Source organism: Paenibacillus sp. JNU01, assembly GCF_059130585.1.
Genome location: NZ_CP169723.1, coordinates 4,325,360 through 4,383,030 on the forward strand (window position 1 = coordinate 4,325,360; position 57,671 = coordinate 4,383,030).

Consider the following 57,671-nt stretch of genomic DNA (forward strand, 5'->3'; position numbering starts at 1 on the left):
CTGGGTACGTATTTGCGTTTCTCGACAGATGCTGCGAATGCCGGAGCCAGTCGAATCAGATGTTCCGCTTGCTCATCCCACTTCCATTCAATATGAAGCAGCGTGTGCATCTCGGCAAAGAAGGGAATGACTTCTTCTGCAGGCAGAACAACCAGCTCAATCTCTTCAATCTGCCGAACTTCCAATTCAGTACCGTAGAAGGAAGGCGCATGCCAAGCGAACAATCGCTGCTTAAGCGACTGTCCCGATACAAAGTGGTGTGTGTTGAGTGCTCCGTAAAACAAAGCATCGCCATATCCGGTTAAAGCGACGTGAACCTCAATCGTTTCAGTGTATGGATGAATTAAGCTCATGAGATCAGTTTACCTTTCCGAAGCTCTTCCTGCAGGGCACGCAGCCGACTGTTACGAACGGCGAGTGTGGTGATGAACTGCTCCCAGTGCGCTTCTTGCTTCAACTTTTTATAGATTTTGGACAGGCGTTTCAGCAGCTTCACCGCGGCCTTGTATCCGTCCCTGTTCTTATGTCCGATATAACGCTCCACCGCCTGATGATAGAAGGGCAGCAGCAGTTCAGGTGCATCTTTTTCAATCGGTTGCAGCACCGCTACGCGGAATTCGAGAGGCTCCGTCCCTGTACTTAGCTGAAAATCAATCCACCTGCGCCACTGACCACGAGAATGCATGGCATCCTCATAGGCTGGGCGAGAGTGGGGGAGCATGCTGACAAGTGTGTCCCACATGCGGTTCTCTGTATCCGGCAGATGTTGAATGGCCGTGTCCCACAGATGCATGTAATCATTCAAAGGTGTGTTACGCCGATTCGCCAGCAGGGGACCAAGTTGTACCAACCAATCTCCGAGCCGCTTCCATTCAGCTGCATCTGTGAGCACGTGGAGAAAATGCAACAGATGTTCTGGCGGGATACCATAGGCCGAGCTTCCATGGATGAGTCGCTGCCATGCCTGATCGTCTTGCCCTACATGGAAATACATCCAGCTCTGCGCGAGTACGAGTGGTAAAGGCAGGGATACGGCTTTGCTTGGTCTATCACTACTACTTCCATTACTCTGAGCGCTGCCCAAGACACTCCCACCTGACTGGGAAGGTGCTGAAGTCGCTGTTAGATTGCGTTCTATATCATTTAAGATGGTCTGTTCCGACACTAACATGTCCCGCGACCCTTGAAGCTCAGGTACGATCCAGTTCAACCACAGTTGTCGATAGATCGGAGTGAAGAACATCATGCTGGCTGTCTCAGGCATCATCTGTTTACGTAAATAAGCTGAGGTTTCAGACAATCTGTTCCAAAGTTGCTCAAGCTTGTTTCCCTTTAGACCGGACAAGTCTAGCGGATGGCTAAAGATCCGTTCAATGTCTTTCAAAAGTGCATCAACCGCGAGCTGGGCAGGGTAGCTCATGTACACGGGGGTATGCGTAATTGAGTTACGAGCCGGCGGTACGCAGAATCGTATGAGGTGCAGCTGCACATGTAGTTCAAAAAGTTGGTCCATCGCAGCGGTCAGCCTTGGCTTAATGGCATATAACTCGTCCGTTGCTTCCTGCACGTAGGATGTGCTTGCTGTGCCGGTACCCAGCCGTCTCAGACAGGAGTGGAATAGCTTATGCCATTCCGAGATTTCGAGATCGGCAAGCTCTGTTGCACGCTCCTTGATCTGACTGTATTGGTTGTCCTGAATGTCCATATCCTGTTGTTCATCAGCTTCGGCGTAGCTGGATCGTCCTGCGGACATGGCCCCGACGGGTTTAGTCGTTTGTTTGAGCGCAGTACTGGAGTGTGCATTCACAATCGCATGTACAGGTCGCTCCAGTTGCTCGGCATAACTCATCAAGACTGCCGTCATATGTTTGCATACGGAACTCACCGGGCAGGTACAATGACTTGTAGACAGGGATTGCATGCTCAGGGTGACCTCATATTCTTCCGATCCTTGTACAACGGCCGAAATCCCTTGTTGTTCTGAATAGGTTAATGGTCCGACACGTTTCTGTTTATAATATTGGAATCCGCGCATGATCGTCAGGTTATTAAAATGCTCTGCAACCTGCCTGATCAACTGTTGCCACTGCGCATCATCCATCCTCATGTTATTCGGTATGTTCATCATTCCATCTCCTGGGGTAAACATAGGTTCAGTAATCACCACGTCGATGACGTGATGTTGTCAATTTGTTGTATCCATCATATCAGTTATGAGCCGATCCGTGCATCGGTTATAAGAATATGAAGTTCTTTTTGGACAAACATGAATTTGAATGAATACGCAGGTGCCGTGAGCGAGTGGCATGCATGATTGCCTCATATTGTGTATGCTTATCGTATGTATTCCTTTCAGGAACGATGCAGGCCGGGGAAACGGTCCTATTACAAACAACAGGAGAGAGCATATGAAAATACTGACGTTAAACACACACGCTTGGGCGGAAGAGGATCAACTGAACAAGATCAGTCAGCTGGCTGATTTTATAAATACACATCAATTTGATGTAATCTCCATGCAGGAGGTTAACCAGTCCATGCAGGAAGCGGCGCTTTCTGAAGAAGAACTGAAGAGGTATTATGCGACTGAATCGGATGCTGTGATTAAAAAAGACAACTACGCCTACGTCCTGCTTCAGCAGCTGACAGAGCAATATTACTGGACGTGGATTCCCGCACATGTCGGGTTCCAAAAATACGATGAAGGACTGGCGATCCTTAGCCGGACGCCGATCACACAGGCTTTTGGAGAATACGTGTCCCACATGCGGGATTATAACAATTACCGGACCCGTAAGATTGTGGGAATCCAGACGGTCGTCCAAGGTGAAGCAACCTGGTTTGTGAACGGACACTATAACTGGTGGGATGATGCGCAGGAACCGTTCAAGGGACAGTGGGAGTTGACAGAGAGCAAGCTTGCCCCCTACATGGATCAGCCGTTATATATAATGGGTGATTTCAACAATGTCGCGGAAGTGCGTGGAGAAGGCTATGACTATATGGTGAGCAAAGGCTGGAACGACCTGTACACCACAGCATTGCAAAAGGATGAAGGAGCAACCGTGGTGAAGGCCATTGCCGGCTGGGCAGACAACAAACGCGATTTGCGAATCGACTATATCTTCTCCAATCGTCCCATTCAGGCCAAATCTTCAACTGTGGTTTTGAACGGTAAAAACGGGCCGGTCGTGTCCGACCATTTTGGTGTTGCTGTAGAGATCTAACAGCCATGTGGCTATAAATGGGATATCCTCTCAATTAAAGAAACAAAGCCTCCGCTGACTTCCTGTTAAGGGAAGTGTAGCCGGAGGCTTTGTTGCATTCAAACATCATTTCCTATGTACATGTAGTATGGTTGTTCTTCATTTTGTTGCGGAACTGGCCTACTATTCTAACGCCAGCATCTGATGTACGAACTTTTTCAGATTCTCGCTTGTCTCGCTAAGCTGTTCAATGCTTTCCATAAACTCGCTAACGAGCTTGGCTTGATCTACTGTTGCGGTTGTAATTTGACCGATCTCCTGCTCCATATGTTTCATGGAATCCTGTACACTACCGAGAGAGGTTTCGATATCAGCCGCTGCTTGTTTCGTATGATCGGACAGTTTGCGTACTTCACTGGCAACCACACCGAATCCGGCTCCCTGATCGCCCACACGAGCTGCCTCGATCATGGCGTTCAGTCCAAGCAGATTGGTTTGTTCCGATACTTCACGAATGACGTTTGTTACTTTAGACACACTAACCGAGTTCTCTGAAGCTTTTTTGGAGTTGCGCAGAATCTCTTCTGAGGTTGCAGAGAGTTCTTCCGAATGTGCCGCAATCTGCTGAATACCGCCGACGAGCGCATGAATGGTTGTTTCATTTTCACGGATCAGCGTCTCCAGTGTCATATGACTATCCAATGCGTAGTTCACACCCAATATGCCCACGACCTGATCGTTTTCCTTGATGGGAATAAGGATGGCATCGAAAGGTCTGCCTTGCAGATCACCAGGCATGCGTGCCACGGTACGCGTATCCTTGTTGGTGAGCATTTTGAAATCTTTGTAATCGTCATGCAGCTCATCTCCGACCTTCACGCCAATCTCCAGACTTTTTGCTTCGGAAAAATACAAAACTTTCTCATGATCATTAATGGATATGGATATGTCATCACGGAACATTTGGCTAACAAAAGGCATAGCATTTACCAGAGATTCAAGAGTATTCAATGTGCATCTTTCCTTCCCGATACAAAAAGTGGAATTTTTAGACCTACTATCTATATCGGTAACGGTTTCTGTTTTTTTAAACGAATGTTCAAATATAAGTTCAGCTGGCGAGACATAAAGTGGCGCTTCGAATTTATTTGTAAGCGTAAACAAAAATCTGTAGCCACCATAGAACATGTCAGTTATACTGGGATTATTAATTGGTTCCTGAGTAAAATAGAATATATTAACGTTCAGGGCAAGGGCGTTCCTTACGAAGGTTAAGCGCTATATCTCCAGATCCTGCCACAGCAGAATATGGGTCATAGCTGCCCGGTTGGACGTTTTATTTCGGATAAGATTTTATTTCAATGTGAGAGGGAAGTGTGCGATCAATGACGACCTATTTCAGTGAACCGCAGAGCATGTATTACCGATTTGGAGAAGATCAGGATCAGGTGCTGAAAGTGCTGGCCGAGAGGTATATTGGGGCCAATGCGCAGGCTGATTTTGTATATCGGGTATTCCAGAAGTCTGGTATTTTGCAAAATGAGAAAGGGCTTTATGATCTGAATTTAGGTAAACGCTTTCCTGACGCTCCCAAAGATCATATATCTTACGCAGCTGCGCTGGTCTGGGGGGATGAGGATCGGAATCTGGATGTGTTGGTTCGCTGTTATGGACCTGTTCGCTTTTATTTTAATGAGCAGTTGGTTTATCGCTCTACCGTAATGGATGAGATCAGTCCTGATGCAACGGTGAAGCTCAGCATCGATATCAAGCCCGGTTGGAACACCGTTTGGCTGGAAATGAAAAATACCCCTGCCGGCTTCGGTTGCCAGTTTGGCTCAGATGAAGGTAAAGTGCGTATTCTGAACGTATTTGCGCCGTTTCAGGAGAGACAGGGACAAGCGGGTTGGGTGTTCTCCCAACCAAACCTTGCTGCGAGTAAGCAACCAGACCTGCTTGGACAAGAAGCAGATTACAGTTTGAAGTGGCTGCCTGAGACAGGCTGGTCTGATGAAGAGATAACCAAGCCGGCTCTCGAACGAATATACGGGCATCTCCCTGGACGGCATGTGTATGCTTGGACGCATCTGAACAATACCGATTCAACCGGGAGTCAGGTACGATTGTCAGGTCAATCCTCCGGTTCTTTAAGCATATGGATTAGCGGCAAACCTGTGGCGCAAGTGAAGGAGGCAGGTCCGTTTGAGGTGGAGGTAGCAGCCTCTTTTGGGCGGAGTGACCTGCTTGTCCGAAGTGAATGCGATGATGCGGCAGGACCGTGGCATTTTAATTTGAATGCAACCGTTTCGGATAAGCCACTTTCATTGGAACTTCCTCAGCGTGTCCACGGTGCTTCCGGAGAGTCCTGGTTATATGTCGGTCCCTTTGAGTCGGAGATTGAACCGGATGTGCAGGATCTTACCCGAACAGACCGAGTGTACCAAACGGGGCAAGAACAAACATATTGGCGTTTGGATCGACCGGATGCCTGGATTAGACCTTATTATGAAAACGCCATGTTAAGCAACAAATGGACTGTGGGTAGTGTGACCAATTATGGTCGCTGGGATTATCCATTAGGTGTCACTGTCTATGGTCTATTACGGACTGGGCGTTATTTGCAGAGACCGGATATTACCCGTTATGCGGCGGAGCATGTGCAGGCATGTACCCAGATGTATGAGTACTCATTATGGGATCGGGAGCAGTATGGTTTCCCGGCAGTCAATCAACAATTGGTCATGCTGAAAATGCTGGATAACTGCGGTTCTTTTGGTTCGGCCATGCTGGAAGCGTATTCAGAGTGTCATGAACCAACGTTTCTTCCGATTGCTGAACGGATTGCAGATTTTATGCTCTCCCGCCTGGAACGGCAGGAGGATGGGGCATTTTATCGTACATGTGTAGGGGAGTATGCTGAGAATACCATGTGGGCAGATGATCTATATATGAGCACGCCGTTTCTCGTTCGTTATGCACGGGTGACAGGCAACTCCGCCGCATTGGATGAAGCCGCCAGACAATTTTCACTGTATCGGAAGTATCTGTTCATGCCTGAGTTCAAGATCATGTCCCATGTGTATGATTTCAAATACGGACAGGCCACGCAGATTCCATGGGGACGGGGAAATGGCTGGACACTGTTTTCCTTGACGGAAGTACTGGAGGCTTTGCCAACAGAGCATCCCGAACGCCCGGCTTTGATTAATTTTTTCAACGAGCTGTGTGAAGGGTATGCGGCACTTCAAGGGGAAAGTGGGTTGTGGCATCAGGTATTGAATGATCCGCAGACGTATGAAGAAGCCTCCTGTACGGCGATGTTTGCCTATGGTTTTGCGAGAGGTGTGCGCTTTGGCTGGTTCAAAGACCCTGAAGTTTACGTCACAGCCGCCGAGCGGGCTTGGAAGGGACTCATCTGTAAAGCGATTGATCGTCAAGGTAATGTCCATGGCGTGTGCAGTGGATCACGATATGCATTTACGGCAGAGTATTACGATCAGGACTTGCGTACCGTCACCAATGACAATCACGGAATAGGCATTATGATGCTGGCAGGAACCGAGGTGGCCAAAATGAAGAAACATCTGGCCGAACACATGGTGTCTTCACCTGCAGTCTCACATTCCTGACACACCATATCTGAGACGGGAACACGACCGCCGGGAATGTTATTCCCGGTGGTTTGTGATTCTTTCAACTCCTTACTTTTTTGACAGGAAAGCTTACTTTTGTTTATGTCATGTCCAGCAATGGACAGATACAATAGGCTTTGTAAGCGATTCCACAGAAGTGAAAAGGGGAGGAAATTCATTCATGATGATCACGAAAAAGTGGGTAACCCTGTTCTGCCTGTCCCTGTTATTGTTCGCTACAGCCTGTTCGGGAGGAGCCACGGATAAGCCAGCTTCTTCTGGCGAAGCAAGTGAAAGTGAAGGAGACTCTTCAGGCAAGATTGAACTGCGCATGACCTGGTGGGGATCACAGACCAGACATGATCTGACGACCAAAGTCATTCAACTATTTGAAGAGAAACATCCGGGAATCACTATTAAACCTGAATACTCCGGTTGGGATGGTTATTTTGACAAATTAACGACACAGGTAGCCGGTTCAAATGCACCGGATATCATCCAGATGGATTACGCATTTCTGACTGACTTTGCCCGGCGTGGTGCCTTGCTTGATCTGACCCCATTTGCAGAGAGCAAAGAGCTGCGAACAGAGGATCATGATCAGAGCATGATTACAGCCGGATCCATTGACGATAAATTATATGCAATTACCCTCGGAGTAAACGCACCAGGTGTCATCTATGACGCCACCGTATTTCAGGAATTAGGGATTGAAGAACCGCAAGAGAGCTGGACATGGAAGGATTTTGGGGATATTGCGACCAAGATTGCCGCAGCCAAAGGTGATGGGTTCTATGGATCTGCAGACATTTCCGGCACAACCAACATGTTTGAAGTATTTATCCGACAATCCGGAAAAGGTTTGTTCGACGGTGGCACAATGACCGCTACCAGCGAGGAGCTCCAGCAGTGGTTCGATATGTGGGGTGCACTGCGCGAGAATGGTGGAGTGACCACAGCGGAGATCACGGCATCCACAACCAATGCACTGGAGACCCGCCCGATCTCACTGGGTACAGCTGCCATGGATTTTGCATGGTCCAATCAATTGCTGACATTCCAGCAGGTGAACAAAAACCAGGATCATAAGCTTGGGATACAAGTACTCCCGCATGGTGTCAACGAGCAGCAAATTGGCGAATACCTGAAACCAGGCCAGTTCCTCTCTGGTTATGGCAAAACCAAACATCCGAAGGAAGTTGCCATGTTCATTGATTTCATGGTCAATGATCCAGAAGCAACCGCTATTCTTGGTTCTGAACGTGGTGTGCCGGTTAACTCAAGCATTCGTGAGCAGATGCAGCCAACGCTGCCGGAAGCGGAGCAAGTCATTTTCCAATTTATCGATACCGTATCGAAGCATTCCAGTGAGATCGATCCACCATACCCGCAAGGATTTGCTGAAGTGGACACAAGTTTCAAGAGCGCAAGCGAGCAGATTGCCTTCGGTCAAGGCGATACTCCAGATGTCATTGCCCAGTTTATTGAAGGAGCCAAGGCTACACTTGGATCAACTCAATAACGATTGGAACTGTCTCAGACTTCTAATACTGCGGGGAGGTTGCGAAGATGAACACATCACAGGTCAGTCAAGCCCGAATCGAGCGTGTAGCTGCCCGGCGGGTCAAACGGAGATATGCGCATAATGGAGCCGCGCTTCTGTTCCTCGCCCCATGGCTTGTGGGATTGTTATTTCTCACCTTGGGTCCAATGTTGGTATCGTTATACATCTCATTCACCGATTACAGTATCCTGGCCGCCCCTTCTTGGGTCGGTCTGGATAACTACACCACGATGTTTACATCGGATAAACTGTTTACCCAGTCGCTCAAAGTCACCTTCACGTATGTCGCTGTATCGGTACCGGTCAAGCTGATCTTTGCCCTGCTGGTAGCCATGCTGCTCAATAAAGGGATTCGAGGACTTGGTATTTACCGGACCGTGTATTACATTCCGACATTGCTTGGAGGCAGCGTTGCGATTGCAATGCTGTGGCGTAAAATGCTGGGCGGTGACGGGCTGCTCAATAGTGTGCTTGCCATGGTGGGCATTAAGGCGCCCGATTGGGTTGCTAATCCGAAGTATGCCCTGTACTCCATCGTGCTTTTATCGGTATGGCAGTTTGGATCATCCATGATTATTTTCCTGGCAGGCTTGAAGCAGATTCCACCTGAATATGATGAAGCCTCAGCGGTAGATGGGGCAGGTCCTCTGCGGAGATTCTTCTATATCACGTTGCCGATTCTGTCACCTGTCATATTTTTCAATCTCGTGATGCAGCTGATTACATCCTTTCAATCGTTCACACAGGCTTTTGTTATCAGTAATGGTAGCGGAGGACCAGTGAACTCAACCTTAATGTACTCTCTGTATCTGTACAAAAAAGGATTCTCTTTCTTTCAGATGGGCTATGCTTCCGCGATGGCTTGGGTGCTGGTCATCCTGATTGGCGTATTTACATTGCTCGTATTCCGCAGCAGCAAGCTGTGGGTGCACTATGAGGATGGTGGGAAATCATGATTGGACAACGTAACTCTAAAACATGGGTCGTCAGCAAACATGTGTTGATCTCAGGCATCGCCTTTGTCATGCTCTACCCGATCCTCTGGATGTTGGGCAGTTCATTCAAACCGGGACATATGATCTTTACAGAGACCTGGTTCTGGCCACAGGAATGGAATTGGCAAAATTACATGAATGGCTGGTCTGGAATTCAGGGCAACCCGTTCTCCCGGTTCCTGACCAACTCTGTCATCCTGTCGCTTGGTGCCGTGCTGGGCAATGTCATCTCCTGCTCTATGGCGGCATATGCCTTCGCCCGACTGAATTTTCGCTTCAAAGCCATCTGTTTCGGCCTGATGCTCATGACGATTATGCTGCCCCATCATGTAACGCTGATCCCGCAGTATATTCTCTTCAACCACCTGGAGTGGGTGAATACGTATCTGCCGCTTGTGGTGCCAAAATGGCTCGCGACCGACGCCTTTTTCATTTTTCTCATGGTACAGTTCTTCCGGGGATTGCCCAAAGAGTTGGATGAGGCGGCTACCATTGATGGTTGCGGTCCTGTGAAAATTTACACCAAAATCATCATTCCACTTGCGTTTCCAGCACTGGTTACCACGATGATCTTTACGTTCTTGTGGACATGGGACGACTTCTTCAGTCAGTTGATCTACTTGAGTGACGTTAGCAAATACACCGTGCCGCTAGGTCTGCGTCTGTTCCTTGATTCGAGTTCTCAATCCGATTGGGGTCCGATGTTTGCCATGTCGGTGTTGTCGTTGGTGCCATGTTTCATTGTATTTATCGTGTGTCAAAAGTACTTCGTGGAAGGAATCGCGACCTCTGGGCTCAAAGGGTAATTCCAAGACGAAACGAGTTGATTTTTCCATGGGGAAAGGCAGATGGTCTTCATTCATTAATCAAAAGCTGCAACAAAGCAAGCTCTCCACGTTGATGGTGACTTGCTTTATTGCGTTTAACCTGTTGCTCGTCTCGGTTGTCGTCTGGCTGGCATATCAGTCTTTCTCCGCGGTCACATTTGCCGAGATTAGCAAAGCACGTCTGGCTCTTCTGAACGAGAGCACACGTCGGGGATTTGATTTCATTACAGGGGTAACAGGAACCGCCTATGGTTTGGCAAGCAATCGGGAACTGTCCCATCTGCTTGAAACGGCCGATACGGGCAGGCTTGCACAGATTCACCAACGGAGAGAGGTCTCTCGAATCCTGGATCATACCATGGTCGTGAGTGACGGCATTACTTCCATTGAACTGTATACGGATGTCTTTAATGAAGTGACAGTGACGATGGCTGATCGCATATTTCCGGTGGACACCCTCGCACACGACTCTTGGTTTGCAACGCTGGAAAAGGCTGATGCGGCTTGGGTACCGCTGCGTGAGAACGAATCGGGCCAATCTCTGGTCGGATACGCCCAGCGGATTTTCGACAGTCATGGCGGAACGGTTGCCTATGTGCTCATTCGACTGAGTAGAGCGGACATCGTACGCAGGTTCGCTGATGTACCCATGGTGCTTGATGGAAAAGTCTTGTTGGTAGATACGGCGGGTAATGTCGTAATGGAGATGGGGAAAGCTGATCCAGCAGGGGAGAATGTACAATCCGATCATGCTGAAGGTGATGCATTGGACGAACAGGAACGATCGAATAGGAGTAATGAAGTGAGTACAGCTCCAGAAATGGATGATGCCGTAAACGCATCTTCTTCTATTATAGATAGTGCATGGATTCAGGAGCATGTCCAGCCTGGCGCAGACGGATATGAAGTCGTTTCCGGCCAATCCGGAGGTGCGCAATTGGTGCTCTACTCCAGACCAGCCATGCTCCAGTGGCGACTCGTACAGACTATTCCGGTGTACACACTGCTATCTCCGGTCAGACATGCGGGCTGGCAGATTCTCGGTATCGCCATACTGGGACTGTTATGTTCCGCTGTGCTTGCGTACCTGTTCGTGAGGCAGATCATCCGGCCTCTGCGACAATTGATCAAGCGAATGAGACAACTGGAGAAAGGGGACTTCGATACCCGGGTGCACCTTTCGTTTACGGAGGAATACGCCCACTTGGCTTATGGCTTTAATCATATGGCTTCACAACTCACAACGCTGATGGAACAGGTGAAGGAGGAGAGCCGGGCCAAGCGTGAAGCCCAAACGGGCTTGCTTGAGGCCCAGATCAAACCCCATTTTTTATACAACACCCTCGACATGATCCACTGGCGCGCACTCGATTATGAAGCCAAGGATATCAGCCGCATGATTGTGCAGCTTAGCAAGCTGTTACGGATTGGACTGAGTGGAGGAAGATTGTTTATTCGGGTTCGAGATGAGTTGGAGCATGCCCGTTGCTACGTTAATATACAGTCAGAGCGGTTACCGTTCTCCATTCATTATCAGGAGCAGATCGATCCACGTATTCGCGGTTGTTACATTCCGAAGATCATTTTGCAGCCCTTTATCGAAAACGCTGTTATGCACGGGCACCCTGAAGAGGGTACACTTCGAATTCAAGTGTATATGCACGAAGAGGTTGGCCCGCATGAGGATATCGTCATTCGTATTACGGATAATGGACAAGGTTTGCCGGAGGGATGGGAACTCGAAGAGACATGTGGCATCGGTGTACGGAATGTGCATCAACGGATTCAGTTGTATTGTGGAAAGAGGTATGGCGTTCAACTGAGCAATAGAGATTCAGGTGGCGTGGAAGTGACCATTACGCTGCCGCGTATTGAGACCGACGAGCAATTAAATCTATGGCTGGACGGTGAAAAATGATGAAGACCATTATGCTTGTTGATGACGATCCTCATATTGTAAAGGCATTAACCGATCATATCGATTGGTCTTCACTGGGCCTCAGCATTGCAGGTACGGCTTCCAATGGCTTGGATGCGCTGGAACTGTTCCACCGTATGAATCCCGATGTCGTTATGACTGACGTCTATCTACCGGGGATGACGGGGCTTGAGATCACCCAGACGTTGCGACGTGATCATCCCTACCTGCCGATTATCATTCTTAGTGGATATGACGAATTCGAGAACGCCAGGGCAGCCATGCGCTGGGGGGTGAATCACTTTTTGCTGAAGCCGGCTGAGGTTGAGGAGATTGAGTCTGTGCTGCGAGAGGTACTACTGGAACAAGATGTGCGAGAGCGGCATGAGCGGCTGGAGCGGACGTATAAGCAGGAGGTTGGACGGGTACTTCCGTATTTGCGCAAACAGTTTCTTCACGAACTGCTGACTACGCGATATCGGGCAGACGAACTGCCTAAAGAACGCATGGACTATATAGGCATTCATATGTCCTCACAGACACGTGCGATTAGTCTGCAGCTGAATCGCCCCGTATTTTTGACACGGATGAAAGAACGAGATTGGCAGCTTCTCCGCTATGGGGCGGCTGATATTATTCAGGAGACGGTGAAGGATCAGGCAGCGCGCATGAATGGTCAGGTAGAGATTGTTGATTATTCGGACCAGGTATTTGTGTTACTTCTATTAGGTGATAAAGATATATTGGAGGAATGCCTGCCACTCATAGAGCGGATGATTGATCAGATCTTTACGTATCTGAAAATTGAAGTGAGTGCTGGAATCGGAAGATCCAAAAGTCACCCATGTGAGGCAATAGATTCTTATCTCGAGAGCAGAGAGGCAGTGGAAACAGCAGAATTTCAAGGTGGAAGTCGTATCTACCACTACGAGTCATCTGAGGATACAGAAGCAAGAGTGACTGATTATTCATTATTGCTTCGTCAATGGAATGAGGCTTGGGCGGATATTCGACCTGATCTGGCGGAAGAGCTATGGCAGGACATTCACCTTTTGCTGAAAGAGGGTAACTGTGTTGGGATACAGGATGTACAGGTGGTGGCCGTCAGTCTGTTTGACACGTTGATTCATAGCTGGAACCGACTTCATCCCATGTTAACGCCACCGCTGGCGATGAGTGATTTTTTGCGTGAAATTCAATCGAAGTATGCGTTGCATGATCTGGTAAGCTGGATGGACCGTATTATCTGCAACTGGCTGGAACAGATACGCAAGGAGATGGGCGAGAAAAAAAGCAATAAACTCATCGAGCAGGTGAAACAGTATGTGGAGCTTCATTACGCTGAAGAGATTAGTTTTGAAGCGATAGCCAAGGGACTATTCGTACACCCGAAGTATCTGAGTCAACTGTTCAAAAGGGTGACAGGTGAGAATTTCGTGAGTTATTTGAACGGGTACCGAATTCAGAGAGCGCTGGAACTGTTGCAGTCGGGACATTACATGGTATATGAGGTGAGCGAGATGACGGGGTTCCGTAATGCGACGTATTTCAGCCAGGTATTCAAAATGCTTACGGGCAAGAGTCCGTCTGAGGTGGGGTAAGCGATAAGGTAAGTATTTTAACAAAGTGAAGAGGCGGAATGGTTCTTATGATTATCGATCAACAGGAATATTACATTAAAGGCTTATCTTACTCAATTCGATCCGCAGAGGAAACAGATGCTGAGGCCTTGTCTTCACTTCGTGTACAAATGGACGGGGAAACCGAGAACATGGATCGGGAAGAGGGCGAAGCGTATATCGACGCAGCCGGGTTTAGGCGGATCATCCATTTGGATACTGATAAGTCACGGAATCTGTTCCTTGTTGCTGTAGTAGCGGGCGAAATTGTGGGGTATTCCCGATGTGAAGGCAGAGAGTTGAAGCGCTTTTGGCATAAGGTTGAGTTCGGCATGTGTGTAGCCAAAGCGTACTGGGGACATGGGATTGGCAAGAACTTGTTAGCGCAGTCGATTGAATGGGCAGACCAGACAGGGGTAGAGAAGATGACGTTAAACGTAGTGGCATCCAACGAAAAGGCAATTGAGTTATACCAAAAGAGTGGCTTCGAGATCGAAGGTATTTTGAAAAAGGATCGGCGACACGTTAATGGAAAGTATCACGACACGATAGTGATGGGCAGGTTCAAAGACTAATAGTAAAAAAGTGAAGATCACAATTCTATCTTATATACAACCCATGGAGTTCAATTATTAGATTCGGTATCCACATAATAGATAGCAGTGTTATAGAATAGAGATATTGTGTTTCGTATTTTATATAACGAATGTAATGATGCTGGTTGATTAGTTCATAACCTATATTGAGAGAGATTCGACCGGTGAGCGTATATAGGATATAGTAAGAGGATATTGCCATAGGAAAAAGAGATTAATAAAAGATTGAATTAGGTTTAACCATTCGTTTGCTAATGGGATATTTTACAAGTAGTAATTGTGTTGTGTATATGATATATTCTATTTCCGGCCAAAAAAACACGAGAAACAAAGTGTCGCAGGCAAATCAAATAAGCTTCGAAAGAAACTTGAAAAAAAGGCTTGCTAAGTTGGTTCGGAAGTGTTATGATATAAAAGTTGCTGAGGAGAACAACGCTCGGTAACGAAACGAGTTTGATCTTTGAAAACTGAACAACGAGTGAGTAAACATTCTGCTTGCAGAATGAACGCGAAAGTTTGAAACAAGCCTTGGCTTGAATCGACTGGAGCACAATTGAGATTTTTAATCTCGTCAGATTCAAAATGAGCTTATCGCTCTTTTCAATACTTTATTGGAGAGTTTGATCCTGGCTCAGGACGAACGCTGGCGGCATGCCTAATACATGCAAGTCGAGCGGAGTTGATAAGAAGCTTGCTTCTTTGATGCTTAGCGGCGGACGGGTGAGTAACACGTAGGCAACCTGCCCTCAAGTTTGGGACAACTACCGGAAACGGTAGCTAATACCGAATAGTTGTTTTCTTCGCCTGAAGGAAACTGGAAAGACGGAGCAATCTGTCACTTGGGGATGGGCCTGCGGCGCATTAGCTAGTTGGTGGGGTAACGGCTCACCAAGGCGACGATGCGTAGCCGACCTGAGAGGGTGATCGGCCACACTGGGACTGAGACACGGCCCAGACTCCTACGGGAGGCAGCAGTAGGGAATCTTCCGCAATGGGCGAAAGCCTGACGGAGCAATGCCGCGTGAGTGATGAAGGTTTTCGGATCGTAAAGCTCTGTTGCCAGGGAAGAACGCTTGGGAGAGTAACTGCTCTCAAGGTGACGGTACCTGAGAAGAAAGCCCCGGCTAACTACGTGCCAGCAGCCGCGGTAATACGTAGGGGGCAAGCGTTGTCCGGAATTATTGGGCGTAAAGCGCGCGCAGGCGGTCATTTAAGTCTGGTGTTTAATCCCGGGGCTCAACCCCGGATCGCACTGGAAACTGGGTGACTTGAGTGCAGAAGAGGAGAGTGGAATTCCACGTGTAGCGGTGAAATGCGTAGATATGTGGAGGAACACCAGTGGCGAAGGCGACTCTCTGGGCTGTAACTGACGCTGAGGCGCGAAAGCGTGGGGAGCAAACAGGATTAGATACCCTGGTAGTCCACGCCGTAAACGATGAGTGCTAGGTGTTAGGGGTTTCGATACCCTTGGTGCCGAAGTTAACACATTAAGCACTCCGCCTGGGGAGTACGGTCGCAAGACTGAAACTCAAAGGAATTGACGGGGACCCGCACAAGCAGTGGAGTATGTGGTTTAATTCGAAGCAACGCGAAGAACCTTACCAGGTCTTGACATCCCTCTGACCGGTACAGAGATGTACCTTTCCTTCGGGACAGAGGAGACAGGTGGTGCATGGTTGTCGTCAGCTCGTGTCGTGAGATGTTGGGTTAAGTCCCGCAACGAGCGCAACCCTTGATCTTAGTTGCCAGCATTTCGGATGGGCACTCTAAGGTGACTGCCGGTGACAAACCGGAGGAAGGTGGGGATGACGTCAAATCATCATGCCCCTTATGACCTGGGCTACACACGTACTACAATGGCCGGTACAACGGGCTGTGAAGCCGCGAGGTGGAACGAATCCTAAAAAGCCGGTCTCAGTTCGGATTGCAGGCTGCAACTCGCCTGCATGAAGTCGGAATTGCTAGTAATCGCGGATCAGCATGCCGCGGTGAATACGTTCCCGGGTCTTGTACACACCGCCCGTCACACCACGAGAGTTTATAACACCCGAAGTCGGTGGGGTAACCGCAAGGAGCCAGCCGCCGAAGGTGGGATAGATGATTGGGGTGAAGTCGTAACAAGGTAGCCGTATCGGAAGGTGCGGCTGGATCACCTCCTTTCTATGGAGAATCGTTTCCTGTAACGGAAACATTCAAATATGCAGCTTAGCTGCAAACTACTCACTCGTTGCTCAGTTTTGAGAGCTCAAACTCTCAAACAGCTTGCTTTTGCATGGAGCTTGTTCTTTGAAAACTAGATATCGAAACGAAAGTAAATGCGAATTAGAACATTCCTTTTTAGCTGAACTTGTGTATAACAAGTTTCAATAAAAACGGTAGTTAATTGCTGTTGCGATGGTATCGAGTGGGAGCGACTTTTGGCTTTGGACGCAGTCCAAAACAAGGGAAGCGAGCGATCGAAACCGGAGCAATTTGGTTAAGCTACTAAGAGCACACGGAGGATGCCTAGGCGCTAGGAGCCGATGAAGGACGTGGCGAACAACGAAACTGCCTCGGGGAGCTGTAAGCAAGCTTTGATCCGGGGGTGTCCGAATGGGGAAACCCAGCTGGGGTAATTTCCAGTTACTCACAACTGAATACATAGGTTGTGTAGAGGCATACCAGGGGAACTGAAACATCTAAGTACCCTGAGGAAGAGAAAACAATAGTGATTCCGTCAGTAGCGGCGAGCGAACGCGGAGAAGCCCAAACCAAAGAGCTTGCTCTTTGGGGTTGTGGGACGTCTCACATGGAGTTACAAAGGAACCGGTTAAGCGAAGAGGTCTGGAAAGGCCCGCCAAAGAAGGTAAAAGCCCTGTAATTGAAAGTCTGTTCCCTCCGAGACGGATCCCGAGTAGTGCGGGGCACGTGAAACCCCGTATGAATCCGGCAGGACCATCTGCCAAGGCTAAATACTTCCTAGCGACCGATAGTGAAGCAGTACCGTGAGGGAAAGGTGAAAAGCACCCCGGAAGGGGAGTGAAATAGAACCTGAAACCGTGTGCTTACAAAAAGTCAGAGCCCGTTTTAGGGGTGATGGCGTGCCTTTTGTAGAATGAACCGGCGAGTTACGTTCCCGTGCAAGGTTAAGGTGAAGAGCCGGAGCCGCAGCGAAAGCGAGTCTGAATAGGGCGATGTAGTACGTGGACGTAGACCCGAAACCGGGTGATCTACCCCTGTCCAGGGTGAAGGTGCGGTAACACGCACTGGAGGCCCGAACCCACGCACGTTGAAAAGTGCGGGGATGAGGTGGGGGTAGCGGAGAAATTCCAATCGAACTCGGAGATAGCTGGTTCTCCCCGAAATAGCTTTAGGGCTAGCCTCGGAAAACAGAGTCGTGGAGGTAGAGCACTGATTGGGTGCGGGGCCCGCAAGGGTTACCAAGCTCAGTCAAACTCCGAATGCCATAGACTTACTTCCGGGAGTCAGACAGTGAGTGCTAAGATCCATTGTCAAAAGGGAAACAGCCCAGACCATCAGCTAAGGTCCCCAAGTGTGTGTTAAGTGGGAAAGGATGTGGAGTTGCACAGACAACCAGGATGTTGGCTTAGAAGCAGCCACCATTGAAAGAGTGCGTAATAGCTCACTGGTCGAGTGACTCTGCGCCGAAAATGTAACGGGGCTAAACACACCACCGAAGCTATGGCTTGATGCTTGCATCAGGGGTAGGGGAGCGTTGTATAAGGGTTGAAGGTGTACCGTAAGGAGCGCTGGACATTATACAAGTGAGAATGCCGGTATGAGTAACGAAAAGATCAGTGAGAATCTGATCCGCCGAAAGCCTAAGGGTTCCTGAGGAAGGCTCGTCCGCTCAGGGTAAGTCGGGACCTAAGGCGAGGCCGAAAGGCGTAGTCGAAGGACAACAGGTCGAAATTCCTGTACCACCGTAAGCCGTTATGAGCAATGGGGGGACGCAGTAGGGTAGTGACGCGGACTGATGGATGTCCGTCTAAGCAGTGAGGCTGATGTGTAGGCAAATCCGCACATCATAAGGCTGAGCTGTGATGGGGAGCGAAAATTGTAGTAGCGAAGGTCATGATCTCACACTGCCAAGAAAAGCCTCTAGCCAGGTGAAGGTGCCCGTACCGCAAACCGACACAGGTAGGCGAGAAGAGTATTCTAAGGCGCGCGGAAGAACTCTCGTTAAGGAACTCGGCAAAATGACCCCGTAACTTCGGGAGAAGGGGTGCCCCGGTAGTGTGAATAGCACGAGGGGGCCGCAGTGAAAAGGCCCAAGCGACTGTTTAGCAAAAACACAGGTCTGTGCGAAGCCGTAAGGCGAAGTATACGGGCTGACGCCTGCCCGGTGCTGGAAGGTTAAGGGGAGTGGTTAGGAGTAATCCGAAGCTGTGAACCGAAGCCCCAGTAAACGGCGGCCGTAACTATAACGGTCCTAAGGTAGCGAAATTCCTTGTCAGGTAAATTCTGACCCGCACGAATGGCGTAACGACTTGGGCGCTGTCTCAACGAGAGATCCGGTGAAATTTTAATACCTGTGAAGATGCAGGTTACCCGCGACAAGACGGAAAGACCCCATGGAGCTTTACTGCAGCTTGATATTGAATTTGGGTACGATCTGTACAGGATAGGTGGGAGCCTTTGAAGCGTGAGCGCCAGCTTGCGTGGAGGCAACGTTGGGATACCACCCTGATCGTATCTAGGTTCTAACCTGGTACCGTAATCCGGTGCGGGGACAGTGTCAGGTGGGCAGTTTGACTGGGGCGGTCGCCTCCTAAAGAGTAACGGAGGCGCCCAAAGGTTCCCTCAGAATGGTTGGAAATCATTCGAAGAGTGCAAAGGCATAAGGGAGCTTGACTGCGAGACCTACAAGTCGAGCAGGGACGAAAGTCGGGCTTAGTGATCCGGTGGTACCGCATGGAAGGGCCATCGCTCAACGGATAAAAGCTACCCTGGGGATAACAGGCTTATCTCCCCCAAGAGTCCACATCGACGGGGAGGTTTGGCACCTCGATGTCGGCTCATCGCATCCTGGGGCTGAAGTAGGTCCCAAGGGTTGGGCTGTTCGCCCATTAAAGCGGTACGCGAGCTGGGTTCAGAACGTCGTGAGACAGTTCGGTCCCTATCTGTCGTGGGCGTAGGAAATTTGAGAGGAGCTGTCCTTAGTACGAGAGGACCGGGATGGACGTACCGCTGGTGTACCAGTTGTTCCGCCAGGAGCACCGCTGGGTAGCTATGTACGGACGGGATAAACGCTGAAAGCATCTAAGCGTGAAGCCCCCCTCAAGATGAGATTTCCCAGTATGTAAGACCCCTTGAAGACGACGAGGTAGATAGGCTGGGGGTGGAAGTGCAGCAATGCATGGAGCTGACCAGTACTAATCGGTCGAGGGCTTATCCAATAGCAAGTTGTAGTTCGCATGTTTCGTTTCGAATCTAGTTTTCAGAGAACGATCTCTGAAATGTAAGCTACGCGTTTGGTGGCGATGGCGGAGGGGTTCCACACGTACCCATCCCGAACACGACCGTTAAGCCCTCTAGCGCCGATGGTACTTGGACCGCAGGGTCCTGGGAGAGTAGGACGCCGCCAAGCGAAACCCCACTGGGGTATTTTTTTTCGAAAATTGATAAGGGCCCTTAGCTCAGTTGGTTAGAGCGCACCTCTGATAAGGGTGAGGCCGGTGGTTCGAGTCCACCAGGGCCCATAGCAAGACCACAACAAGAAATACAACAGAGTATGGGGCCATAGCTCAGCTGGGAGAGCGCCTGCCTTGCAAGCAGGAGGTCAGCGGTTCGATCCCGCTTGGCTCCACCATTCCCTGATAGCTCAGTTGGTAGAGCACTCGACTGTTAATCGAGTTGTCACAGGTTCGAGTCCTGTTCGGGGAGCCAGTAAGGCCCGTTGGTCAAGGGGTTAAGACACCTCCCTTTCACGGAGGTAACAGGGGTTCGAATCCCCTACGGGTCATAGCAATACCTATTGCTTTAACAAGGGATGAGAATCCCAAAGGTTCGTCGGAGGATAAGCCTCGTGAGCAACTGCTTCGCAGTCTCGAACGAAGTGAGAGTATCCCCTACGGGTCATATAGATGGAGGCTTAGCTCAGCTGGGAGAGCATCTGCCTTACAAGCAGAGGGTCGGGGGTTCGATCCCCTCAGCCTCCACCATATTATCTTTTTAACGACGCGGGGTGGAGCAGCCCGGTAGCTCGTCGGGCTCATAACCCGAAGGCCGCAGGTTCAAATCCTGCCCCCGCAATTCACTTTCCTCGAGAAAGTATTATGGAACCGTGGTGTAGTTGGCCTAACATGCCTGCCTGTCACGCAGGAGATCGCGGGTTCGAATCCCGTCGGTTCCGCCATTATATATATGCTTCAGGGATGAGAATCCGTTTTTGGGTTCGTCGGAGCATTCACTTCGAGAGCATAAGCTAGGCAGTATCGAACGAAGTGAGAGTATCCCGTCGGTTCCGCCATTTTAATTTTATAAGGCTCGGTAGCTCAGTCGGTAGAGCAGAGGACTGAAAATCCTCGTGTCGGCGGTTCGATTCCGTCCCGAGCCACCATTTTTCACACCATGTAATACGCCGGTGTAGCTCAACTGGTAGAGCAACTGACTTGTAATCAGTAGGTTGGGGGTTCAAGTCCTCTCGCCGGCACCATGTAATCCTGGAGGATTAGCGAAGTGGCCAAACGCATCAGACTGTAAATCTGCTCCCGTACGGGTTCGGTGGTTCGAATCCATCATCCTCCACCAGTTTTTCTATGAGTCATTAGCTCAGTTGGTAGAGCACCTGACTTTTAATCAGGGTGTCGAAGGTTCGAGCCCTTCATGACTCACCATTATATGCGCGTGTGGCGGAATTGGCAGACGCACTAGACTTAGGATCTAGCGTCTTTGACGTGGGGGTTCAAGTCCCTCCACGCGCATTCTTTATTTGCGGAAGTGGCTCAGCGGTAGAGCATCGCCTTGCCAAGGCGAGGGTCGCGGGTTCGATTCCCGTCTTCCGCTCCAATATTTGCGCCCTTAGCTCAGCTGGATAGAGCGTTTGACTACGAATCAAAAGGCCGGGAGTTCGAATCTCTCAGGGCGCGCCATTATAACTTCATATTTTGCCGGCGTGGCGGAATGGCAGACGCGCTCGACTCAAAATCGAGTGGGAAACCGTGGAGGTTCGAGTCCTCTCGCCGGTATAGATAACGGGATGTAGCTCAGCTTGGTAGAGCACCTGGTTTGGGACCAGGGGGTCGCATGTTCAAATCGTGTCATCCCGATTTTTTTATTTGCGGGTGTAGTTCAATGGTAGAACTTTAGCCTTCCAAGCTAATAGCGTGGGTTCGATTCCCATCACCCGCTTACATATTGAAAAGAAAGAGATGGTATTCACCATCTCTTTCTTTTTTTGCATTTATAGGCATATGGATCATGAATATATACAGAGATTTCAGATGATATGAGTATGTATCCCAACCTCTTGATACATTCCCCACATTTTTAGACCTGTTCTTAGTAATTCTTGAGGTGTTCCAATGAAGAAGGTTTAGTGCATCTTCGAATACTTGAATATTTTTTCTGTATCACATTTATAAAAACGCTTACAAAAATAGCTTGCGTAAATCATTAACCTGTAATACCATATCAATTAAGCGCTTAACCTTTAGGGGTAAGGCGCTTAAACTTAACGTAGATTAAGCGCTTAACCCGTAAAGGAAAGGAAGGCGATGAATTCATGAATACAATTAGATTAACGATGGCTCAGGCACTGCTTCGATATCTGGATCAGCAATATATCTCGGTTGACGGGGTGGAAACCAAGTTTGTGAAGGGAATCATCGGTATTTTTGGACATGGCAACGTAACAGGCATTGGAGAAGCGCTGGAGCGCAGTCGGGGAAGCCTGAGGTATATGCAAGGCAAGAACGAACAAGGTATGGTGCATACGGCAGCAGCCTATGCCAAGCAGAAGAACCGTAGACAGATCTATGCATGTACAACATCCATTGGACCTGGTGCTTTAAATATGATTACAGCGGCAGCTACCGCAACGGTGAACCGGATTCCGGTTTTATTACTGCCTGGAGATAACTTTGCTACGCGGGAACCGGACCCGGTACTTCAGCAGTTGGAAGTGAGCAGTGATTACACGATCTCAGCCACTGATCCATTTAAAGCCGTAAGCAAGTATTGGGATCGTATTGTTCGTCCCGAACAGTTGATGGTTGCTGCTACACAGGCCATGCGTGTACTAACTGATCCAGCAGAGACAGGAGCGGTAACACTCGCACTGCCGCAGGACGTACAGGCAGAAGCGTACGATTACCCGGAATCATTCTTTGCACGCAAAGTGCATTATCTGGACCGTCGCCCCCCCGTACAAGCAGCGATTGAACGGGCAACGGAGCAGATTGCCCGTGGCAGAAAGCCGCTTCTCGTTGCAGGCGGCGGTGTGTTGTACTCTGAGGCGTCCGTTCAACTCGTGGAGTTCGCCGAGGCATTTGGCATTCCGATCGCCGAGACGCAGGCGGGCAAGAGCGCAGTCTCTTGGGACCACCCACTGAATGTGGGGGCCATCGGGGTTACCGGCTCTCTGGCAGCTAACAGGCTGGCGAGAGAAGCGGATGTGGTGATCGGCGTCGGAACTCGTTTCTCCGATTTTACGACGGCGTCCCGCTCTGCTTTTCAGCATCCGGAAGCTTCATTCATCAACATCAACCTGAACGGTATGGACGCCGCCAAGTTAGGCGGAGAAGCCATTCTGGCAGATGCACGCGAAGGATTGCATGCTTTACAGAAGGAATTGCAGGAAAGACAATACCGTAGTGCATATGGCGCATCCGAAATCGCTGATCTCCGTACTGAGTGGAATGCAGAAGTAGATCGGCTGTATGGAGCACAGCATGAAGCAGGGCTGGCACAGACCACGGCAGTTGGCATAGTTAATCGGACCATTGATCCATCTTCCGTTATTGTGTGTGCGGCAGGCAGTCTGCCAGGAGACCTGCATCGTCTGTGGCGTGCGGCTGAACCAAAGACGTATCACATGGAGTATGGATTCTCCTGCATGGGGTACGAGGTGAGTGGAGCGTTCGGAGCAGCACTTGCCGAGCCAGATCGTGAAGTATACGCCATGGTCGGTGATGGCAGTTATCTGATGTTGCATTCAGAGTTTGTGACCAGCTTGCAGGAACAGAAGAAGATGACCGTTCTATTATTCAACAACAATGGATTCCAGTGTATTCATAATTTGCAGCGAGAACATGGTAGTGACGGTTTCGGCAATGAGTTCCGTTATCGGGAATCCGAGAGTGGACGACTAACCGGGGATTACATGCCAATAGACTTTGCTGCACATGCCCGAAGCATGGGAGCCAAATCCTATAGAGCGGAGACAGCAGAACAGCTGGAACAGGCACTTCGAGATGCGAAGAACGAAACGGTGAGTACGTTGATTGAGATTCCGGTCGTGCCTGGAACCAACGCAAGTGGATACGAGTCTTGGTGGAATGTAGGAGTGCCAGAAGTATCTGCCGAAGAAAAGGTAGTTCATGCTCATCACACCATGCAAGCCAACCGAGCCAAAGCAAGACTTATTTAATCTGATTTAATAGAGCATTTTTTCAGAGCATTTTTCTAAAATAAAGCATTATTTGTACTCCTCACGGTATAAATCGGTGGACGTATTTATCTATACATTGAAACTAAGAGCACTGCATTCCAAGTGAACCATACATGCTGAACGACAAAGGAGACGTGGAGCAATGAGCAAGCTGCCATTCCAGCTTGGGATACATCCGATCAATTGGGTCGGTGAAGATGTGAAAGAGCATGGTGATACGACAACGTGTGCGCAGATTCTGGATGACATTCAGCGCCTTGGGCTGACAGGTACAGAGATGGGACGTAAATATCCAACTGATCCCGCTATACTGCGTGAGGAATTGAGCAAAAGGAATATCAAGCTGATCTCTCAGTGGAAATCCGTACTGTTCTCCGACCCGGCATATCGTCAGTCGGAGCTGGACAGTTATCGCAGACATGCGGAATTTCTTCAATCTATGGGCAGTAAGGTGATCAGTACGGCAGAGGTAGGTGGGTCACTTCATTTTGATCCAAGACGAACTCCGCATGAAAAAGAAGTGCTTAGACTCAGCGAATCGGAATGGCATATTCTTGCTGAAGGGTTGAACGAGGCAGGAGCTATCGCCCATGAACACGGGTTGAAGCTTACGTACCATCATCATGGAGGCACAGTGGTCGAGCAACCGGATGAGATTGATCGACTGATGGAGTTGACGGACCCGTCTCTCGTATATCTGCTCTATGATACAGGTCATGCCTACTATGGCGGAGCCAATCCGCTGGAACTGCTGCGCAAACATTATGATCGGATTGCCTATATCCATCTGAAAGATATCCGCCCTCATGTGCTGGATGAAGCACGCGCGGAGCAGTCTGACTTTGTCGGTTGTATTCGCAGAGGCGTGTTCACCGTACCAGGGGATGGATGCATTGATTTTGAGCCAATTCTGCAAGAACTGATCACACGAGGGTACGATGGTTGGGCGATGCTTGAAGGAGAGCAGGACCCTGCGATTCATAACCCGTATGAGTATGCCAAGCGATCCTTGAGCTATATGGAGTCCTTATACCAACACAGCTAATACAGAAGTAGCGATGGGGAGAGGACCATACTCATGAAGTGAAAAGGAAGAAGGTTAGCAAGAGTATAACGTTCCAATTGGAAAATAAACCTGACCTATTCTAGATGTTTACGAGTCCTCACCAATGGAATGAGTAACTAGTCTAGATATCCATATGCAACAAGTAATATCCCACCACAGAAAGGGGCTCACATGCAATGACTTACGTATCCTTTCCGGTATCCAGGAAGAAGGATTTCACCGCGATTGGTCGCTTGTGCATCGACTTGAACGCCAATGAGATCAATCGCCCGATGGAAGAGACGATGACGTTCACGAAGTATGTTGGCGGATCGCCGGCCAATATTACGATAGGCATGTCTAGACTGGGTATGGAGACAGCTTTTATCGGTAAGATCGCGAATGACCAGATGGGTCGATTCATCCATAGCTATCTGGAGAAGAACGGCATCGACACATCAAACGTGGTCACGGATGATACCGGAGCGGTGACAGGGCTTGCTTTTACCGAAATCAAGAGCCCAACCGATTGCAGTATTTTAATGTACCGGGACAATGTAGCGGATCTGTTATTACGGGCACAAGAGGTGCAGGAACAGTTAATTGCTGACTCTAAAGTGCTGCTAATCTCAGGCACGGCCCTCGCGCAGAGCCCATCCCGTGAAGCCGTATTACAGGCACTAACGTATGCGAAAAAACATGGAACCGTTATTGTGTTTGATCTGGACTATCGCCCATACACCTGGACATCGGACGAAGAGACAGCGGTCTATTATAACCTTGCAGCCGAGAAATGCGATATCATCCTGGGCACACGCGAAGAGTTCGACATGATGGAGACATTTGACCATAATCCGGATCATAGTGATCAGGTGACTGCACAGAAATGGTTTGATTTCTCAGCGAAGATCGTTGTCATTAAACACGGTAAGGAGGGGTCCATTGCTTATACGCGTGAAGGGCTTTCCCACCGTGCGGACAGCTATCCGGCAAAAGTAGTCAAAACGTTCGGGGCAGGCGACTCCTACGCAGCCGGGTTCCTGTATGGGTTGATGCAGGGCTGGACGATTGAGCGCAGTATGGCGTACGGCAGCGGCGCAGCAAGTATCGTTATTTCGAGCCATAGCTGTTCGGATGCGATGCCAACGGTAGAACAGGTGAATGATTACATCGAACGTTGCAATCGGGGCGAGATTACCGCGCTCTGAAGCAGATTGCAATACTTTGAATAACACGCTCATACAGATCAACATCACTAATATCAGTTGAACATAAGGGATCACACATAAGCGAAGGGAGACAGGGCTATGGGAAAAGGGATTTCTGAAGCGTCTGCAACAGCCACAATGGTAAAAAACTGGATTGGGGGTGCCTGGGTGACCCCAGCGGCAACCCGTACCGAGCCGGTTGTGAATCCGGCTACAGAAGAGGTCATTGCACATGTGCCACTGTCTGAACAAGCGGACGTAGATCTGGCTGTACAGACGGCACGGGAAGCGTTCAAGTCCTGGAGCGGCACACCGGTTCCACGCCGTGCACGTATTCTGTTCCGATACCAGCAGTTGCTGGTCGAACACTGGGAAGAGCTCGCCCGCCTGGTAACGCTGGAGAACGGCAAAAGCTACGCCGAAGCGTATGGTGAGGTACTGCGTGGCATTGAGTGTGTCGAGTTCGCGGCAGGTGCCCCGAATCTGATGATGGGTAAACAACTGCCTGATATCGCGACAGGACTGGAGTCAGGCATGTATCGTTACCCAATCGGAGTTATTGGGGGAATTACCCCGTTCAACTTCCCGATGATGGTGCCGTGCTGGATGTTCCCGCTGGCTATTGCATGCGGTAACACCTTTGTCCTGAAACCGTCCGAGCGTACACCGCTCCTTGCAGGCCGCCTGGCAGAGCTGTTCAAGGAAGCAGGGCTTCCGGATGGCGTGCTCAACATTGTACACGGTGCACATGATGTCGTGAACGGTCTGCTGGAACATAAGGATGTTCAAGCGATCTCCTTTGTCGGATCACAACCTGTAGCTGAATACGTCTATACCACTGCATCCAAGCATGGCAAACGGGTACAGGCACTCGCGGGTGCCAAAAACCACTCCATCGTTATGCCGGACGCCGATCTGGATCTAACGGTAAAAGAAATTACGAGTGCAGCCTTTGGCTCAGCAGGGGAACGCTGTATGGCATGTTCAGTTGTTGTGGCTGTGGGTGATGTGGCTGATGAACTGGTACAAAAACTGGTGGAAGCAGCAGATCGTATTACCATTGGTAATGGTATGGATGAGGGCGTGTTCCTCGGTCCTGTTATCCGTGGACCACATAAAGAGCGTACACTCGGTTACATTGAATCCGGAGAGCAGGAAGGTGCGGCATTAATTCGGGATGGACGTAAGGATCAGGCGACAGATGGTTCGGGTTATTTTGTAGGGCCAACGGTATTCGACCAAGTGGAGAGTAATATGAAAATCTGGCAGGATGAGATCTTTGCTCCAGTGCTTTCGGTGGCAAGAGTATCTACCCTGGAGGAAGCCGTTGAGCTGGCAAACCGCTCCGATTTTGCTAATGGTGCGTGTCTGTTCACCCGCAGCGGGGCAAGTATGCGTCAATTCCGTGAGACAATTGATGCGGGCATGTTGGGTATTAACCTAGGCGTACCTGCACCAATGGCATTTTTCCCGTTTTCCGGTTGGAAAAAGTCCTTCTATGGTGATCTGCATGCCAATGGTACGGATGGTGTTGAATTCTACACTCGCAAGAAGATGGTAACGGCGCGCTGGTAACAACCAGAGCATAACTCGGGCTAAGGGGAACGCTCAGCCCATATGGACGCACATAGGGAGGATAACGGAATGGGCAAGGACAAAGTGAGAATTGGCATCATCGGTGCTGGACGGATCGGCAAAATTCATGCAGACAATCTCCTGCGTAACCCGCATGCCGAGATTGTGGGAATCAGTGACTTGTTTGCAGGTCCTGAATTGGAGGCATGGGCCTCCACACGTGGCATCCCTGTTGTAACAACGGATAGCAGTCAGTTGATCTCGATGCCTAATGTAGACGCGGTGCTGATCTGTTCTTCAACAGATACACATGTGCCGCTGATCGAACAGGCCGCCAAGGCAGGCAAACATATCTTTTGCGAGAAGCCAGTCAGTATGAATCTGGCACAGACCCAAGCGGCTGTAGCAGCGGTTCAGAAGGCGGGCGTGAAGCTGCAAATCGGGTTTAACCGCCGTTTCGATCACAACTTCAGACGGGTACGTGCTCATGTGCAGGATGGTACGATTGGTGATCCGCATATTATCAAAATTACGTCTCGCGACCCGTCTCCACCACCTGCGGAGTATATCCGGGTGTCTGGCGGGATCTTCATGGACATGATGATCCACGATTTTGATATGGCCCGTTATCTGTCAGGAAGTGAAGTGGAAGAAGTCTACGCTCAGGGCAATGTGTTGATCAATCCGGTCTTTGCAGAACATGGCGATGTGGATACGGCAATTGTAACGATGACGTTTGCCAACGGGGCGATTGGTGTTATTGATAACAGCCGTCAGGCTGTATACGGGTATGACCAGCGTGTAGAAGTATTTGGTTCAATGGGCAGCGCCGCAGCGGCGAATGACCATCCGAATACGGCTGAGATCAGTACAGCGGCCGGGCTAATGCGCGACAAACCGTTACACTTTTTCCTGGAACGTTACAATGAAGCGTATGTGCAGGAGACAGCTCTCTTTATCGATGCGATCATCCACGATACACCCGTTATCGTAGATGGCCACGATGCAGTACAGGCAGAGCGAATTGCGCTGGCAGCAAAAATGTCCATGGAGCGGGGAAGACCTGTGAAGCTGAGTGAAGTCCCTGGGTTGTCCCTGGAATCGCAAACGGCAACGCCATAAGTGGATGATTAAAGTCACTTTTTCTGGATAGAGCGCATGAATAAGTCCAAGTTTTGTTTTTTTATAAGGTTCAGATTGTTGTGGATGACTACAGAAAGGAGTGGATAGCAAGATGTCAGAACGTATTGTGAAACCCGTGGTCAACCCGGAGGGAGACGGTACACTTATCAACGTAACACCGGAGTCGGCCGGGTGGGAATATGTTGGATTTCAGGTAGCGAAGTTGGCAGAAGGGGAGACGCTAACCCGTGAGAGCGGTGATCAGGAACTCTGTGTGGTGCTTCTCAGTGGTTTCGCCAATGTAAGTACCCGCGAGCATACATGGGATAATATCGGAAAAAGAATGAGTGTTTTCGAGAAAATTCCGCCGTATTCAGTCTACGTCTCAACTTCCGATCAAGTGCAGATCACAGCACGTACCGAACTGGAAATCGCTATATGTGTTGCACCCGGTAAAGGCACGTACCCGGCTCGTCTTATTGCACCTGAAGATGTAGGGGTAGAGGCGAGAGGGTATGGCAATCTGGAACGCCAGATTCATAACATTTTGCCGGAACAAAAGGAAGCGGACAGTCTGCTCGTTGTTGAGGTGTTCACACCAGATGGGCATTGGTCTAGTTATCCGCCACATAAGCATGATCGGGACGCACTTCCGGATGAATCTTTGCTGGAAGAGACGTATTATTTCCGTGTACAGCCTGAGCAGGGGTTTGCCATTCAGCGCATATACACGGATGATCGCTCTGTAGATGAGACGTTGGCAGTGAAGAATGGCGAAGTGGTGCTTGTTCCAGACGGATATCATCCGGTAGGTGCCCCTCCGGGGTATGAGGTCTACTATCTGAACGTTATGGCTGGCCCAACCCGAACTTGGAAATTCCATAACGACCCTGACCATGAGTGGTTGATGAAAAAGTAAAACAGTTCATGCTACGCAGATTGTGCTCACTTCAGGTTGCGTATGCAGACTTCCCCCTGCATAATGAGAAGAGAACAATGATGTATGCGAATCAATTTCATAACTCACTAAAAATGGATTTCTGTAACTTAGCCTTGATTGAAGCAGCTAAAGGTATCATGAAATTGACTCATGTATAACGCAATTTATATATAGCAAAAATGGGGAAAAAACAATGAAAGCAACCATATACGATATAGCACGCGAGGCGGGGGTATCCATTGCAACCGTCTCGCAGGTCATTAATGGCAAAGGCAAGATCAGCGAGAAACGGCGCGCGGAGATTATGGAGATCATGGAACGCCTTCACTATCAACCCAGCGCAATCGCAGCTGCACTTACAGGCAAGCAGACGTATACATTGGGGCTGCTCGTACCGGACATCTCAAATCCGTATTTTGCAGAACTCGCCAGAGCGGTGGAGGATCGTAGCCGTCAATTGGGCTACAGCGTGGTCATCTGCAGTACGGATAATAAGGACGAGCGGGTAGAGCGTTACCTGAACCTGCTCCAGCAAAAAAGGGTCGATGGCATGATGATCGGAACCGGGATCGATAATGCCGAAATTTTATCTCCCCTCCTGCAACAATCGATACCTGTTGCTCTGATTGCCCGTCATATGCCATCCCTGTCCGTACATACGGTCACCATTGACGACATACTCGGCGGGGCACTCGCAGCGGAGCATCTGCTTGAACTTGGGCACACCCGTGTAGCGGTATTGTCGGAACCGTCCAAAGTCAGCAGCAGTCAGGAACGTGTACGCGGATTCCGTGAAGCATTGATTAAGGCAGGTTATACGTTGGAACCGACTCAGATCCGAGAATCCGCAGCTGACTTGAGTTCGGCCAAAAAAGAGGCGCTACTGCTGCTCCGTGAGGACGATCACCCAACAGGTTTGTTCTGTTGTAATGACATTCAGGCCATCGGTGCTCTTCAGGCAGCCAAAGAGCTGGGGCTACGTGTGCCAGAGGATGTGTCGATTATCGGGTTTGATAACACCATTCTAGCCTCGGTAACCAGTCCACCGCTTACGACTGTAGCCCAACCAATTGAAGAACTGGGGCATCGCGCTGTAGACCTGTTGATAGAAGAGTTAAAGGATGAGCGTAAAGAACCGCAGAAGATTGTGCTGAAGCCTGAGCTGGTTATCAGAGACTCGGCAGGCCGCGTATTGCGCTGATAAAATTAGGTTGTTTCGATGTAACCTAACAAGGCGTCAGTCCAAGTTGATATGCGTCATATCCCTGTGTGGAGATCCGGATATCGTTTGACCTCACATTCTGAACATGTACGGTAACAAAATAACAGATAAGCCGCGCTCGCCCTATGGGTGAACGCGGCTTATTGACGTACATTTTAAATTATTATTTTAGCTACTAGTGGTATTGAGAGAATAACATAGTATAACAAAACATTATCGATTGCATAGCAGCAGTAAATAAGAATAACTATGGAAGAGAAGAAGTATGATGATATACTGGAAAGTATCATTAATTACCATTTTATATATGTTTTGTGGTGTGTGGAGGGAGAGTTATGATTAAAAGAATTAAGATAATTATGGGTGTCGCTGCAATTATTGTTGTTGCAGCTATTGCGGCGCGTATGTATACCTCTGGTCAATATGCGATGTACATCCCCAGTAAACATACGACGTTTCGAGCTGAGGTGACAGATCATATGAGCATGCTGGATCGCTTGGATCGACTGACCATTAGAAAAGTTTCAAGTGCAGATCCGAATAATGATGAGGATGAAGTGACGATCACAGATCCCAACGAGATTAGGGATATGCTGAAGTTGTTAAAGGATGTTGAACTTAAAAAGGTTCGGGAATTGCACGTTTCCGAAAGGAATCCGCATTACTACGAGTGGCGAGTTACCATTAACAAAGAAGGTCGCTTTACCGATCGATTCGGACTGACCTTCTATAATGAACATTCCCTCTCAATCTACAGCGAGGCGAAAACAAGAGATAATCTGGAAGAATACGAGATTACTAATGAGTTTAGCCTGAATGAGATGGAACGCCTATTTGAAAAACTGAAGGAGGAGCAAACAAGACCGTGACCAACTATCATGTCCGTCCGATTGAGGAAGAAGATATCCCTTTTCTGTGGGAGATGTTATACGCATCCCTGCATACACGAGAAAATGATGAACCTCTCCCAATCGAAAGTGTTCATACACCTGAACTGTCCAAATACGTTGAAGAATGGGGAAGGGAAGGAGACTTCGGATATATTGCAGTTGACCAACATAACCGAAGATTAGGTTCAATAACATTACGATTCTATACGGATCAGAATGCGGGATACGGTTATGTGAATGCAGCTACGCCAGAGATGGGGATGGCTGTAACACAAGATGCACGTGGAAAAGGAGTAGGTACCTTACTGCTTCAGAGCGCATTAGATGAGGTGGAACGGAGGGGAATTGAAGCAATCTCCCTCAGTGTTGATCCCGATAACCAAGCGATTCGCTTGTATAGGCGGTCAGGGTTTGTGGAGAAAGGCCTCTGTGGTACATCGGTAACGATGGTACGAGTGAGTACTTCGAAATCTTAAAGGATAAGCGATCGTTCTATAAAGTAAGAAAACAAGGGTAAGCAAAGTATTCCTGCATAATAAAGGCGCTTCCTCATGGGAAACGCCCTTTTTTTACGTGAAGCACATACATATTACATATTTCTTTGAACTCACGTTGTAATACCTCAATTTATTTCAACAAAAATGCCAAAGCCTCGTCATACGTTTCCCATTGGAATTCCGTCTGATGCGCTGATTCCTTGGAAATTCGATTCAATTGCATTTTGGCGATCGCACCGCCTACAGCTACACTAGCCCGCTTCATACCCCAATCTAGCAGTAATTTCTGATGCTCCACAATTTTTTCTTTGGTATCCTGAGGAAATGCCTTCATCGTTCTCATGTCCACGAGCACATCAAACGAATTTCCCAATTGCGCCGCTATTCTCTGAATTTCTTTATTCGCTTGTTCGACATGTTCAGGAGTAACAATACCTTCCCAGATAATTTCAATAATAGGTTTAGTTGAATCCAAACGTCTAACAGACATGTAGGCAACTCCTCGATTATAAAATAATATGTAATATATGAGACTATAAGCCTATTAATTATACCCTTTTATAACGAGAATGAAAACTGAAATCATAATATAGTGGTTCTTATGGACTACTTTTTCCTAGCGAAGTTAAATTCAGGGATTGTTCTCATATCGTCATTGGCAGGAGATTGAATAGCTAAAAGCCATCCAGAGGATGAACTCCGGATGGCTTCAATAATTGTAACATGATAAAGTGAAAATCCTGCGTCAGTTAGAAGCCAATCTTCAAACTGTTACCTTCCGTTGCTACACCTTTGGATAGGGAAATGCTTAGCTTTTGTTCTGCCGAGAAACCGAGTGTCTCCCCATCATGCAGTGTGACGTCGTTTTCAACCACATACGTTGTGGTCATGAACATCATCTCAAATACATCGCTTAAGGCTTCAGACGATTGTATAATCTCCATCTCTTCTTTTCCAAAGTTACGTAGTCCGTAAGTATAAGCTGAAGCGCCTTCGGCATTTTGAAATAATCCGATGAAAATCCAGAGCGAGACGGGCAACTCATCATGTTTGATCCCACGGCTGGTTTCGACATACTGACTGGCTTCCACGACAAGGGGGGCCATGTATATTGCCAGCGCGTGATCCAACTGTAACAAGGCACTCGCTGTTTGAGTGAACAGAACATGTCCTTCAATTGCATTGGTTGCGTTCAGAACCGAAACAATAATCTGAGACTGATGCCGTGAGGTAACTTGCTCCGCTTCTCGCCAAAGGATGTTTAGCCTGGCATTCTCCTCAACTTCACGATCTGGTACAGGCACGGCAATATGAGCGCATACCACCTGCATTCCATTCACTTCGAAAAAAAGATTGCCCTCCTCCGGTCGTTCCTCAATCTCAATATTCCATTCGTTCTTCATATTTCTGATGAAGAGGTCAAAATCACAATCGTCACGCTCCAGTAGGACAAAACCCACGATGGTCTCACTGTAATTCGTGGATTCGACAGCATCACTTGCAGGCACCTTTTCCTTTTTGCGTCGCCGAAGCTTATCAAACAATCCCATGACATGTTCTCCTTCCGATCCCAGATTGATTCTGGTCATTGTACACTGCTATCTATTCACTACCTTACCATAACGGAGTTAAGATGAATCGCAGCAATGCACCTATCGACAGGAAATTACAGGAACAGGACCAGCAACAATGCAATGATCGCAGGCAATCCTTGTTTGATGATGATCGACCGTGAAGACGTTGCTCCTCCATACAGAGCCGCGATAATCACACACGCCAGGAAGAAAATCTGAATATGCTGTCCAACGGCAGCATCCGGATATACGAGTCCCCAGATCAGACCTGCCGCAAGAAATCCATTGTAAAGGCCTTGATTGGCCGCGAGCGATTTGGTGGATTTGGCGAATTCCGGCGTGAGATTGAAGGTTTTCATTGTGCGTGGTCGAGTCCACATGAACATCTCCATCACCATGATATAGAAGTGTTCGACAGCTACAAGAGCTACAAAAATGATGCTAATCAATGGAAACACCTTGCTTTCTATATGTAATTTATTTACTTGTCCATCCTAGTATAAATGTTTGCAACGAGAACGGAAAGAGTAAAATTAATTTATAACAATTTAATTGTGTATTATTTAAAATGCGTATCATTTTCCAATTGAGTTATAATGTTAAAAATAAAGATTTGTACAAAGGTAAGCATACGCCGATTGTCGGCAATCCATTCACTGGGTAATAATGAACAATAAAGAAAGTGATATTGCTGAGGAAAGGGAGGAGATTACTATGGGAACGGTTCAATTTGTCTTGCTGGCTGATGATCCATCCACATTTTTGACCCGAGTTGTCCCCTTTATCGATATTGAGCTTGCGGGAATTCCGGGTGACCGTCATTATGGTCTGCTTCGTCCAGCGGACTCACGTCAGAAAATCTACAAGCGCGGTACACCCATTGCGAATCGCCGCCAGATCAGTATTGTGTCCGAAGAAGAATGTGCTCTTATTGCAGAGAAAATGAATATTCCTGAAGTGCGTCCAGAGTGGCTGGGTGCCAACATACTGGTCCGTGGCATTGATCGATTGACGGAACTGCCTGCTGGAACGCGGCTTTTATTTCCGAACGGGACAGGGTTAATATGTGAAGGGGAGAACCTCCCCTGTGTACATCCGGGGAAAATGATTGAACAATTCTACAAACAGGACGGTTTGCGTAAAAAATTCGTGCCTGCGGCTCGCAAAAAACGTGGGATTGTGTGCTCGGTTGAGCGGGAAGGTGTAATCCATACGGGGGACACCATAGAGGTCATTCGCCTGTCCTGATGTTCAGGACAGGTCCTATTTGATCAGGCCCCGGCGCTCACCATTCGGATGTCTAGAGTGGTAGTACTCCTCTGGTGTACTGCCAATAATAGATTTGAAATCTCGGATAAAATGGGATTGGTCATGATATCCAAGGTCCTGGGATAGCTTAATCAGGTCACAGTGAAGACCGCGGTCCATCAATTCCGCAGCATTTTGCAGACGATACAACTTAATTACGGTTTTGGGTCCGATGCCCACATACTGATTGAACAGGCGTTGAAGCTTTCGGGTATGCATATTCCAATAGGAAGAGAGATCATTTACTCTCAGCATCTCCCGGTTCTGTTCAATCTGTTGCACAATATCGTTAACCATTCTTGCTTGAGCATCTTCAGCAGGAAGGTGTGTACATAATAGCTGGTCAATGTAACTGGTTTTATCCGCATCATCCCCCGCCCCAAGAAGCCGGTCTTCCAAGGATTCCGCTGTGACGTCAAGAATATTGGATACATTCATCGGCTGTCCGTACAAGGATGAGACAGGAACCCGGAGGAAGGGATAAAAGCCTCCTGGCTTGAATTTCACGCCAAATACACGACCTTTCCCACTCACAAGATAGGAGAATTTACGTCCGGATGGACCGAAGAAAAACGTATGGTTCCGTTCCACAACCAGATTGACACAGGGGTTAGGCACGACATGTTGGGGATGCGGTTCAAGTCCCGTCAGATCCCAGGATACGATCCAGTAATGTTTAACAAAAGGGCGAAGTGCTTCGGAAGGAGCATGGCGTGTCAGTTGATACTTATGATCACCTTCATTCAGATTCAGCAGGCCCATACTTGGTCTGTCTCCTTGTTCTACCTGTTTCATCCGAATCATTCCTCCTGCTCATCTCACATTATTTAGGTTCTCGGAACAACAATGCCCGCACTGCAAAACGGGGTAAAATGAGTTGCCTGCGCCATCTTGAAGGTTGACTGAGGAGGCGATAGAGCCATTCCAGGTTAAGCTTCTGCCATATCGCAGGGGCACGTTTGGTTTTGCCAGCGAGGATATCGAGACTACCTCCAACACCTATGGCTACACGAGCGTTCAATTGATGGCGATACTTGTTAATCCAGTTTTCTGCATGGGGGGCGCCAAGAGCAACGATAAGAAAGTCTGGTTGAGCAGTACGAATCTCTTCCACAATCTGTTGTTCCTCATCTGCCTGGAAAAAACCATGGTGTCTGCCTTTTACGACAACTCCCGGATAACGCTGAGCAATGACTTTCACGGCCTGTTCACTTACGCTTTCCTCTGCTCCTAGCATATAGAATGACCAGCGTTTTTGATCACCTTCCTCCAATAAACGAAACAGCAGATCACAACCGGTTACCCGTTCAGTCAATTGTCCGCCCCGCAAACGGGATACCATCACAATGCCAGCACCGTCAGCTGTAACCAACCCGGCTTGATCGACGACTTGGCGAAGATAGGCATTCTTCTGACAGGACATCACAATCTCGGGATTGCCTGTTATTTCATTCCAGTTTAGTATATCTGATCTTCTGGAAAAGGACTATATATGGGCGAAACCCGTTTTAGTAATGATATAAAAATTCCATGAGTGATAAATATCTTTATCGATATGACCTGTTGTCGCGTTTTTACAATACGGCCTTTGGGGTATAACGGTAGGATAGGAGTGCGAGGTGGGTAGATCGCGTGTCCAATACTTAAAGGGAGTGAGTCCATGGAACTGAAATATGAATTCTATATCAATGCAGGACTTGAAGATGTGTGGAATGCTCTAATATCACCAGACGGCACACGGAACAGCTTTTTCGGTAGTGAACTTCGCACTAATTTCCAACCAGGTCAGCCATTTGCTTATGTAGGGCCGGGTAATGATGGTGCGGAGACTGTACATGTGTACGGAGATATCTTGGAATTTGAACCACTGTCCAGACTTAGTTATCAAGAGCATCCTGGACCGTCGTACCATGCCAATCATGCCGAGCTTCAATCCAGGGTGGTCTTCCAGTTGGAGACTGTGGGGGAGTGTACGAAGCTGACACTGATTAATGATCAATTTACAGATAACCATCCTTCCTTTGCGAATGCACAGAGCAGCTGGTGGATGATTCTAAGCAGCATCAAAACATGGGTGGAAACGGGGAAAACATTGAATTTTGGCTGGTAGCTGGTATGAGACATCATTTGAGATTAATTATTATAAAAAAATAAAAGCAATCTAATATAAGAACCGGTGCTGATTAAGCAATGGTTCTTGTTTTTTTATACAAATTTAAGACTATTGCTCTACATTTAATGTCTGATAATGTCGAAATATATATCATATGACCTAAGAGGAGAAATGAACATGTTTCGTAAACGTACTGAATCTACCAAACCAATTCGTATAGATGCACATCAAAAGTTACTGGAGTATAGTCGTAAACTCGTAGCAAATGCAGAAAAGGGCGATTATGACGCATGGATTGAAGATGGCATTGAATTTCCAGAAAATGATGAAATAGCTAGTAACATCAAAAAAGCAGTACATATGATGAAAGCACAAAACGAAGCCGTGGAAATGCGTCTTAGAATGCTGAATCAGGCAATGAATGTAGGATTATGGGAATCTGACATTGTTGCAGGTGATCCGCTGGATAACAATAATGTCGTGGCATTTTCGAATGAATTCCGCCAAATGTTAGGATTCAATAATTCCAAGGATTTCCCTGATGCATTTGCAAGCTGGGCCAAATCGATATATCCGGATGACAGAACCCAACTGGTGCAGGAGATTATGGAGCATGTAAATGACACAAGAGCAAAAACTGCCTATAATGTCATCAGCCGTATGATTACAAAAAGTGGAGAAATTCGCTGGTTCCGGTGCCTTGGACAAGTCATCCGAAATCAGGCTGGGGTTCCAGTCAAACTTCTGGGCATTATGTTTGACATTCATGAGGAGAAGAGCAAGTCTGATGAGCTGGAAGCACTCGTCACCCGATATGATCTTGTTAACCGCGCCTTGGTGGAGGCACCGTGGGATATGACCGTTGTGGCTGGAGATGTGGTGAATCCGAATAATGAATTTTGGTGGTCACCCCAGTTCCGTAGAGAATTAGGGTTTAAAGACGAGCAGGATTTCCCGAATGTGTTCAGCAGCTGGAGCAGCAGACTTCATCCGGAAGACCATGATCGGACGATCAACGAATTCGCCAGACATATGAACGATTACAGTGGTCGTACACCATACGATCTGGATTATCGTTTGCAGCGCAAGGACGGGGAGTACCGATGGTATCACGCAGGTGGGGAGACCATTAGGGATCAGGATGGAGTACCGCTCCGTGTAGCCGGAACCATTCGAGATGTAACCCATGAGAAGAATAAGGAACAGATCGTGGAAGCCATGAATCTGAAAACCAAACAATTATCCGAGTCCATTGGCGAGATGGTACGTGGAATCAACTCAATCACCGATCAGGCACAGGATCTGGTTACTGCACAGGAGTTATCTGCCGATGCAGCCATTCAAGTGAAAAGCAGTGCAGATGATACGAAGAATATCACGGTGTTTATACGAGAGATTGCCAGTCAGACCAATCTCCTGGGATTGAATGCAGCGATTGAAGCTGCACGTGCGGGAGAGCTGGGACTGGGATTTGGCGTCGTTGCGGGGGAAGTCCGGAAACTGGCTGATCACAGTTCTGAGGCCACAGTCAATATCGAAGACAGCATGCAGAAGATGAAAACACTGATTGATCAGATTCTTGAGCATATCGGTAATATGTCTACGTTAACGCAAAATCAGGCTGCCCTGACACAGCAGGTGAATGCTTCAATGGATGAGATCAACACCATGTCACAGGATCTGGTTGATTACTCGCGGAATCTATAATTTCGAAGCCGTTTGTTGTAACATCACGATTATTGGCACACATCATCAACAAAAAAAATCCACCGGGATGCATTTCTGCCCTCGGTGGATTTTTTGCATATCTATATATAGCTAAGATGTATAGCTTCTGTTTCAGTTAGTGAATTAGACTTGTTGAACTTTGATCAGGTTTGTATTACCGGATTGACCGATTGGAACACCAGCGGACAATACAATGATGTCGCCTTTTTCGATGTAACCTGTTTTGATTGCGTTACGTGTAGCGGACTCGAACATTTCATCCGTAGTGGTTACTTTGTCGCCCATAACCGGAATGACACCGGAGAGCAGGCAGATTTTCGCCAGTACTTCTTCATGTTGTGTAACTGCGATGATTGGCGCTTTTGGACGATATTTGGAGATCATACGTGCTGTAAATCCACTCTCAGTCGAAGTGATGATTGCTTTTGCATTCAGTACGAGGGAAGAACTTACTGCGCCCTGACTGATAACTTCAGTAATATCAGCGATTTGTTGAGCCGATTTTTGTGCGAATTGCTCTTTGTAATCGATCATTGTTTCAGCACGGCGTGCAACTGCAGCCATCGTGCGCACGGATTGTACCGGATATTTACCAGCAGCCGATTCACCGGACAACATCACAACGTCAGCACCTTGAAGTACAGCGTTAGCTACGTCACTTACCTCGGAACGAGTAGGGCGTGGGTTCACTTGCATGGACTCCAGCATGTGAGTAGCTACGATAACTGGTTTACCCGCACGGTTACATTTGTCGATCATTTCTTTTTGCATCATTGGCACATCTTCGATCGGTACTTCAACCCCGAGGTCTCCACGAGCAACCATGATACCGTCAGATGCTTCAATAATATCGTCCAGGTTCGTCATACCTTCCTGGTTTTCGATTTTGGAGATGATCTGTACGTGCTCTACACCGCGTTCTTTCAAAATGCTGCGGATTTCACGGATGTCGTCGCCTTTACGAACAAAGGATGCTGCGATAATTTCAATATCGTTTTCAATCCCAAATCCGATGTGCATAACGTCACGCTCGGTTACACCTGGCAATGTCGTTTTGATTCCTGGCAAGTTAACCCCTTTACGTGGTTTGAGAATGCCGCCACTGATGATTTTACAATGGATATCGGATCCTTCCACAGACAGTACAGTCAGATCTACGAGACCATCATCGATGAGGATACGATCGCCAGGTTTCACAACGAGGTTCAGTTCTGGATAGTTTACCGAGATACGCTCAGCGTCACCGAGAATTTCTTCGGTAGTCAGGATCAGCTCTTTACCTGCTTGCAGATGGCAAGATGCTTCTTTCAGTTTGCCAATACGAACTTCAGGCCCTTTGATGTCCATCATGATCGGTACATAGGTGTTCAGTTCGGAAGCTGCTTTGCGGATATTGTTAATCCGTGTAACGTGATCTTCCAGTTCGCCATGAGCCATGTTCAGACGAGCAACAGTCATACCTTCCTGAATCATTACTTTCAACAATTCGATTGAGTCACAAGCAGGTCCCATGGTACAAATAATTTTTGTTTTTAACATGCTAATTTCCTCCTCATATTTAAGCTTATATGTGTATTGTAGCGTTTTCTGTCGAATCAGGGTATGAACTATAGTACAATGATTAGAGTATAGTCCGATAATGAGGTGTGTTATGTTCACTCCACTTGAAGTACGACATATTAACGGTGTTGGTTGGTACGAAGAAGCTGTGCAATCTCAACAAACCTGGCGGCTTAGCTTGGTTACTTATGGAAAATGTGTATATTGGGTGAACGGTGATAAACAGATCATGGAAAAGGGGGAATTACTCCTCATTCCAGGTGGTGTCCCATATTACGGCAAGAGTATTCCAACAGTAACGCACACACAGATTGTAATTCAATTGCAACGAAATCATACAGAAACTCTACCTGCGCTCGAACGGTATGAGGCTTTGCGCCATAAACCTGGATGTTACGAACTGATCCATCAACGCATGAGCGCTATTCATCAACAATGGCAGGAGCGTCCGTCTTATTATGTCATGATGAGCCAAGCCTTATTGATGGAAGTGTTGATTTATATTAACAGGGAGTTAGATCGGGGAGTCATTCCGCCGGAGAGACATAATCATGTTGAACGGATGAAGCGGTATATTGAGCGGCATTATCGGGAGAAAGTGACAAAGGAAGAACTCGGGGACGAGATCAACAAGACTCCCAATTATGCTGCTGCATTATTCAAAAGCATGACGAATCAGACCATCAGTCAGTATGTCCATGATCAACGGATGAAACGAGCCATATACCTGCTCACGGAGTCACAACTCTCCATCCAGGAAATTGCCGAATTTCTAGGCTACCGGGACCTGTCTTATTTTTACCGCATATTTAAGCGTATAACGGGAAGTCCACCATCCGATCTGCTCCATGAACGCCCGCCTATAATATGAAACGTGTAGCCCAACCCTAATAAGTTCTTCTATATAAGTAGGTTTAATTAAATGAGTACAAAAAAAGAGGGCTCAGGCCCTCTTTTGCTGTATAACAGAATTATCATCCCACCTGCTACATATATAGATGCTGTTAAACATGACTGCTTGAATTAGATGCTGTGAGTGATTGCTTGCCCTTTTTTCGTGCCTGCCCAAGACGAAGAGCAAAGACATGTACAGTCCAATACGCGGCCTCCGCAAACAAAATGCCTCCGGCGATGTCCAGCAAGGAATGTTGCTTTACAAACACCGTTGAAGCAATAATCAACCACAGCCACACTGACCAAGAGATGCGTGCTAAAGGTTTGAAGTTCAAGTGTCTGTTAATCATAATAAACAGCAAGTAGCTGGTCAGAACGTGAACACTTGGGAAACAATTGAAAGGCGCATCGTTGGTATAGATAAACTGTACTAACACGCTGCTTAGATCGGTTCCGCCGATCACCGGGCGTGGGACATGAGTGGGGAACACCGCAAAACAGACATTGGCAGCCATCACCCCAATATTATAGGTAATTAATGTGCGCCAGAATAGCGACTTGTTTGTCAGACCCAGATAGAGAAATCCGAGATACAGAATGGGCATCCAACTAATGTATGGATAAATAAATTCTTTGATAAAAGGAATCTGTGTGTCAATCCAAGCATAATTGTAGAATACATCACTACCCGTGTTGCTACCTAAAAAAACGTAAATTGAGCCTTGGAGCGGTATGCACAGAATAGCCAGTAAATGCCCCCAGCGCTGAAAGAATGCTCTCATAGTATCCCCCTGATTTCATTATGCATTGTGAAACTATCGGTTAATGGATGCTTCATAGATATATGACGTTGAAGATTCGCCGCACCCCTGCAGCTTTAAACTCTTGTAATACTATAATGGACAGATGAAGGTATAAGCCATACCTGATTTTAGGGGAAATGCAGTCAGGATAAGTCTCTTTTTTGTTACTTTTATATTTTTATCCATGATAGGAATATTCATTGTGCTCGTGATATGTTACAACTACATTGGCATATATGTTCATATAAAGACGAAAAAAAGCAAATGAAATGAGGTAGGCAAATGTATGGTTAACCCGCAATCCGAGCCAAAACATTCCTTTTCTGAGCGAAAACCTGTGCTCACCGTCGTGATTATTGAGCTACTTCTCCTGTTAGCCGTATTTGCTGCAGGGGCCATTGCCACGATAAAACAACTCGACTACACTTCTCCCGTGCTCATTTCCTTTACACCTATCGCAATTGTGCTGATCATCTATCTGACGTTAAGACGCAAGTGGGGAGAGACCGGATTTCGATCCTTGAGAAGTATCCCAGCTGGGCACGCAAAGTATTATATTCCACTACTCCTTGTACTGGGTACAATTTCTCTGAAAGGATTTGGAGAGCTGAGCTTGTCACGGGTGGTCTTTTTTATCTATTTTACCTTGCTCGTGGCCTTTGTTGAAGAAACGATCTATCGGGGGCTTATTTTCAAAACATTGCTTCGAAAAAGTGCAGTGGCCGCAGTCGTCACCTCCAGCATCTTGTTTTCAATTACACATTTGCTGAATGCATTGTCTGGTCAAAATATGACGGATACGATCATGCAATTGGTCTATGCGCTGCTTCTGGGAGCTGCACTGGCATTATTAATGCTGAAGAACGGAAATATCGTACCGCTTATTTTGTTTCATTTCATACATAATCTGATTCAATTCCTCGGGAATGACCTGGAGGACACAGGAACACTTCCCTATGATCTGTTTATACTTGCAGTACTGATTGCATATTGTGCCTGGTTAGTATGGAGCAATCGAACCCATTCGACGATTCCTTCCAATACAAGTGAGCAGGACAATACGGTTGTTCATTAAAGGTATTGCTTGGAAGTAGTATCCTAACGTTTCCCGTCAGCAGTGGGATCATGGTATACTTCAGTCTGGCGGGAAGACAGTTATGTTCGTGATACGAGGTCTGCCTATCCGTACATTAGATTCAAACAGTAGGTGATATAGTGGAGAAGACAGCACAAGGCGTAGCAGAATGGATGGTACAGGAGATTAAATTCACAGGAACACTTCATCAGGAAGCTGCCATAGAATATGTGAAGACCCATTTTGGCGAAGAGTTTGTTTTTGTGAACGAGAACGGCAATGCATCCTTGTCCAAGGAAGTGAAGAAGGCCTTCCGTAAGCTTCATCGTGGGCAGATCGCCTGGGATCGGGATGCATTTATGTGGGCATGGACCTAATGTGTTAAACTGTAATGATATGAATCATTGAATGTGTTGGATATGCATGTCAGAATATTATATAAAAAATGTATAAGATGGATTAGATCTGCATATCCTTTCATAAGACCGTACACAAGTGACCAGTCACATAAACGTGATAAACCCTGTTGCCACGCGAGTTAATAACATGTATTTCCAAAGCTGTTTGAAAAGAAAATACAAAGATTTGCTTTTTGGCTGAAATGGAGTTATAATAAAAACAAGTTGTAGAGAGTGGAAAACCTAATTCATATATTGTAAAGGGCGATCACTTATAGGTTTATGACTGGTACCTTTTTCAATGTGTGAATTTTTATTTGCTTGCTGCAAAGAACAAAGGAACATGTTAATCTTTATTTGGAGGTGTAATTCACATGCAAAACGGAACAGTAAAATGGTTCAACGCTGATAAAGGCTTCGGTTTCATCGAAGTTGAAGGCGGAGAAGATGTATTCGTACACTTCAGCGCTATTACAGGCGAAGGCTTCAAAACGCTGGACGAAGGTCAACGCGTGCAATTTAAAATTGTACAAGGAAACCGTGGTCCTCAAGCAGAAGAAGTTGTAAAACTGTAATTAAAGCATAGCTGCCTTTAACATGTTATAATGGTAAAGGCAGCTTCTTTTTTTTGATTAGTTATATAAAAGTCGACCCAATAGTTGTCGAGGCAGAAGTTCGGTGGTACGTAAAACTTCCGCTAAGTGTACGCTTCTGTGAAATAACGTCGGTTAGATGTTTTTCCATAACAAAGGGGGTAGAAGTCATGTATAATCGCAAAAAACCGTTGGAAGAGATTCCACAAGCTGATGCGGCAATCTGGGAATGTACGAGTGATACGTGCAAAGGATGGATGCGGGACAATTTTGCGTTTGATAACGTACCTACTTGTCCGATATGTGCTTCTGAGATGGTCAGCACGACTAGGATGCTACCATTGCTTGAGAATTCGAATAGTAATCTAAAAACGATGCCTAAAGGAAATCGGATTTAACATAGCTTACCCGCCTCTAACGAGGTGTTTTTTTTTAAGATCAAATAGACACCCTCTGCGAAGGTAAGGGTATTAAATATGAAGTTCCCGGCATTCGTTTTAGCGAATGCCTTTTTTTGTCTCTTCATTTACAGAAAGTATACTGTAATTGACGTGTATCGTATGAAAAAGATAAAGACCCTTTTCGCTATAAGCAAAAAGGGTCTTTGTTATGCTACAAATTTACCATGATCAGATTTGAGTTTAGATGAATAGGAATGGCAGCAGGAACAGTGTTGCTACCAGAGCCAGTTCGATCCCTGCTCCATAGCCATAACCCCGACCGTATCCATATGGACCGTATGCCGAGGATTTAACATTCTTTGATGCAACAGCGTTTTTCTTGCTACCTTTTACCAACTGCTGTTTGGACTTGACTGAACATAGCCGTGGTCCCTCGAAACATCCGTTCAAATAAACTTTGCCATCACGACATTGGCTGAGTGTACCATACATATGCTTACCGTCTTTCATAACAAGACAAACGGAACGTCCAACGTGCGGAGAAACCGTTTCTTCACATACCCGATTAATTCTGTACATGCAAATCCTCCTCATTAGATGCGGTTGCCGCTTGAATTCAACGGTTTGTATATCATAGTAGAGCGAAGAGGAATTGGTATGGACGAGTACCCGGAAAATCGAATAGGGAGGAGCCGTTTTTAAGTCTGTTCCATACACTGGGAGAAGTGAGGAGGGGATGTTGCGTGGATTATCATGACATGCTGGCTCGTTTAGGGGAAGGGAGTGCCCATCCTGGAGGATTTTTGGCAACACTGAAGTTGCTTGATAGCTTATCTCTGCCATTGGGTAGTCATATTCTTGAGATGGGATGTGGCACTGGGAGGACTGCGTGTTACCTGGCTAAAAGTGGATATCAAGTAACAGCCATTGATCTTCATCGCAATATGTTGGATAAGGCAGTTCGGCGAGCAAGACGAGAGCGAGTGGATGTTCGATTTATTCAGGCTGATGTAACATCGTTGCCTTTCCCAGAAAACCATTTTGATATGGTATTTGTGGAGTCGGTTACGATCTTTACCCCATGGCGGAGTGCACTTAATGAGTATAGAAGAGTGTTGAAGCCCGTTGGACTTTTGGTAGATCGGGAGATGGTTCTATCCGGCCAGAAGACCGAATTGATGTTTCGCAGACTAAAGCAATTTTACGGTATACGAACCTTGGTAACGGCGACAACATGGAGAAAACGCCTAAAACAGTGTGGCTTCACTAAGGTAGAGGTCAAAGAACATTCACGTTCTATGGGAAAATGGGGTGTAGATCATGATCCACATCGTGAGATCGATATGAATTGGTTCGAGGATGAACAAATGCAGCGAATGAGCCAGACCAATGATCGGTTGCTCGCGAAATACGGCAAAAAGTTGGGGTATGCCGTTTTTCAGGCCAGAGCACCGTTGGAGATCGAAAAGGAAAAATAGGAAAAAGGCAACTCCACAATAGTTGTGGGTTGCCTTTGGTTTGTTACAGACAGAACGTACTACAGCATATCATTATCGATAATGCGCCAGTGGTGTTTGAGCAGGGCTTCCAGTTGGTTCTTATCTTTGGCTCGAAAAGCACTTAAAATTTGTCGGTGCTCTTCATTAACTTCGAGCAGTACCTCAGATAGCTTTGGTTTATTATCACTAACATACGACTGCCGGATGAAGCTGTTCTTCAATGTGTTTAACATCTCGATGACTGTGGCATTACCACATCGCTGAATGTACAGGTTATGAAACTGATATTGGTTCTTGTTGTAGGCAGCAAGATCGAGCTGGCTGATATCTTCATCCATTCGGACAACGAGAGTTTCCATTTCCAAAAGTTCAGAGGGTCTGAGATGGTCTGCTGCAAGTGTGGCAGCAAGTGCCTCCAGTACACCAATCGCTTGGGAAAACTCCAGTTTTTTGCCTGCATCAAAAGGAGTGACAATAAATCCCCTGCGTGGGATGTATTGCAGCAGATTGTCTGAAGCCAGCTGGAAGAGGGCCTCCCGAGTAGGTGTCCGACTGATGTCCAGCTTTTTGCATATTTCAGCCTCGTTGATCTTCTGGTTGGGAAGCAGCGTTCCGTCCTGAATCTTCTGGGCAATGTAATCGTATACGTGATCTTTCAAGGACCGGTATTTGGGTACCTCCATACCGAATCCTCCTTTCTATGTAAAGTTAATAATTAGATGGGTGTAAGGCCGTGCTGGGTGCGCCGTTCAGGAGTTTCAAGTTTTAATCATCTTAACACCGAGGGGGAAGTTGGGCAAGCAAACTTCATATTTCAGGGGATGTAAGTGCCGTGTTATATATAGCACATTTTATGGAATTAGAGCGTATAAATGTTTAAATAATGATTGTGATAACTTAGAATGTTTGTTAGTATTACTTACATATAAGTCCATATATTGTCTTATGTATATTGTATACAAATTGATCTTTATGCTACTAATTCCAAAATGAATAGGGGTATGACTTGTGAAAAAAGTACTATTGCCATTGATGCTGCTGTTACTGGTTGTAATCATGTCCGCATGTGGTCAGGAAAAAACGACAGGGAACGGATCAGATGCTACATCGTCTTCTGGAAGTAGTTCTGCGGAAAAAAAAGTAATTGTACTTGGGACCAGTGCGGACTATGCACCCTATGAGTTTCATAAGAACATTGATGGTAAAGATACTATCGTAGGTTTTGACATCGAGATTGCCAAGGCAATTGCGGCTGATCTCGGGGCTGAGCTGAAGATTGAGGATATGGACTTTGATGGCCTTCTTATGGCCCTGGGTACAGATAAGGTTGATTTTGTAATATCGGGCTTAACCCCTACCGAAGAACGAAAGAAAAATGTTGATTTTACGGATATCTACTATTACGCAGAGCAGGCTGTACTTGTTAGAGAAGGAGACGATGCGGCATTAAAGTCAGTGGATGATCTATCGGGTAAACAGGTTGGTGTACAGAAGAGTTCCATTCAGGAAGGGATTGCTCAGGAAATAGAAGGAGCAAAGCTAACATCTCTGGCCAAAATACCTGAACTGATCTTGGAGCTGCAGACGGGGCGCGTAGATGCGCTCATTTTGGAGAAACCGGTAGCTGAACAGTATGTGAAGAACCAGGAGGGGCTTGTTGTTGCGGGTGTGGAGATTGAACAGGCAGAAGATGAGGGTGGTTCGGCCATCGCAGTGAAGAAGGGTAACCAGAAGCTGCTGGATCAGATCAACACTACATTGGAAAAGCTCAAAACGAATGGAGATATTGAACGTTTCGTCGTCGAAGCTAATGAGATGCTGGGTGAATAAACCGGACGAGTGAGGGATATGCCGTGAATTTAGATTTTTCCTTTCTATTAGATCATTGGCAGGATTATGCACGAAGCGCGTGGGTTACGCTTGAGCTTTCCTTCTTCGGTGTTCTGTTTGGGACGTTGCTTGGTGTGATCATGGCTTTAATGCGATTATCCCGAATATGGCCAATTAAATTGGTGGCTTCGGCGTATATTGAACTCATCCGAGGCACGCCGATGCTGGTACAGATTCTTATTATCCATTATGGCCTGACAGTTGTAGGTGTGAACTTGCCGGCATTTATGTCGGGGGTGGTAGCTCTAACGATGAATAGTTCGGCTTATATGGCGGAGGTATTCAGGGCCGGGATTCAAGCGATTGATAAAGGGCAGACAGAGGCTTCGCGCTCCCTTGGCATGACTCATGGTATGACACTTCGCTATATTATACTTCCACAGGCCTTTCGTAACATGCTTCCAGCTATCGGTAATGAATTCATTATTATCATTAAAGATTCTTCGCTTGTCTCCATGATCGGCATAGCTGAAATTATATACACAGCCAGAACGATTCAGGGTGTTACGTTCCAGCCGCTTGCTCCGTTGCTTGTTGCCGCCGGCCTCTACTTTATAATCACATTTACACTGGCCAACTTGCTCTCTTGGTTGGAACGTAGACTGTCTGCTTCCCGATAACTGTTGATGGAGGATTCGGTTCGAAGAAAGGCTGGGAGTAGGCTACTGTGGAAATAGTGGGATATAGTCGTAAATGGTGGTGGTATCGCATACATTGATATTGTATTTTGTATACAATATTTTGGAAAGGTGTTGGGTATGTATGTCAGATTCCAAAATGTTAATAGATTGGTCGGAGCGTTATGCTGCACCTAATTATCATCCACTCCCTATTGTGATTGAACAGGCGGAAGGGGTATGGGTGGAAGACCCAGAAGGCCGCCGTTATATGGATATGTTAAGTGCATACTCTGCATTAAATCATGGTCACAGACACCCTGTAATCATACAGGCGCTCAAGGATCAGGCGGATCGGGTTACGCTGACATCACGGGCATTCCACAGCAGCTCAGCTTCTCTATTTTATCAGAAACTCTCACAATTCACGGGGAAATCCAAGATTCTCGCCATGAATACAGGAGCGGAAGCGGTGGAGACTGCGGTAAAGGCGGTACGTAGATGGGCTTATCGTTGCAAAGGTGTACCGGAGAATCAAGCCGAAATTATCGTATGCTCTGGTAACTTTCATGGAAGAACTCTGACGGTTACGTCATTTTCTTCTTCAGTGGAGTATAAAAAAGATTTTGGACCGTTCACACCTGGATTCCGGATTATTCCCTATGGAGATATTGAGGCGCTGAAAAAGGCCATTACGCCAAATACGGCTGGTTTTCTTGTAGAGCCTATTCAGGGCGAAGCTGGAATCGTTATCCCGCCTGATGGATATTTGGCTGAAGCCTTTGCTCTGTGTAAGAACCAGAAGGTGTTGACTGTGGCTGATGAGATCCAGACCGGATTTGGAAGAACGGGTCGCCGTTTTGCTTCCGACTGGGAAGGGGTTGAGCCGGACATCTGGATTATGGGCAAAGCGCTGGGGGGAGGGGTCATGCCAATCTCGGCTATCGCTGCTGATGCGAAGATACTGGATTTGTTTGAGCCGGGCTCTCATGGCTCTACGTTTGGAGGGAACCCACTCGCCTGCGCCGTGGCTATTGCGGCTCTGAATGTTCTTGAAGATGAGAAGCTTGCGGAGCGATCGGAACGTCTGGGGAACTATTTTATGAAAAAGCTTCGTGATATTCGCAGTTTGGCCATCCGGGACATCCGGGGTAAGGGTTTATTTATTGGTGTTGAACTGCATGAATCAGCACGACCTTATTGTGAGCGATTGATGTCTGCGGGTCTACTGTGTAAAGAAACCCATGAAACAACCATTCGTTTTGCTCCACCGCTGACAATTGAAGAGTCCGAGATTAATTGGGCGCTGGAGAGAATTGAGCAGGTTCTGATCGATAATGAAGGAGCTGACCTACATGAAAAATGATGATGATGTCTATGGTGGGATAAAAGATACTTCTATTGTTGCGGATAATACGGATCAGAAAACTGCGCGGCGTAATGTAACCATCATTAAGGTTCCTTTTGGACTCGGGGGAGCAAGAGGCGGCGCGGAGTTGGGGCCGGATGAATTGATTACAGCTGGACTGAAGAGGGAGATCACGAGTCTTGGGCTAGTTCTTTCCAAAGAAGTACGAGTAGATTGTCCTTCCGAACCGGCTGCCCCTACTGAGCGGAATCGTGTAAAACACTTGAATGAGGTACGTCAGGTTAGTGAGAAGGTGTGTCATGAAGTATCGACTGCGGTAGAAGAGGGGGTCTTTCCCCTTATACTTGGAGGAGATCATAGTGTGGCGATTGGCACTTTGGCCGGATTAACAGCCCACTATTCCAATTTGGGTGTGATCTGGTTTGATGCACATGCAGACTTGAATACGGAAGAACGCAGCTTGTCCGGTAATATGCATGGGATGAGTGTGGCTGTTTCCTTAGGGCATACTGCATACAATCTGTCGCACATTGTTGGAGCAGGCGCGTTTATTGATCCGTCCAACTTGGTCTATATTGGTCTACGTGATCTGGATGAGTATGAGAAAGAGCAGATTAAAGGATTGGGAATCCAAGCATTTACGATGCATGATATTGACCGTATGGGAATACAACAGGTTATTGAACAAGCGATAGCTACAGTGGGGAAAGGGACAGATGGTATCCATGTCAGCTTTGACATGGATTGTCTGGACCCGCGGGAAGCTCCAGGTGTAGGCACCCCAGTACCGGGTGGCTTAAATTACCGAGAGGCACATTACGCATTGGAGATACTTGCTTCCACCAATCAAGTTACGTCAATGGAGCTGGTTGAAGTGAATCCGTTGTTTGACCACAATAGACATACGGCAAGACTTGGTGTGGAATTAATCGCTTCTCTGCTGGGTAAGCGCATATTATAGGTACTAAGAAGCGAAGTGGAGTGTGTAAGCAGTGCCTAAGAAATGAGTTTCTTATTTATATAGAAGGAAAAGAAAGCTGGGATCTCCGAAAACCAGGGCTATCCACAATCAATTGTTCACTGCATCGCAGTGGAAGTGGCTTCCCTGGTTATGTTTAATGGGTGATTATATAAGAAGCTGCTTAATGAGGAGGCTTAGAATCATTTCTATAGTTCGGGAGCGCTTCAGATTACACATTGTGTCGATAGGGTAGGTGATTATCAATTTTCAAAAAAAGCTTGCAATGTAAAACTGTACATGATATATTCTAATTCTGGCCAAGAAAACACGAGATACACGGTGCGGCAAGCGAATGAAATAAGCTTCGAAAGAAACTTAAAAAAAGAGCTTGCAAAGTTGGTTCGGACATGATATTATATAAGAGTTGCTGAAGAGAACGACATTCGGTAACGAAACAAGTTTGATCTTTGAAAACTGAACAACGAGTGAGTAAACATTCTGCTTGCAGAATGAACGCGAAAGTTTGAGACAAGCCTTGGCTTGGATCGACTGGAGCACAATTGAGATTTTAATCTCGTCAGATTCAAAATGAGCTTATCGCTCTTTTCAATATTTTATTGGAGAGTTTGATCCTGGCTCAGGACGAACGCTGGCGGCATGCCTAATACATGCAAGTCGAGCGGAGTTGATAAGAAGCTTGCTTCTTTGAAACTTAGCGGCGGACGGGTGAGTAACACGTAGGCAACCTGCCCTCAAGTTTGGGACAACTACCGGAAACGGTAGCTAATACCGAATAGTTGTTTTCTTCGCCTGAAGGAAACTGGAAAGACGGAGCAATCTGTCACTTGGGGATGGGCCTGCGGCGCATTAGCTAGTTGGTGGGGTAACGGCTCACCAAGGCGACGATGCGTAGCCGACCTGAGAGGGTGATCGGCCACACTGGGACTGAGACACGGCCCAGACTCCTACGGGAGGCAGCAGTAGGGAATCTTCCGCAATGGGCGAAAGCCTGACGGAGCAATGCCGCGTGAGTGATGAAGGTTTTCGGATCGTAAAGCTCTGTTGCCAGGGAAGAACGCTTGGGAGAGTAACTGCTCTCAAGGTGACGGTACCTGAGAAGAAAGCCCCGGCTAACTACGTGCCAGCAGCCGCGGTAATACGTAGGGGGCAAGCGTTGTCCGGAATTATTGGGCGTAAAGCGCGCGCAGGCGGTCATTTAAGTCTGGTGTTTAATCCCGGGGCTCAACCCCGGATCGCACTGGAAACTGGGTGACTTGAGTGCAGAAGAGGAGAGTGGAATTCCACGTGTAGCGGTGAAATGCGTAGATATGTGGAGGAACACCAGTGGCGAAGGCGACTCTCTGGGCTGTAACTGACGCTGAGGCGCGAAAGCGTGGGGAGCAAACAGGATTAGATACCCTGGTAGTCCACGCCGTAAACGATGAGTGCTAGGTGTTAGGGGTTTCGATACCCTTGGTGCCGAAGTTAACACATTAAGCACTCCGCCTGGGGAGTACGGTCGCAAGACTGAAACTCAAAGGAATTGACGGGGACCCGCACAAGCAGTGGAGTATGTGGTTTAATTCGAAGCAACGCGAAGAACCTTACCAGGTCTTGACATCCCTCTGACCGGTACAGAGATGTACCTTTCCTTCGGGACAGAGGAGACAGGTGGTGCATGGTTGTCGTCAGCTCGTGTCGTGAGATGTTGGGTTAAGTCCCGCAACGAGCGCAACCCTTGATCTTAGTTGCCAGCACTTCGGGTGGGCACTCTAAGGTGACTGCCGGTGACAAACCGGAGGAAGGTGGGGATGACGTCAAATCATCATGCCCCTTATGACCTGGGCTACACACGTACTACAATGGCCGGTACAACGGGCTGTGAAGCCGCGAGGTGGAACGAATCCTAAAAAGCCGGTCTCAGTTCGGATTGCAGGCTGCAACTCGCCTGCATGAAGTCGGAATTGCTAGTAATCGCGGATCAGCATGCCGCGGTGAATACGTTCCCGGGTCTTGTACACACCGCCCGTCACACCACGAGAGTTTATAACACCCGAAGTCGGTGGGGTAACCGCAAGGAGCCAGCCGCCGAAGGTGGGATAGATGATTGGGGTGAAGTCGTAACAAGGTAGCCGTATCGGAAGGTGCGGCTGGATCACCTCCTTTCTATGGAGAATCGTTTCCCGCGTGGAAACATTCAAATACAAGTCTTCAGGAAGCATGCTTCCGAAGCGAGCTTTACTTCGTAAAGCTTTTAACTCACTCGTTGCTCAGTTTTGAGAGCTCAAACTCTCAAACAGCTTGCTTTTGCATGGAGCTTGTTCTTTGAAAACTAGATATCGAAACGAAAGTAAATGCGAATTAGAACATTCCTTTTTAGCTGAACTTGTGTATAACAAGTTTCAATAAAAACGGTAGATTGCATGAGCGAGTGATCGAAATGGAACGACTTTTGGCTTTGGACGCAGTCCAAAACAAGCGGAGTGACAGCTCGAACACGAGCGATATGGTTAAGCTACTAAGAGCACACGGAGGATGCCTAGGCGCTAGGAGCCGATGAAGGACGTGGCGAACAACGAAACTGCCTCGGGGAGCTGTAAGCAAGCTTTGATCCGGGGGTGTCCGAATGGGGAAACCCAGCTGGGGTAATTTCCAGTTACTTACAACTGAATACATAGGTTGTGTAGAGGCATACCAGGGGAACTGAAACATCTAAGTACCCTGAGGAAGAGAAAACAATAGTGATTCCGTCAGTAGCGGCGAGCGAACGCGGAGAAGCCCAAACCAAGGAGCTTGCTCTTTGGGGTTGTGGGACGTCTCACATGGAGTTACAAAGGAACCGGTTAAGCGAAGAGGTCTGGAAAGGCCCGCCAAAGAAGGTAAAAGCCCTGTAATTGAAAGTCTGTTCCCTCCGAGACGGATCCCGAGTAGTGCGGGGCACGTGAAACCCCGTATGAATCCGGCAGGACCATCTGCCAAGGCTAAATACTTCCTAGCGACCGATAGTGAAGCAGTACCGTGAGGGAAAGGTGAAAAGCACCCCGGAAGGGGAGTGAAATAGAACCTGAAACCGTGTGCTTACAAAAAGTCAGAGCCCGTTTTAGGGGTGATGGCGTGCCTTTTGTAGAATGAACCGGCGAGTTACGTTCCCGTGCAAGGTTAAGGTGAAGAGCCGGAGCCGCAGCGAAAGCGAGTCTGAATAGGGCGATGTAGTACGTGGACGTAGACCCGAAACCGGGTGATCTACCCCTGTCCAGGGTGAAGGTGCGGTAACACGCACTGGAGGCCCGAACCCACGCACGTTGAAAAGTGCGGGGATGAGGTGGGGGTAGCGGAGAAATTCCAATCGAACTCGGAGATAGCTGGTTCTCCCCGAAATAGCTTTAGGGCTAGCCTCGGAAAACAGAGTCGTGGAGGTAGAGCACTGATTGGGTGCGGGGCCCGCAAGGGTTACCAAGCTCAGTCAAACTCCGAATGCCATAGACTTACTTCCGGGAGTCAGACAGTGAGTGCTAAGATCCATTGTCAAAAGGGAAACAGCCCAGACCATCAGCTAAGGTCCCCAAGTGTGTGTTAAGTGGGAAAGGATGTGGAGTTGCACAGACAACCAGGATGTTGGCTTAGAAGCAGCCACCATTGAAAGAGTGCGTAATAGCTCACTGGTCGAGTGACTCTGCGCCGAAAATGTAACGGGGCTAAACACACCACCGAAGCTATGGCTTGATGCTTGCATCAGGGGTAGGGGAGCGTTGTATAAGGGTTGAAGGTGTACCGTAAGGAGCGCTGGACATTATACAAGTGAGAATGCCGGTATGAGTAACGAAAAGATCAGTGAGAATCTGATCCGCCGAAAGCCTAAGGGTTCCTGAGGAAGGCTCGTCCGCTCAGGGTAAGTCGGGACCTAAGGCGAGGCCGAAAGGCGTAGTCGAAGGACAACAGGTCGAAATTCCTGTACCACCGTAAGCCGTTATGAGCAATGGGGGGACGCAGTAGGGTAGTGACGCGGACTGATGGATGTCCGTCTAAGCAGTGAGGCTGATGTGTAGGCAAATCCGCACATCATAAGGCTGAGCTGTGATGGGGAGCGAAAATTGTAGTAGCGAAGGTCATGATCTCACACTGCCAAGAAAAGCCTCTAGCCAGGTGAAGGTGCCCGTACCGCAAACCGACACAGGTAGGCGAGAAGAGTATTCTAAGGCGCGCGGAAGAACTCTCGTTAAGGAACTCGGCAAAATGACCCCGTAACTTCGGGAGAAGGGGTGCCCCGGTAGTGTGAATAGCACGAGGGGGCCGCAGTGAAAAGGCCCAAGCGACTGTTTAGCAAAAACACAGGTCTGTGCGAAGCCGTAAGGCGAAGTATACGGGCTGACGCCTGCCCGGTGCTGGAAGGTTAAGGGGAGTGGTTAGGGAGCAATCCCGAAGCTGTGAACCGAAGCCCCAGTAAACGGCGGCCGTAACTATAACGGTCCTAAGGTAGCGAAATTCCTTGTCAGGTAAATTCTGACCCGCACGAATGGCGTAACGACTTGGGCGCTGTCTCAACGAGAGATCCGGTGAAATTTTAATACCTGTGAAGATGCAGGTTACCCGCGACAAGACGGAAAGACCCCATGGAGCTTTACTGCAGCTTGATATTGAATTTGGGTACGATCTGTACAGGATAGGTGGGAGCCTTTGAAGCGTGAGCGCCAGCTTGCGTGGAGGCAACGTTGGGATACCACCCTGATCGTATCTAGGTTCTAACCTGGTACCGTAATCCGGTGCGGGGACAGTGTCAGGTGGGCAGTTTGACTGGGGCGGTCGCCTCCTAAAGAGTAACGGAGGCGCCCAAAGGTTCCCTCAGAATGGTTGGAAATCATTCGAAGAGTGCAAAGGCATAAGGGAGCTTGACTGCGAGACCTACAAGTCGAGCAGGGACGAAAGTCGGGCTTAGTGATCCGGTGGTACCGCATGGAAGGGCCATCGCTCAACGGATAAAAGCTACCCTGGGGATAACAGGCTTATCTCCCCCAAGAGTCCACATCGACGGGGAGGTTTGGCACCTCGATGTCGGCTCATCGCATCCTGGGGCTGAAGTAGGTCCCAAGGGTTGGGCTGTTCGCCCATTAAAGCGGTACGCGAGCTGGGTTCAGAACGTCGTGAGACAGTTCGGTCCCTATCTGTCGTGGGCGTAGGAAATTTGAGAGGAGCTGTCCTTAGTACGAGAGGACCGGGATGGACGTACCGCTGGTGTACCAGTTGTTCCGCCAGGAGCACCGCTGGGTAGCTATGTACGGACGGGATAAACGCTGAAAGCATCTAAGCGTGAAGCCCCCCTCAAGATGAGATTTCCCAGTATGTAAGACCCCTTGAAGACGACGAGGTAGATAGGCTGGGGGTGGAAGTGCAGCAATGCATGGAGCTGACCAGTACTAATCGGTCGAGGGCTTATCCAAATATGCAAGTTGTAATTCGCATGTTTCGTTTCGAATCTAGTTTTCAGAGAACGATCTCTGAAATGTAAGCTATGCGTTTGGTGGCGATGGCGGAGGGGTTCCACACGTACCCATCCCGAACACGACCGTTAAGCCCTCTAGCGCCGATGGTACTTGGACCGCAGGGTCCTGGGAGAGTAGGACGCCGCCAAGCGATTTCCCTTTGGGGTATTTTTTTTGCCCCCCTTGTCAAGGAATAAGGGATATATATTAGGGCCCTTAGCTCAGTTGGTTAGAGCGCACCTCTGATAAGGGTGAGGCCGGTGGTTCGAGTCCACCAGGGCCCATAGCAAGACCACAACAAAAAAAACCAGAGTATGGGGCCATAGCTCAGCTGGGAGAGCGCCTGCCTTGCAAGCAGGAGGTCAGCGGTTCGATCCCGCTTGGCTCCACCATTCCCTGATAGCTCAGTTGGTAGAGCACTCGACTGTTAATCGAGTTGTCACAGGTTCGAGCCCTGTTCGGGGAGCCATATGGAGAGGTGTCCGAGCTGGCCGAAGGAGCACGATTGGAAATCGTGTAGGCGTCACAAGCGTCTCGAGGGTTCGAATCCCTCTCTCTCCGCCAGATAATTTTTTTAGCAAGGCCCGTTGGTCAAGGGGTTAAGACACCTCCCTTTCACGGAGGTAACAGGGGTTCGAATCCCCTACGGGTCATAGCAATACCTATTGCTTTAACAAGGGATGAGAATCCCAAAGGTTCGTCGGAGGATATACCTCGTGAGCAGCTGCTTCGCAGTCTCGAACGAAGTGAGAGTATCCCCTACGGGTCATATTATGGAGGCTTAGCTCAGCTGGGAGAGCATCTGCCTTACAAGCAGAGGGTCGGGGGTTCGATCCCCTCAGCCTCCACCATATTATCTTTTTAACGACGCGGGGTGGAGCAGCCCGGTAGCTCGTCGGGCTCATAACCCGAAGGCCGCAGGTTCAAATCCTGCCCCCGCAA

42 protein-coding genes, 24 tRNA genes and 6 rRNA genes (1 of these 72 cut by a window edge) are annotated in these 57,671 nt (G+C 47.9%); 60 read left to right on the top strand and 12 right to left on the bottom strand.

Translation table 11 applies throughout. The features are described 5' to 3' along the window. Both NLBNIHML_RS18770 and NLBNIHML_RS18775 read right to left on the bottom strand, forming a co-directional pair. On the bottom strand, nt 1–353 hold the 5' portion of the coding sequence (locus tag NLBNIHML_RS18770; RefSeq protein ID WP_494352509.1) for a DEAD/DEAH box helicase. Its footprint begins 2,677 nt before the window's first position; 353 of the gene's 3,030 nt are visible here — the first part of the coding sequence; it begins with the start codon at nt 351–353; its stop codon lies off the left edge, out of view. After that, nucleotides 350–2,128 (bottom strand): SWIM zinc finger family protein, encoded by a 1,779-nt coding sequence (locus NLBNIHML_RS18775; RefSeq protein WP_494352510.1) that lies wholly within the window; start codon nt 2,126–2,128, stop codon nt 350–352. The genes NLBNIHML_RS18770 and NLBNIHML_RS18775 overlap by 4 nt, the downstream gene beginning before the upstream one ends. Before the next feature lie 280 nt (nt 2,129–2,408). Between NLBNIHML_RS18775 and NLBNIHML_RS18780 the strand changes: the two genes are divergently transcribed. Then, the gene (locus NLBNIHML_RS18780; RefSeq protein WP_494352511.1) at nt 2,409–3,227 is read left to right on the top strand and encodes an endonuclease/exonuclease/phosphatase family protein; all 819 of its coding nucleotides are present in this window, start codon (nt 2,409–2,411) and stop codon (nt 3,225–3,227) included. A gap of 162 nt (nt 3,228–3,389) precedes the next feature. On the opposite strand, the gene NLBNIHML_RS18785 is transcribed toward NLBNIHML_RS18780, so the two are convergent. Then, the gene (locus tag NLBNIHML_RS18785) at nt 3,390–4,217 is read right to left on the bottom strand and encodes a methyl-accepting chemotaxis protein (protein ID WP_339239116.1); all 828 of its coding nucleotides are present in this window, start codon (nt 4,215–4,217) and stop codon (nt 3,390–3,392) included. 374 nt (nt 4,218–4,591) lie between these two features. Between NLBNIHML_RS18785 and NLBNIHML_RS18790 the strand changes: the two genes are divergently transcribed. The 36 genes from NLBNIHML_RS18790 to NLBNIHML_RS18965 all read left to right on the top strand — a co-directional run bounded on the left by NLBNIHML_RS18790 (nt 4,592) and on the right by NLBNIHML_RS18965 (nt 32,448). Then, complete coding sequence (locus NLBNIHML_RS18790; protein WP_494352512.1) at nt 4,592–6,835, top strand: glycoside hydrolase family 88/105 protein; 2,244 nt, start codon at nt 4,592–4,594, stop codon at nt 6,833–6,835. Between the two features lie 184 nt (nt 6,836–7,019). Continuing rightward, on the top strand, nt 7,020–8,360 hold the full coding sequence (locus NLBNIHML_RS18795) for an ABC transporter substrate-binding protein (protein WP_494352513.1): 1,341 nt from the start codon (nt 7,020–7,022) through the stop codon (nt 8,358–8,360). A gap of 47 nt (nt 8,361–8,407) precedes the next feature. Then, nucleotides 8,408–9,358, top strand: a complete 951-nt coding sequence (locus NLBNIHML_RS18800) for a carbohydrate ABC transporter permease (protein WP_339239119.1) — start codon at nt 8,408–8,410, stop codon at nt 9,356–9,358. Continuing rightward, nucleotides 9,355–10,203, top strand: a complete 849-nt coding sequence (locus tag NLBNIHML_RS18805) for a carbohydrate ABC transporter permease (protein WP_472475107.1) — start codon at nt 9,355–9,357, stop codon at nt 10,201–10,203. The genes NLBNIHML_RS18800 and NLBNIHML_RS18805 overlap by 4 nt, the downstream gene beginning before the upstream one ends. A 28-nt stretch (nt 10,204–10,231) precedes the next feature. Continuing rightward, the gene (locus NLBNIHML_RS18810) at nt 10,232–12,142 is read left to right on the top strand and encodes a cache domain-containing sensor histidine kinase (protein WP_494352514.1); all 1,911 of its coding nucleotides are present in this window, start codon (nt 10,232–10,234) and stop codon (nt 12,140–12,142) included. Then, nucleotides 12,139–13,743 carry a response regulator gene (locus tag NLBNIHML_RS18815; protein ID WP_494352515.1) on the top strand — a complete coding sequence of 535 codons (1,605 nt, stop codon included), beginning with the start codon at nt 12,139–12,141 and terminating at the stop codon, nt 13,741–13,743. Before NLBNIHML_RS18810 ends, NLBNIHML_RS18815 begins: the two co-directional genes overlap by 4 nt. 47 nt (nt 13,744–13,790) lie before the next feature. Next, the gene (locus tag NLBNIHML_RS18820) at nt 13,791–14,336 is read left to right on the top strand and encodes a GNAT family N-acetyltransferase (protein WP_494352516.1); all 546 of its coding nucleotides are present in this window, start codon (nt 13,791–13,793) and stop codon (nt 14,334–14,336) included. 629 nt (nt 14,337–14,965) lie between these two features. Next, nucleotides 14,966–16,517: ribosomal RNA gene (locus NLBNIHML_RS18825) — 16S ribosomal RNA — on the top strand. 314 nt (nt 16,518–16,831) lie between these two features. Then, nucleotides 16,832–19,756, top strand: a 23S ribosomal RNA gene (locus NLBNIHML_RS18830). Nucleotides 19,757–19,830: 74 nt separating this feature from the next. Continuing rightward, nucleotides 19,831–19,947, top strand: a 5S ribosomal RNA gene (gene rrf / locus NLBNIHML_RS18835). Together the 16S, 23S and 5S rRNA genes with 17 tRNA genes alongside form the textbook arrangement of a ribosomal RNA operon. Nucleotides 19,948–19,985: 38 nt before the next feature. Continuing rightward, nucleotides 19,986–20,059: transfer RNA gene (locus NLBNIHML_RS18840), tRNA-Ile, on the top strand. Nucleotides 20,060–20,093: 34 nt separating this feature from the next. Then, nucleotides 20,094–20,169, top strand: a tRNA-Ala gene (locus NLBNIHML_RS18845). Nucleotide 20,170: 1 nt separating this feature from the next. After that, nucleotides 20,171–20,246 (top strand) — tRNA-Asn (locus tag NLBNIHML_RS18850). 4 nt (nt 20,247–20,250) lie between these two features. After that, nucleotides 20,251–20,322: transfer RNA gene (locus tag NLBNIHML_RS18855), tRNA-Glu, on the top strand. Nucleotides 20,323–20,445: 123 nt separating this feature from the next. Next, nucleotides 20,446–20,521: transfer RNA gene (locus tag NLBNIHML_RS18860), tRNA-Val, on the top strand. A 17-nt stretch (nt 20,522–20,538) separates the two neighbouring features. Then, a tRNA-Met gene (locus NLBNIHML_RS18865) sits at nt 20,539–20,612 on the top strand. A gap of 25 nt (nt 20,613–20,637) precedes the next feature. After that, nucleotides 20,638–20,715, top strand: a tRNA-Asp gene (locus tag NLBNIHML_RS18870). A 128-nt stretch (nt 20,716–20,843) separates the two neighbouring features. Beyond that, nucleotides 20,844–20,919, top strand: a tRNA-Phe gene (locus NLBNIHML_RS18875). 20 nt (nt 20,920–20,939) lie between these two features. Next, nucleotides 20,940–21,015, top strand: a tRNA-Thr gene (locus NLBNIHML_RS18880). Nucleotides 21,016–21,024: 9 nt separating this feature from the next. Next, nucleotides 21,025–21,110 (top strand) — tRNA-Tyr (locus NLBNIHML_RS18885). Nucleotides 21,111–21,120: 10 nt separating this feature from the next. Beyond that, nucleotides 21,121–21,196: transfer RNA gene (locus NLBNIHML_RS18890), tRNA-Lys, on the top strand. A 6-nt stretch (nt 21,197–21,202) separates the two neighbouring features. Beyond that, nucleotides 21,203–21,283, top strand: a tRNA-Leu gene (locus NLBNIHML_RS18895). A 10-nt stretch (nt 21,284–21,293) separates the two neighbouring features. Further along, a tRNA-Gly gene (locus NLBNIHML_RS18900) sits at nt 21,294–21,368 on the top strand. Between the two features lie 6 nt (nt 21,369–21,374). Further along, nucleotides 21,375–21,451 (top strand) — tRNA-Arg (locus tag NLBNIHML_RS18905). 17 nt (nt 21,452–21,468) lie between these two features. Next, nucleotides 21,469–21,547: transfer RNA gene (locus NLBNIHML_RS18910), tRNA-Leu, on the top strand. A 7-nt stretch (nt 21,548–21,554) separates the two neighbouring features. Then, nucleotides 21,555–21,628: transfer RNA gene (locus tag NLBNIHML_RS18915), tRNA-Pro, on the top strand. Between the two features lie 11 nt (nt 21,629–21,639). Further along, nucleotides 21,640–21,710: transfer RNA gene (locus tag NLBNIHML_RS18920), tRNA-Gly, on the top strand. A gap of 373 nt (nt 21,711–22,083) precedes the next feature. After that, nucleotides 22,084–23,949: a 3D-(3,5/4)-trihydroxycyclohexane-1,2-dione acylhydrolase (decyclizing) gene (iolD, locus tag NLBNIHML_RS18925; protein WP_494352517.1), complete on the top strand. Its 1,866-nt coding sequence runs from the start codon at nt 22,084–22,086 to the stop codon at nt 23,947–23,949. Between the two features lie 163 nt (nt 23,950–24,112). Continuing rightward, nucleotides 24,113–25,015: a myo-inosose-2 dehydratase gene (iolE, locus tag NLBNIHML_RS18930; RefSeq protein ID WP_339258374.1), complete on the top strand. Its 903-nt coding sequence runs from the start codon at nt 24,113–24,115 to the stop codon at nt 25,013–25,015. Nucleotides 25,016–25,212: 197 nt separating this feature from the next. Further along, on the top strand, nt 25,213–26,223 hold the full coding sequence (gene iolC, locus NLBNIHML_RS18935; RefSeq protein ID WP_339258375.1) for a 5-dehydro-2-deoxygluconokinase: 1,011 nt from the start codon (nt 25,213–25,215) through the stop codon (nt 26,221–26,223). A gap of 99 nt (nt 26,224–26,322) precedes the next feature. Further along, a complete protein-coding gene (locus tag NLBNIHML_RS18940; protein WP_339258377.1) occupies nt 26,323–27,798 on the top strand; it encodes a CoA-acylating methylmalonate-semialdehyde dehydrogenase in 1,476 nt (491 codons plus the stop codon). A gap of 69 nt (nt 27,799–27,867) precedes the next feature. Beyond that, nucleotides 27,868–28,920, top strand: coding sequence for an inositol 2-dehydrogenase (gene iolG, locus NLBNIHML_RS18945; RefSeq protein WP_339258378.1), 1,053 nt, complete (start codon nt 27,868–27,870; stop codon nt 28,918–28,920). A gap of 112 nt (nt 28,921–29,032) precedes the next feature. Beyond that, nucleotides 29,033–29,839 (top strand): 5-deoxy-glucuronate isomerase, encoded by an 807-nt coding sequence (iolB, locus tag NLBNIHML_RS18950; protein WP_074093115.1) that lies wholly within the window; start codon nt 29,033–29,035, stop codon nt 29,837–29,839. A 214-nt stretch (nt 29,840–30,053) separates the two neighbouring features. After that, nucleotides 30,054–31,061, top strand: a complete 1,008-nt coding sequence (locus NLBNIHML_RS18955; RefSeq protein WP_339239131.1) for a LacI family DNA-binding transcriptional regulator — start codon at nt 30,054–30,056, stop codon at nt 31,059–31,061. Nucleotides 31,062–31,417: 356 nt separating this feature from the next. Then, nucleotides 31,418–31,951 (top strand): hypothetical protein, encoded by a 534-nt coding sequence (locus tag NLBNIHML_RS18960; protein WP_339239132.1) that lies wholly within the window; start codon nt 31,418–31,420, stop codon nt 31,949–31,951. Then, nucleotides 31,948–32,448 (top strand): GNAT family N-acetyltransferase, encoded by a 501-nt coding sequence (locus NLBNIHML_RS18965; protein WP_339239133.1) that lies wholly within the window; start codon nt 31,948–31,950, stop codon nt 32,446–32,448. The genes NLBNIHML_RS18960 and NLBNIHML_RS18965 overlap by 4 nt, the downstream gene beginning before the upstream one ends. Nucleotides 32,449–32,599: 151 nt before the next feature. On the opposite strand, the gene NLBNIHML_RS18970 is transcribed toward NLBNIHML_RS18965, so the two are convergent. The 3 genes from NLBNIHML_RS18970 to NLBNIHML_RS18980 all read right to left on the bottom strand — a co-directional run bounded on the left by NLBNIHML_RS18970 (nt 32,600) and on the right by NLBNIHML_RS18980 (nt 34,441). Continuing rightward, complete coding sequence (locus NLBNIHML_RS18970) at nt 32,600–32,959, bottom strand: hypothetical protein (protein ID WP_339239134.1); 360 nt, start codon at nt 32,957–32,959, stop codon at nt 32,600–32,602. Nucleotides 32,960–33,218: 259 nt separating this feature from the next. Then, the gene (locus NLBNIHML_RS18975; RefSeq protein ID WP_494352518.1) at nt 33,219–34,019 is read right to left on the bottom strand and encodes a DUF4261 domain-containing protein; all 801 of its coding nucleotides are present in this window, start codon (nt 34,017–34,019) and stop codon (nt 33,219–33,221) included. 116 nt (nt 34,020–34,135) lie between these two features. Continuing rightward, nucleotides 34,136–34,441, bottom strand: coding sequence for a DUF1304 domain-containing protein (locus NLBNIHML_RS18980; protein ID WP_047841175.1), 306 nt, complete (start codon nt 34,439–34,441; stop codon nt 34,136–34,138). Between the two features lie 316 nt (nt 34,442–34,757). Between NLBNIHML_RS18980 and NLBNIHML_RS18985 the strand changes: the two genes are divergently transcribed. Beyond that, the gene (locus tag NLBNIHML_RS18985; RefSeq protein ID WP_339239136.1) at nt 34,758–35,291 is read left to right on the top strand and encodes an MOSC domain-containing protein; all 534 of its coding nucleotides are present in this window, start codon (nt 34,758–34,760) and stop codon (nt 35,289–35,291) included. Between the two features lie 15 nt (nt 35,292–35,306). Here NLBNIHML_RS18985 and NLBNIHML_RS18990 read toward each other — a convergent pair whose 3' ends face one another. Together NLBNIHML_RS18990 and NLBNIHML_RS18995 are read right to left on the bottom strand one after the other, a co-directional pair. After that, nucleotides 35,307–36,146, bottom strand: a complete 840-nt coding sequence (locus NLBNIHML_RS18990; RefSeq protein WP_494352519.1) for an AraC family transcriptional regulator — start codon at nt 36,144–36,146, stop codon at nt 35,307–35,309. Between the two features lie 28 nt (nt 36,147–36,174). After that, a complete protein-coding gene (locus NLBNIHML_RS18995) occupies nt 36,175–36,774 on the bottom strand; it encodes a WecB/TagA/CpsF family glycosyltransferase (RefSeq protein ID WP_494352520.1) in 600 nt (199 codons plus the stop codon). Nucleotides 36,775–37,011: 237 nt separating this feature from the next. Between NLBNIHML_RS18995 and NLBNIHML_RS19000 the strand changes: the two genes are divergently transcribed. Beyond that, entirely contained in the window at nt 37,012–37,461 is a 450-nt protein-coding gene (locus NLBNIHML_RS19000; RefSeq protein WP_253429235.1) for an SRPBCC family protein, read from the top strand. Nucleotides 37,462–37,641: 180 nt separating this feature from the next. Next, nucleotides 37,642–39,171: a methyl-accepting chemotaxis protein gene (locus NLBNIHML_RS19005; protein ID WP_494352521.1), complete on the top strand. Its 1,530-nt coding sequence runs from the start codon at nt 37,642–37,644 to the stop codon at nt 39,169–39,171. Between the two features lie 144 nt (nt 39,172–39,315). Here NLBNIHML_RS19005 and pyk read toward each other — a convergent pair whose 3' ends face one another. Continuing rightward, entirely contained in the window at nt 39,316–40,731 is a 1,416-nt protein-coding gene (gene pyk, locus NLBNIHML_RS19010) for a pyruvate kinase (protein WP_339239141.1), read from the bottom strand. A gap of 112 nt (nt 40,732–40,843) precedes the next feature. On the opposite strand from pyk, the gene NLBNIHML_RS19015 reads away from it, so the two are divergent. Then, nucleotides 40,844–41,623 carry a helix-turn-helix transcriptional regulator gene (locus tag NLBNIHML_RS19015; RefSeq protein ID WP_342571619.1) on the top strand — a complete coding sequence of 260 codons (780 nt, stop codon included), beginning with the start codon at nt 40,844–40,846 and terminating at the stop codon, nt 41,621–41,623. Between the two features lie 133 nt (nt 41,624–41,756). On the opposite strand, the gene NLBNIHML_RS19020 is transcribed toward NLBNIHML_RS19015, so the two are convergent. After that, a complete protein-coding gene (locus NLBNIHML_RS19020; protein ID WP_339258392.1) occupies nt 41,757–42,428 on the bottom strand; it encodes a phosphatase PAP2 family protein in 672 nt (223 codons plus the stop codon). 307 nt (nt 42,429–42,735) lie between these two features. Between NLBNIHML_RS19020 and NLBNIHML_RS19025 the strand changes: the two genes are divergently transcribed. The 4 genes from NLBNIHML_RS19025 (at nt 42,736) to NLBNIHML_RS19040 (ending at nt 44,913) form a co-directional block, all read left to right on the top strand. Then, nucleotides 42,736–43,524: a CPBP family intramembrane glutamic endopeptidase gene (locus NLBNIHML_RS19025; RefSeq protein ID WP_339258394.1), complete on the top strand. Its 789-nt coding sequence runs from the start codon at nt 42,736–42,738 to the stop codon at nt 43,522–43,524. Between the two features lie 140 nt (nt 43,525–43,664). Then, nucleotides 43,665–43,901, top strand: a complete 237-nt coding sequence (locus NLBNIHML_RS19030) for a DUF6953 family protein (RefSeq protein ID WP_339258395.1) — start codon at nt 43,665–43,667, stop codon at nt 43,899–43,901. Between the two features lie 395 nt (nt 43,902–44,296). Beyond that, nucleotides 44,297–44,497, top strand: a complete 201-nt coding sequence (locus NLBNIHML_RS19035; RefSeq protein WP_024633772.1) for a cold-shock protein — start codon at nt 44,297–44,299, stop codon at nt 44,495–44,497. A gap of 188 nt (nt 44,498–44,685) precedes the next feature. Next, nucleotides 44,686–44,913, top strand: coding sequence for a cold-shock protein (locus tag NLBNIHML_RS19040; protein ID WP_017691121.1), 228 nt, complete (start codon nt 44,686–44,688; stop codon nt 44,911–44,913). A gap of 243 nt (nt 44,914–45,156) precedes the next feature. Here the strand turns inward: NLBNIHML_RS19040 and NLBNIHML_RS19045 are convergent, their stop codons facing one another. Beyond that, nucleotides 45,157–45,495 (bottom strand): hypothetical protein, encoded by a 339-nt coding sequence (locus NLBNIHML_RS19045; RefSeq protein WP_342571622.1) that lies wholly within the window; start codon nt 45,493–45,495, stop codon nt 45,157–45,159. Nucleotides 45,496–45,659: 164 nt separating this feature from the next. Between NLBNIHML_RS19045 and NLBNIHML_RS19050 the strand changes: the two genes are divergently transcribed. Next, nucleotides 45,660–46,394, top strand: a complete 735-nt coding sequence (locus NLBNIHML_RS19050) for a class I SAM-dependent methyltransferase (protein WP_494352522.1) — start codon at nt 45,660–45,662, stop codon at nt 46,392–46,394. A 59-nt stretch (nt 46,395–46,453) separates the two neighbouring features. Here the strand turns inward: NLBNIHML_RS19050 and NLBNIHML_RS19055 are convergent, their stop codons facing one another. Continuing rightward, nucleotides 46,454–47,098, bottom strand: coding sequence for a GntR family transcriptional regulator (locus tag NLBNIHML_RS19055; protein WP_036671927.1), 645 nt, complete (start codon nt 47,096–47,098; stop codon nt 46,454–46,456). 325 nt (nt 47,099–47,423) lie between these two features. Between NLBNIHML_RS19055 and NLBNIHML_RS19060 the strand changes: the two genes are divergently transcribed. The 14 genes from NLBNIHML_RS19060 (at nt 47,424) to NLBNIHML_RS19125 (ending at nt 57,671) form a co-directional block, all read left to right on the top strand. Beyond that, nucleotides 47,424–48,245: a transporter substrate-binding domain-containing protein gene (locus tag NLBNIHML_RS19060; RefSeq protein ID WP_342571624.1), complete on the top strand. Its 822-nt coding sequence runs from the start codon at nt 47,424–47,426 to the stop codon at nt 48,243–48,245. A gap of 23 nt (nt 48,246–48,268) precedes the next feature. After that, nucleotides 48,269–48,925, top strand: a complete 657-nt coding sequence (locus tag NLBNIHML_RS19065) for an amino acid ABC transporter permease (RefSeq protein ID WP_339239150.1) — start codon at nt 48,269–48,271, stop codon at nt 48,923–48,925. Nucleotides 48,926–49,067: 142 nt separating this feature from the next. Further along, nucleotides 49,068–50,288 carry an ornithine--oxo-acid transaminase gene (locus NLBNIHML_RS19070; protein WP_494352523.1) on the top strand — a complete coding sequence of 407 codons (1,221 nt, stop codon included), beginning with the start codon at nt 49,068–49,070 and terminating at the stop codon, nt 50,286–50,288. Further along, the gene (gene rocF / locus NLBNIHML_RS19075; RefSeq protein ID WP_494352524.1) at nt 50,278–51,252 is read left to right on the top strand and encodes an arginase; all 975 of its coding nucleotides are present in this window, start codon (nt 50,278–50,280) and stop codon (nt 51,250–51,252) included. Before NLBNIHML_RS19070 ends, rocF begins: the two co-directional genes overlap by 11 nt. Nucleotides 51,253–51,866: 614 nt before the next feature. After that, nucleotides 51,867–53,418, top strand: a 16S ribosomal RNA gene (locus tag NLBNIHML_RS19080). Between the two features lie 342 nt (nt 53,419–53,760). Next, nucleotides 53,761–56,687 (top strand): 23S ribosomal RNA (locus NLBNIHML_RS19085). Between the two features lie 76 nt (nt 56,688–56,763). Then, nucleotides 56,764–56,880 (top strand): 5S ribosomal RNA (gene rrf / locus NLBNIHML_RS19090). 59 nt (nt 56,881–56,939) lie between these two features. After that, a tRNA-Ile gene (locus NLBNIHML_RS19095) sits at nt 56,940–57,013 on the top strand. A gap of 32 nt (nt 57,014–57,045) precedes the next feature. Continuing rightward, nucleotides 57,046–57,121: transfer RNA gene (locus NLBNIHML_RS19100), tRNA-Ala, on the top strand. A gap of 1 nt (nt 57,122) precedes the next feature. After that, nucleotides 57,123–57,198, top strand: a tRNA-Asn gene (locus NLBNIHML_RS19105). Nucleotides 57,199–57,201: 3 nt separating this feature from the next. Further along, nucleotides 57,202–57,293, top strand: a tRNA-Ser gene (locus NLBNIHML_RS19110). Between the two features lie 17 nt (nt 57,294–57,310). Next, a tRNA-Glu gene (locus NLBNIHML_RS19115) sits at nt 57,311–57,382 on the top strand. A 122-nt stretch (nt 57,383–57,504) separates the two neighbouring features. After that, nucleotides 57,505–57,580, top strand: a tRNA-Val gene (locus tag NLBNIHML_RS19120). Between the two features lie 17 nt (nt 57,581–57,597). Then, nucleotides 57,598–57,671: transfer RNA gene (locus tag NLBNIHML_RS19125), tRNA-Met, on the top strand.

Excerpts from the sequence above, each read along its gene's own strand:
- NLBNIHML_RS18775 (WP_494352510.1), bottom strand. The coding sequence starts at position 2,128 with ATGATGAACATACCGAATAACATGAGGATGGATGATGCGCAGTGGCAA.
- NLBNIHML_RS18780 (WP_494352511.1), top strand. The coding sequence starts at position 2,409 with ATGAAAATACTGACGTTAAACACACACGCTTGGGCGGAAGAGGATCAA.
- NLBNIHML_RS18790 (WP_494352512.1), top strand. The coding sequence starts at position 4,592 with ATGACGACCTATTTCAGTGAACCGCAGAGCATGTATTACCGATTTGGA.
- NLBNIHML_RS18795 (WP_494352513.1), top strand. The coding sequence starts at position 7,020 with ATGATGATCACGAAAAAGTGGGTAACCCTGTTCTGCCTGTCCCTGTTA.
- NLBNIHML_RS18800 (WP_339239119.1), top strand. The coding sequence starts at position 8,408 with ATGAACACATCACAGGTCAGTCAAGCCCGAATCGAGCGTGTAGCTGCC.
- NLBNIHML_RS18805 (WP_472475107.1), top strand. The coding sequence starts at position 9,355 with ATGATTGGACAACGTAACTCTAAAACATGGGTCGTCAGCAAACATGTG.
- NLBNIHML_RS18810 (WP_494352514.1), top strand. The coding sequence starts at position 10,232 with ATGGGGAAAGGCAGATGGTCTTCATTCATTAATCAAAAGCTGCAACAA.
- NLBNIHML_RS18815 (WP_494352515.1), top strand. The coding sequence starts at position 12,139 with ATGATGAAGACCATTATGCTTGTTGATGACGATCCTCATATTGTAAAG.
- NLBNIHML_RS18820 (WP_494352516.1), top strand. The coding sequence starts at position 13,791 with ATGATTATCGATCAACAGGAATATTACATTAAAGGCTTATCTTACTCA.
- iolD (WP_494352517.1), top strand. The coding sequence starts at position 22,084 with ATGAATACAATTAGATTAACGATGGCTCAGGCACTGCTTCGATATCTG.
- iolE (WP_339258374.1), top strand. The coding sequence starts at position 24,113 with ATGAGCAAGCTGCCATTCCAGCTTGGGATACATCCGATCAATTGGGTC.
- iolC (WP_339258375.1), top strand. The coding sequence starts at position 25,213 with ATGACTTACGTATCCTTTCCGGTATCCAGGAAGAAGGATTTCACCGCG.
- NLBNIHML_RS18940 (WP_339258377.1), top strand. The coding sequence starts at position 26,323 with ATGGGAAAAGGGATTTCTGAAGCGTCTGCAACAGCCACAATGGTAAAA.
- iolG (WP_339258378.1), top strand. The coding sequence starts at position 27,868 with ATGGGCAAGGACAAAGTGAGAATTGGCATCATCGGTGCTGGACGGATC.
- iolB (WP_074093115.1), top strand. The coding sequence starts at position 29,033 with ATGTCAGAACGTATTGTGAAACCCGTGGTCAACCCGGAGGGAGACGGT.
- NLBNIHML_RS18955 (WP_339239131.1), top strand. The coding sequence starts at position 30,054 with ATGAAAGCAACCATATACGATATAGCACGCGAGGCGGGGGTATCCATT.
- NLBNIHML_RS18960 (WP_339239132.1), top strand. The coding sequence starts at position 31,418 with ATGATTAAAAGAATTAAGATAATTATGGGTGTCGCTGCAATTATTGTT.
- NLBNIHML_RS18970 (WP_339239134.1), bottom strand. The coding sequence starts at position 32,959 with ATGTCTGTTAGACGTTTGGATTCAACTAAACCTATTATTGAAATTATC.
- NLBNIHML_RS18975 (WP_494352518.1), bottom strand. The coding sequence starts at position 34,019 with ATGGGATTGTTTGATAAGCTTCGGCGACGCAAAAAGGAAAAGGTGCCT.
- NLBNIHML_RS18980 (WP_047841175.1), bottom strand. The coding sequence starts at position 34,441 with ATGGTGATGGAGATGTTCATGTGGACTCGACCACGCACAATGAAAACC.
- NLBNIHML_RS18985 (WP_339239136.1), top strand. The coding sequence starts at position 34,758 with ATGGGAACGGTTCAATTTGTCTTGCTGGCTGATGATCCATCCACATTT.
- NLBNIHML_RS18990 (WP_494352519.1), bottom strand. The coding sequence starts at position 36,146 with ATGAAACAGGTAGAACAAGGAGACAGACCAAGTATGGGCCTGCTGAAT.
- NLBNIHML_RS18995 (WP_494352520.1), bottom strand. The coding sequence starts at position 36,774 with ATGTCCTGTCAGAAGAATGCCTATCTTCGCCAAGTCGTCGATCAAGCC.
- NLBNIHML_RS19000 (WP_253429235.1), top strand. The coding sequence starts at position 37,012 with ATGGAACTGAAATATGAATTCTATATCAATGCAGGACTTGAAGATGTG.
- NLBNIHML_RS19005 (WP_494352521.1), top strand. The coding sequence starts at position 37,642 with ATGTTTCGTAAACGTACTGAATCTACCAAACCAATTCGTATAGATGCA.
- pyk (WP_339239141.1), bottom strand. The coding sequence starts at position 40,731 with ATGTTAAAAACAAAAATTATTTGTACCATGGGACCTGCTTGTGACTCA.
- NLBNIHML_RS19015 (WP_342571619.1), top strand. The coding sequence starts at position 40,844 with ATGTTCACTCCACTTGAAGTACGACATATTAACGGTGTTGGTTGGTAC.
- NLBNIHML_RS19020 (WP_339258392.1), bottom strand. The coding sequence starts at position 42,428 with ATGAGAGCATTCTTTCAGCGCTGGGGGCATTTACTGGCTATTCTGTGC.
- NLBNIHML_RS19025 (WP_339258394.1), top strand. The coding sequence starts at position 42,736 with ATGGTTAACCCGCAATCCGAGCCAAAACATTCCTTTTCTGAGCGAAAA.
- NLBNIHML_RS19035 (WP_024633772.1), top strand. The coding sequence starts at position 44,297 with ATGCAAAACGGAACAGTAAAATGGTTCAACGCTGATAAAGGCTTCGGT.
- NLBNIHML_RS19040 (WP_017691121.1), top strand. The coding sequence starts at position 44,686 with ATGTATAATCGCAAAAAACCGTTGGAAGAGATTCCACAAGCTGATGCG.
- NLBNIHML_RS19045 (WP_342571622.1), bottom strand. The coding sequence starts at position 45,495 with ATGTACAGAATTAATCGGGTATGTGAAGAAACGGTTTCTCCGCACGTT.
- NLBNIHML_RS19055 (WP_036671927.1), bottom strand. The coding sequence starts at position 47,098 with ATGGAGGTACCCAAATACCGGTCCTTGAAAGATCACGTATACGATTAC.
- NLBNIHML_RS19070 (WP_494352523.1), top strand. The coding sequence starts at position 49,068 with ATGTCAGATTCCAAAATGTTAATAGATTGGTCGGAGCGTTATGCTGCA.
- rocF (WP_494352524.1), top strand. The coding sequence starts at position 50,278 with ATGAAAAATGATGATGATGTCTATGGTGGGATAAAAGATACTTCTATT.